The following is a 41674-nucleotide window of genomic DNA, read 5'->3' as shown; positions in this document are numbered from 1 at the left end:
CCGCGGCGTCGGGCCTCGCGCTCGGCGCGCTCGCCTTCGGCGTGCTGCCCTCGTCCGCCGTCGCCCCCGGCGCGCCGGCCCAGCCCGAGCGCGGGGTGCTCGGCGGCAGCGTGCTGGGCGGCTCGGCCGGTTCCGAGGGCGCGGCCCGGCTCGACACGGGCGCGACCTTCCAGCCCGCGGCGATCCGGAACAGCACGCCGCCATCGGCGGCGCCGACCCCGACGACCCCGCCCGCACCGGCGAGCGAGCCCCGCACCGAGCGCTGATCGCCGGGTGATCGCGCCCGGCTACGCGGACTTCACCGGCCGTCGGGCAGGCTGGTCGGCACCATGAGCGACGCGCAGGACCCGGCCGACGAGCGCGGGACGAGCGGGGAGGACCCCGCCGGGCCGCCCCGGGAGGAGCCGCCCCGGCTGGGACCCCGCGGCCTGGACCGGCCCGCCGTCGACCCGGACTCCGCGGAGGTCTTCGGCCGCCCCAGCGGCGTCGAAGGCGCGTTCGCCGACCGCGGCGCCACCAACGGGCGCGCCCGCTCCACCCTCGCCCCCGCGCCCACCGCGGCGCTGGCCAGCGCGTTCGGCCGGCCCGGCGCCGACGCGCCCACCCTGCAGCGCCCGCCCGGCCCTACCGGCGAGCGCCCTGGCGACGACGACGCGTTCTGGCCCACCGGCGACGCCGCCGGCACGGACGGCCGGGAGGACCCGTGGCGGCGCCCGGAGAGCCCGGTCGAGCTCGGCCCGCCGCCCGCGGGCGACGCGGCACCGGCGGCCGAGCCCGGACCCGGGGCCCGGCTCAGCGTCCGCGAGGTGCTGTTCGGCCGCCGCGTCGAGCCCAAGGCGCTGGCGATCCTCGGCGTGCTCGCGCTCCTGATCGGCGCGCTCGGCGGCCTGGTCGGCCGGTACACGGCGGAGGGCGCGAACTCGCTCACCGAGCCCGGCGCCACGCTCACCACGACCGCCGAGGGCAAGGAACGGCCGCCCGGTTCGGTCTCGGACATCGCGGCCCGGGTGCTGCCCGCCGTCGTCTCGCTCGACATCAAGGTGGGCCAGCAGGGCGGCACCGGCTCCGGGGTGGTGATCGACCCGGCGGGCTACATCCTCACCAACAACCACGTCGTCGCGCCCGCCGCCGACGCGCAGGGCTCGACCGTCCAGGCCGTGTTCAGCGACGGCAGCCGGGCGCCGGCCGCGATCGTCGGCCGCGACCCGAAGACCGATCTCGCCGTGGTGAAGGTGCAGGTCACGAACCCGACCGTCGCCCAGTTCGGGTCCTCCGGGTCGCTCGCGGTCGGCGACGCGGTGATCGCGATCGGCTCGCCGCTGGGGCTGGCCGGGACCGTCACCACCGGCATCGTCAGCGCGCTCGACCGCCCGGTCCGGCTCGACGGCGACGGCAACGACGTCGCCGTCATCGACGCCGTGCAGACGGATGCGGCGATCAACCCCGGCAACTCCGGCGGCGCGCTCGTGGACTCGACCGGCGCCGTCGTCGGGATCAACACGGCGATCCGCAGCCTGGGCGGCTCCGGGCAGTCCGAGGGCGGCTCGATCGGCCTCGGCTTCGCCATCCCGATCGAGACCGCGCGGACCATCGCCGAGGAGCTCGTTCGGACCGGCCGGGTCACGCACGCCGATCTCGGCGTCAACGTCCGTTCGGTGACGGACGGGCAGGCCGACGGCGCGCAGGTGCAGAACGTGGTGGCGGGCGGGGCGGCCGCCGGCGCCGGGATCGTCGAGGGCGACGTGATCGTCAAGGTCGGCGACCGGGACATCGCGGGGGCCGACGAGCTGATCGTGGCGGTGCGCGAGAAGAACCCCGGCGACGTCGTCCCCGTCCAGCTCGTGCGGGACGGGCGGCCGCTCACGGTCAACGCCACGCTGGCCTCGGACTGACACCGCGTAGGCTGGGCCCGTGTTCGACAGCGTCGGCTGGGGAGAGATCCTCGTCCTCGTCGTGGCCGGGCTGTTCATCCTCGGCCCGGAGCGGCTGCCGTCCGCCGCGGCGTGGCTCGGCAAGACGGTCCGTCAGGTGCGCGAGTACGCCACCGGCGCGCAGACGAAGCTGCGCAACGAGCTGGGCCCGGAGTTCGACGAGCTGCGCAAGCCGCTCGAGGACCTGCGCGGCCTGCGCAACTTCAACCCCCGCACCGCCGTGCGCCGCACCCTCTTCGACGACGACCCGGACCCGCTGGGCATGAACACCCTGCGCTCCAACGGCAACGGGAGCACGGGTGCGAGCGACACCGCTCCCGCGGCCCCTCCGGCGGCCAGGCCCGTCGAGCGCCTCGCCCCCGACGAGCGCCCCCCGATCGACCCCGACGCGACCTGACCCCGTCCCGCGTTATGGAACCATAACGCGTGAATCCGGCCCATCCATTCGCGTTATGGAACCTTGATGCTCAGGATCGTCCTGGAAATGAGCATTGTGGTTCCATAGTGCATCACCGGAGCAGGGTCGGGACCTGCCTGTGGTGGTCGGTGGCCTGCTCGTAGGCGTGGGCGGCGGCCAGGACGCGGCCGTCGGCGTGCCGCGGACCGACGATCTGCAGGCCCACCGGCAGCCCCTCGCCCGTGAACCCGCACGGCACGCTCGCGGCCGGCTGCTGGGTCATGTTGAACGGGTAGGTGAACGGGGTCCAGCTCGTCCAGCGTCCCTCGCCCGAGGGCGTCTCGCGCCCGCCCTCGAACGCCGGGATCGGCAGCGTCGGGGTGAGCAGCAGGTCGTACTCCTGGTGGAAGCCGCCCATCAGCGAGCCCATGTCGTTGCGCACCGCCATGGCGCCCAGGAAGTCGGTCGCGGAGTACCGCGCCCCCTGCTCGGCGATCTCCACCAGCGCCGCGTCCATCCGCGACCGCTGCTCGGCGGAGTACGGCTCGAGGCACTTGGCCGCACCGGCGAACCAGAGCACGTGGAAGGGCTCCACGCAGTCGGAGAACCCGGGGTCGGCGCGCTCGACGGTGGCTCCCAGCCGCGCGAACACCTCGGCGGCGGTCTCGAAGGCGGACTTCACGTCCGGGTGCACATCGACATAGCCGAGCGTGGGGCTGATCGCGATGCGCAGGCCCGCGACACCGTCCGTCGCCTGCTCGGCGTAGGGGCGCGGCGGGCCCCCCTCGATCGACACAGGGAGCAGCCAGGGGTCGCGGGCGTCGAAGCCGGCGATCACGTCGAGCAGCAGCGCGGCGTCGAGCGCGGTGCGGGTCATCGGCCCGACGTGGGCCAGCGTGCCGAACGGGCTGCCCGGGTGGTGCGCGACGCGGCCGTAGGTCGACTTGTGCGCGACCGTCCCGGTGAACGCGGCGGGGATCCGCACCGAGCCGCCGGCGTCCGTCCCGAGCGACAGCGCCCCCATCCCGAGCCCGACGGCCGCGGAGGAGCCTCCGGAGGACCCGCCCGCGGTCTTCGTGGCGTCCCACGGGTTGGTCGTCACGCCCCAGCGCGGCGAGTCCGTGACGCCCTTCCACGCGTACTCCGGCGTGGTCACCTTGCCGAGCAGCACGGCACCGGCCTCGCGCACCCGCGCGACCGGCGGGCCGTCGACGTCGTACGGCTCGGGCTGCTCGGCGACCCAGGAACCGCGGGTGGTCGGCCAGCCCTTGGTGAGCAGGATGTCCTTGATCGAGGTCGGCACGCCGTCGAGCGGGCCGACCGGCGTGCCCGCCTTCCACCGCTCCGCCGACTCGCGGGCGGAGGCCAGCGCCGAGTCGGCGTCGACCAACGTGTAGGCGTTGACCTCCGCGTTGTGCTCCTCGATGCGGTCCAACGCGTCCTGCGTGGCCTGGACCGGGGAGATCTCGCCCTTCTCGTAGCCCGCGAGCAGCTCGGTGGCGGAGAGATCAGCAGTACTCACGAGGTGCCCTTCACGTATCCGAGGCTCTTGTCGACGACGTTGTGCAGCGGCTCGCCCGCCCGGTAGCGCGCGAGGTTGTCGAGGAACTGGTCCACCAGCATGCCCCGCCACCCCACGACGTCGCCGGACATGTGCGGGGAGACGATCACGTTCTCCATCTCCCACAGCGGCGAGTCGGCGGGCAGCGGCTCGGTCTCGAACACGTCGAGCGCGGCGCCGGCGATCCGGCCGCCCTGCAGCGCGGCCACGAGGTCCCGCTCGACGACGAGTCCCCCGCGGCCGACGTTGACCACCCGGGCCGTGTCCGGCAGCAGGTCCAGCGCGGCCTTGTCGAGCATCCCGCGGGTGGCGTCGGTGAGCGGGGCGGCCAGCACGAGCACGTCGGCGGAGGGCAGGAGCCCGGGCAGCGCGTCGAACGCGTGAACGCCCTCGGCGGCCCGGCGGCCGACCAGTTCGGTGCGCAGTCCGACGGCGCCGAGCATGTCGGCGATGGCCCGCCCGATCGGCCCGCTGCCGACCACGACGGCGGTGCGGCCGTGCACGGTGGACGTCTCGCGGTGCCGCCACTCGCGGCGGACCTGCAGCCGCAGCGTGGTCGGGAGGTCCTTGGCGAAGGCCAGCACCACGCCGGTGACGTACTCCGCGATCGGCCGGTCGAAGACCCCGCGGGCGTTCGTGATCTGCGCGGGGTGCTCGAGGATCTCCGGGAACGTGACCTTGTCCACGCCGGCGCTGGCCGTGTGGACCCAGCGGACGGCGCCGGTGTCGGCGGCGCGCCACGCGTCGGGCACGGCGGGGGAGAGGAAGTCCCAGACGAGCAGGACGTCCGCCCCTGACAACGCCCCGGCCAGCTCGGACGGGCCGGCGAGACGGATCTCGGCGTCCTCCGCGCGCTCGTCGAGGCCGATCGGTGGGTCGTCTCCGGTCAGCACGGCGATGACGGGCTGACCTGCGGGAACGGGCACGCCGAAGATCCTTCCGGAAGCGGGGGAGGCGATTGACACGCTAGGAAGCGCTCGTATGATTGTCAACAATCCGCGTCCTGTGCGGAGGTGTCCTGCTGCCTGTCGCCGTATGAGGTGTGTGCGTTGCCCAAGTTCATCCGGATCAGCCTCGAGCGCCGCGCCGTGTCCTGCATGGCCGAGCTGCTCGAGAAGGAGGCCCCGCGGACCACCGCCGCGGTCTGGGAGGCGCTGGCCGACGGCCCGCTGGGCGGCCCGGCGCAGCACGCGAAGTACGCCCGCAACGAGGTCTACTCGATCGTCCCGCGGTTCGGCCCGACCATCGGCCAGGAGAACCCGACGGTCACCCCCATCCCGGGCGACGTCTGCTACTTCGACTTCCACGGCGGCATGCTCGACGCCTCCTTCAAGGAGGACCAGGACATCGACCAGGCCGCCGGCGGCATCGACCTGGCGATCTTCTACGGCCGGAACAACCTCCTGCTCAACGGCGACGTGGGATGGGTCCCCGGCAACGTCTACGCCACGATCGTGGAGAATCTGCCGGCGATGGCGGAGGCGTGCCACGACGTGTGGCGGTCCGGCAGCGTGGGTGAGCGGCTCGTGTACGAGCGGCTCCCCGAGGGTTCCTCCGAGTAGGGCGGTCTACTCGGGGCGTTCGAGTGGAGTAGCACGATGCCCGCTGAACTCTCCGTCGGTCTCGTCGACCCGGATGCCCACCACGGCTCCGGGTCGGACACCGACGAGGCGAGCGACGAGACGCCGGGGGTCGGCGTCGTCGCCCCGTTCGACTTCGCGCTGGACCGCGAGCTCTGGCGCTGGGCACCCGACGACGTCTCGCTGTACCTGACCCGGCTGCCGTTCTTCACCACGCCGGTCACGGTCGAGATGGCCGTCGCGGTCGGCGACCGGCGGGCGGTGCGGCGGGCGACCCGGGACGTCCTCACGCCGCGGCCCGGCGTGGTCACGTTCGCGTGCACGTCCGGCAGCTTCGTCAGCGGGGTGGCAGGCGAGTTCGTGCTCCGCCGGACGATGATCGAGGCGGGCGCCCCGGAGGCCACGACCACCAGCGGCGCCCTGGTCGACGCCCTGCACCTGCTCGGGGTGCAGAACCTGGCCATCGCCACGCCGTACATCGCCGCGGTGACCGACCGGCTCGTGACCTACCTCGCCGACAGCGGGATCAGCACGGTCGCGAGCGAGGGTCTCGGGCTGCTCGGCAACATCTGGCGGGTCGGCTACGAGCAGGTCGTGTCGATCGTCAAGGCGGTCGACCGGCCCGAGGCCGACGCGCTGTTCATCAGCTGCACCAACCTCCCGACCTACGACATCATCGAGCCCCTCGAGCAGGCCCTGGGCAAGCCGGTGATCACGGCGAACCAGGTCACGATGTGGGCCTCGCTGCGCGCCATCGGCCGGCAGGCCGTGGGCGGCGGGCGGCTGCTCGAGGTCCCGTTGCAGCGCTCGGCGGCGTGACCAAGCGGGGGGCGGGCTTGTACGATTGTCGACAACCTGCCCGGCCCGACCGCGAGGAACGCCCGTGACACAGACCGCCTCCGTGACCCCGACCGTCGGGATCCTGTACCCGGGGTACTCCGCCGAGGACGACTACCCGCGCGCCGAGCAGCGGCTCGGCGACGGCAGCCGGCTCCCGCTCGTGCACACCCTGATGCGGGAGGACGCGCACCGCGTCGACGCCCTTCTCGACGTCGGCTCCGAGGACATCCTGGCCGACGGCGCCAAGGCCGTGGCCGCCTCGGACGGGCCGCTGGACTCGATCATCTGGGCCTGCACCTCCGGCTCCTTCGTGTTCGGCTGGGACGGCGCCACGGCGCAGGTCAAGGCCCTGCAGGAGGTCGCCCGGGTGCCGGCGTCGAGCACGTCGTTCGCCTTCGTCGACGCCTGCCGCCGGCTCGGGATCGACACCGTCGCCGTCGGGGCCACCTATCCGGACGACGTGGCCGAGCGGTTCGTCGAGTTCCTCGGCAAGGCCGGGATCCGCGTCCTCACCCTGACCTCGCGCGGGATCATCACCGCGGCCGAGGTGGGCACCCTGACCGACGACGTCGTGCTGGAGTTCGCCGCAGCCGTGGCCGGCGACCCGGCCGCGGCCGGGGCGCAGGCGATCCTCATGCCGGACACCGCGCTGCACACAATCGACGTCCTCGACCGGCTCGATGAGCGGGTGGGCAAGCCGGTGCTCACCGCCAACCAGGTCAGCGTGTGGCAGGGGCTGCGGCTCGCCGGGGCGGACCGGGCGCGGACGGGACTCGGCGCGCTCTTCGCCGCCGGCCCGGAGGCGGGCTGAGGCCATGGCGGGTGCGGGCGGACTCTCCGGGATCCGGATGGGCGACCTGGAGCCCATCGACCGCCGGTCGACGGCCGCGATCGTCGCCGACCGCATCCGGGCGGCGATCATGCGCGGCACCTTCCCGCCCGGCACCCAGCTGGGCGAGGTCGACCTGGCGGCGCGGCTCGGGGTGAGCCGCGGGCCGCTGCGCGAGGCCATGCAACGGCTGGTCGCCGAGGGGCTGCTGCGCAGCGAGCGGCACCGCGGGCTCTTCGTCCGCGACCTCGACGCCGCCGACGTGCGGGACGTCTACACCGCCCGCACGGCGGTGGAGCGGGCCGCGGCGCTGCTCCTGCTCGCCGAGCCCGACCGCGGCCCGGCCGTCGCCCGGCTGACCGCGGCGATCGCGGCGATGGAGGCCGCGGCGGCCGCCGGCGACGCCGTCGCGCTGGCCGACGCCGACCACGACTTCCATGCCGAGCTCGTGGCCGCGTCGGGCAGTCCGCGGCTGCACCGGATGTCGCGGACGCTGCTGGTGGAGACGCGGATGTGCCTGGCCGCGCTGCAGCAGACCGCCCCGCCGTCGGAGGACCTGCTCGCCGAGCACCGCACGCTGCGCGACGCCCTCGCCGCGGGCGACGCCGAGCTCATGACCCGGGTCCTCGAGGCCCACATGGCCGACGCCGTCTCCCGCATCCTCGACGTGGCGCCCCCTCCCGCCCTGCCCGCCTGACCCCGTGAGCGGCAACTGCCCCTAGAGGGGCAGTTGCCACACACGACCCTCTGTGACCTGCGGCGGGAGACCTGCCGCGGGACCCGCCCCGGCCGTAACCTCGGGACACGTGACCGGCTTCCTCGCGCGCTCGTGACGGGCATCCTCGAAGGCTTCCTCGTCATCGGCGTGGTCATCGCCGTCGGCTACGGCATCGGCCGGGCCGGTGTGCTCGGCCCGTCGGCCACCCAGGTGCTCTCCCGAACCGCGTTCTTCGTGGCGTCGCCCGCGCTGTTGTTCGTCACGCTCGCGCGGGCGGACGTCGGCGCGGTGTTCTCGTCCTCGCTGGTCGTCACCGCGCTGACCAGCACGCTCGCCTGCGCGCTGTACCTGCCTGTCGGGCTGGCGCGGCGGCGCCCGGCGGGGGAGACCGCGATCGGCTCGATGGCCAGCGGGTACGTCAACGCCGGCAACCTCGGGCTGCCCATCGCCACCTACGCGCTGGGCGACGCCGCCGCCGTCGCGCCGGTGCTGCTGTTCCAGCTCGCCGTGCTCACCCCGCTCTACACGACCGTGCTCGACGTGGTGTCGGGCGAGCGCACCTCCTGGGTCCGCACACTGACGGCGCCGCTGCGCAACCCGATCGCGATGGCGACGGCGGCCGGGCTGATCGTCTCGGCGACCGGCTGGCTGCCGCCGGAGCCGGTCATGGCGCCCCTCCAGCTCATCGCCGACCTCGCGGTGCCCGGCATGCTCCTGGCGTTCGGGATCTCGCTGCGCGGGGCCGCGCGCCCCGGGACCGGCGACGTCGGGCCCTCGCTGTGGTGCGTCGTGGTGCTGAAGAACCTGGTCCATCCGCTGCTCGCGCTCGTGCTCGGCGGGCTCGTGCTGGGGCTGTCCGGACCCGCGCTGACCGCGGTCGTCGTGTGTGCGGCGCTGCCCACCGCACAGAACGTCTTCGGCTACGCCGTGCGCTTCGACGAGGGCGTCCGGCTGGGCCGGGACGCCGCGCTGACCACGACGATCGTCAGCGCACCGGTGCTGGTCGCCGTCGTCGGGCTCCTGTCGGGCTAGTCCCCCTTGCCGGGGTACGGTCCGGCATGGTTCCCTGAGATTGTCGACAACACGACAATCATCGACTCGTGGAGCGGAGTTCCATGGCACAGCTGTCCCCGGTCCTCACCCAGGCCACGCCCGTCAAGGCCGCGCGCGGCGAGGGGGTCTACCTCTACGACACCGAGGGGCGCCGGCACCTGGACTTCACGGCCGGGATCGGCGTCACCTCGACCGGGCACTGCCACCCGAAGGTCGTCGCGGCGGCGCAGGAGCAGGTCGGCACGCTGATCCACGGCCAGTACACCACCGTGATGCACCAGCCGCTGCTCAAGCTCGTGGAGCGCCTCGGCGACGTGCTGCCGCCGGCGCTCGACAGCGTCTTCTTCCTCAACTCCGGCTCCGAGGCGGTCGAGGCGTCGGTGCGGCTGGCCCGGCACGCCACCGGCCGGCCGCTGATCCTGGCCTTCGACGGCGGCTTCCACGGCCGCACGATGGGCGCCGCCGCGCTCACCACGTCGGGCGCCAAGATCCGCGCCGGCAACGGGCCGCTGATGGGCGGTGCGGTGTTCGCGCCCTTCCCCTACGCCTACCGCTACCGCTGGAGCGAGGAGCAGGCCGTCGAGTTCGCGCTGGCCGAGCTCGACCGCCAGCTCGTCAGCACCGCCCCGGCGGCCGACGTCGCCGCGTTCATCATCGAGCCGGTGCTCGGCGAGGGCGGCTACGTGCCCACCCCGCCGGCCTTCCTGCGCGGCCTGCGTGAGCGAGCCGACCGGCACGGCATCCTGCTGATCGCCGACGAGGTGCAGACCGGCTTCGGCCGCACCGGGAAGTTCTGGGGTCACCAGCACGCCGAGGGCGTCACCCCGGACATCCTCATCACCGCCAAGGGCCTGGCCAGCGGCTTCCCGCTGTCCGGCATCGCCGCCTCGCGCGAGCTGATGAGCAAGGCACGCCCGGGTTCGCAGGGCGGCACCTACGGCGGCAACGCCGTGGCCTGCGCCGCCGCGCTCGCCACCCTCGAGGTGGTGCAGGAGGAGGGCCTGGTCGAGAACGCCGCCGTCCAGGGCCGCCGCCTGCTCGAGGGCCTGCGCCACGCCTCGGCGGACGTCAAGCAGGTCGGCGACGTCCGCGGCCTCGGCCTGATGGTCGCCGTCGAGTTCACGGCGCCGGACGGCTCGCCGGACACCGCCACCGCCGTCAAGGCGCACGCGGCTGCCGCCGAGCAGGGCCTGCTGCTGCTGACCTGCGGCCCGTTCGGCAACGTCGTGCGGTTCATCCCGCCGCTGATCACCACCGCCGAGCAGGTCGACGAGGGCCTGGCGCTCTGGACCAAGGCGCTGGCGAACGCGGTCTGACCATCTGCGCTATGGAACCATAATGCGCATTCCGGCCCGGCTGGATCGCATTATGGTTCCATAACGCGATTTTGGCGGGTTCCTCAGCGCATCATGGTTCCATAACGCGATTACTTGCGGACCGGGGAGAGGCCCAGGGACATGCCGGCGAGGCCGCGGGAGCGGACCGTGAGCTTGTCGGCGATGCCGTTGAGCACCTGGGCGGCCGCGGTCTCCGGGCTGCGCAGCACGATCGGGGTGCCGGAGTCGCCGCACTCGCGCACGCCCGGCTCCAGCGGCACCTGGCCGAGCAGCGGGACCTGCGCGCCGAGGGCCTGGGTCAGCCGGTCGACGACGGTCTGGCCGCCACCCGACCCGAAGACCTCCATCCGCGAGCCGTCGGGCATCTCCAGCCACGACATGTTCTCGACGACGCCGGCGATCCGCTGCCGGGTCTGCAGCGCGATCGAGCCCGCCCGCTCGGCCACCTCGGCCGCGGCCTGCTGCGGGGTGGTGACCACCAGCAGCTCGGCGTTCGGGATGAGCTGCGCAGTCGAGATCGCGATGTCGCCGGTGCCCGGGGGCAGGTCCAGCAGCAGGACGTCCAGGTCGCCCCAGAACACGTCCGCCAGGAACTGCTGCAGCGCGCGGTGCAGCATCGGGCCGCGCCACACGACCGGCGTGTTGTCGGCGACAAACATGCCGATCGAGATGACCTTCACGCCGTGCGCCTGCGGCGGCATGATCATGTTGTCGACCTTGGTCGGCCGGTCCGCCGCGCCGAGCATCCGCGGGACCGAGTGCCCGTAGATGTCCGCGTCGACCACGCCGACGTGCAGGCCCTTCGCAGCCATCGCCGCGGCCAGGTTGACCGTGACCGAGGACTTGCCGACGCCGCCCTTGCCCGACGCCACGCAGTACACGCGGGTCAGCGAACCGGGCTGGGCGAACGGGATCTCCGGCTCGTCGGAGTCGCCGCGCAGCTGCCGGCGCAGGGCGGTCCGCTGCTCGTCGCTCATCACGTCCAGCTCGACGCGGACCTCGCTCACCCCGGGCACGGCCGACACCGCGTCGGTCACCCGGCGATTGATGGTCTCCCGCATCGGGCAGCCCGCGACCGTGAGGTAGACGCCCACCTGGGCCACGCCGTCCGGGGACACCGTGACGCCCTTGACCATGCCGATCTCGGTGATCGGTTTGCGGATCTCGGGGTCCTCGACCTTGCTCAGCGCGGCGCGGATCGCCTGCTCGACGGTCTCGGTGCTGGTGTTTCCCATGAGGGACATCTGGGTCTCCGCTGAACCTTCCTCGTCGACGAGTGCCGCGAGTGCGGTCACGGCCTGTCGGTTCCCATGCTACGTGCGGTCCCGCGCCCGCTCTCGCGTCCGTAGCATCTACGGGCGTGACGGACATCGCCGAAGGGCGGGCTGGCTCGGACGGCCTGCGCACCACGGGGTCCGCGCACGGGGGGAAGGACCGGTCGGGGCAGGTCGTGCCGAGGCCGGAGGAGATGGCGTCGTGGCGGGCGTTCCTGAGGGCGCACGCCACGATCACCCGGGCGCTGGAGACCGAACTCGTCGCGGAGCAGGAGCTCTCGCTGGCGGCCTACGACGTGCTGGTCCAGCTCGCCGAGGCGCCCGGGAGACGGCTGCGCATGACCGAGCTGGCCGACGCCGTGCTGCTCTCGCGGTCCGGGGTGACCCGGCTGGTCGACCGGCTGGAACGCGCCGGGCTCGTGCGCCGCACGAGGGTCGAGTCCGACGGCCGGGGGGTCGCCGCGGGACTCACGCCGGCCGGTCTGGACCGGTTGCGGACCGCCTCGCGCACCCACCTGCGCGGGGTGACCAGCCACTTCGCAACGCGGCTCGACGCCGACGACCTGGCGGCGCTGGAGCGCATCTGCTCCCGGCTCGTCGTGACCTGATTCCGCCGCGACTCGCGGAGGGCCGGAGCGCGACTCGCGGGGGGTGACGGCGCGGCCCGCGGTCAGCGGCGCCGCGGCTTCGCCTCCCGCTTCTCCGGCCGCCGGTCGGGCTCCTCGCCGCGGACCGCGGCGTCGACGGTGGCCTCGAGGCTCTGCGTGACCCGCTCGAGCTCGCCCCGCAGGTAGTCCCGCGTGGCGACCTCGCCGATCGCGAGGCGCAGCGCGGCGAGCTCGCGGGCGAGGTACTCCGTGTCGGCCTTCGTGCGCTCGGCGCGCCGCCGGTCCTCCTCGAGGGCGATCCGGTCCCGGTCGTCCTGCCGGTTCTGCGCGAGCAGGATCAGCGGCGCCGCGTAGGCCGCCTGGGTGGAGAAGGCCAGGTTGAGCAGGATGAACGGGTACGGGTCCCACTGCAGCCGCCAGCTGACCAGGTTCAGCCCGATCCACACGAGCACGATCACCGTCTGGATGCCCAGGTAGCGACCGGTGCCGAGGTACCGCGCGATGCGCTCCGCGGCGCTGGCGAAGCCGTCCGGGTCGAACTCGATCCGCCGCCGGCCGAGCAGCGGCTGGTCGAGGCGGCGGCCGGTCTGCAGCTCAGGCATCGGCGGCCCCCGTCCGTCCGGACCCGTCGGGCCCCGTCCCGTTCCGTGCGAGCTCGCCGACCCCGGGCTCGACGTGCCCGAGGGCCGGCTGGTCCCGCCAGCCCTCCGGCAGCAGGTGGTCGAGCAGGTCGTCGACGGTGACCGCGCCCAGCAGGTGGTCCTCCGGGTCGACGACCGGGCCCGCCACCAGGTTGTACGTGGCGAAGTAGCGGGTGATCTCCTCGATCGAGGCGTCGGGCTCCAGCCGGGCGAGCTCGCTGTCGACCAGCCCCGCGACCAGCTCGAACGGTGCCTCGCGCAGCAGCCGCTGGCTGTGCACGCAGCCCAGGTAGCGACCGGTCGGGGTGGCGCTCGGCGGGCGGCAGACGAACACCATGCTCGCCAGCGCCGGCGGCACGTCCGGGTTCCGTACGTGCGCGAGCGCCTCGGCCACCGTCGCGTCCGGCCGAAGCACGATCGGCTCCGGGGTCATCAGGCCGCCGGCGGTGCGCGTCTCGTAGGTCATCAGCCGCCGGACGGGCTCGGACTCCTCGGGCTCCATCAGCGCGAGCAGCCGGCCGGCCTCCTCGTCGTCGAGCTCGCCGAGGAGGTCGGCGGCGTCGTCGGGCGCCATGGCCTCGAGGACGTCCGCGGCGCGCTCGGAGTCCAGGTGCGCGAACAGCACGCGCTGGTCGTTCTCCGACAGCTCCTCGAACACGTCGGCCAGCCGCTCGTCGTCGAGCGAGTCGACGACCTCGCGCTGGCGCTTGCGGGGCAGCTCGGACAGCGCCGCGGCGACGTCGGCCGGGCGCATCGAGTCGAACACGGCGAGGAGGCCCTCGGTGCCCTGCCGGTCGGACAGGGTCAGCCCCTGGACGGCGCTCCACGGCAGGACCTGCACGGGGCTGCGGCGCCCCAGGCGCCGCGGGCCGGTGCGGAGGGCCAGCCGGCTCACCATCCAGTCCCGGCTGCGGGTCGGCTCGATCGCGGCGTCGACCACGGTGGCGGGCTCGCCCGACTCACGTACGGTGACCGGCGCGTCGAGCATCTGGCCGAGCACGAGCGTCTCGTTGGGGCGCTGGTGGAAGCCGGAGAGGCTCACCGAGCCGCTGGCCAGGGTGACGGCGGCGGGGTCGACGTCCGCCACACGCAGCATGGGCACGAAGATGCGCCGGCGGCTGGACAGCTCGACCACGAGGCCCAGCACCCGCGGCGGGGTGGCGTCGAGCCGCAGGGTGGCGACGACGTCGCGCACCTTGCCGATCCGCTCCCCGTCGGGCCCGAACACGGCGAGGCCCGCCATCCGTGCCACGAAGATCCGCGCCGCGCCCATGGGGCACAGACTAGGCCGTCACCCCAGGTGGGGGCCGGGTCGGACCGATCCTCAGGCCGACCGGATACGCCTGACCCGGCGGGTGATCGTCAACCGGTGCCGGGCAGGGGCGACCAGTCTGCGGTAGGCGCGGTGCAGCACGATCCCGATCACGACGGCCACCGGCAGCGCGACGAGCACCTGCCACCACTCCGTGGCCCAGAAGTGGATGACGCCGACGAGGAGCGCCGCGGTGACGAGGGCGGCGGTCTTGATCAACATCACCTGGGTGCGGGTCCGCCGGTCCCGGATGCCCCGGCGCAGCTGCGGCGCCGTCGACAGCACGATCCACAGCCACCAGGCCAACAGCACGGCATGTGCGACGTACCCGGTGACCTCGCGCAGCAGTGCCATGGGGTCCGTCCTCGTGTGGTCCGGCGCACAGCGTAGGAGCCGTGACGGACCGGACGGCCGCCGTTCGGCGACGGACGCCGGACGGCGCAGCGGCGCGCCCGCCCGGTTCCGGCGGTCGGCCCTAGTCTCCGTCCCGTGCCGAGCCTCCGCTTCGACGTCGTGGACGTGTTCACCGACCGCCCGTACGCGGGCAACCCGCTCGCCGTGGTCCGCTGCGAGCAGCACGAACCCTCGGGCGAGGCGATGCAGGCGATCGCCTCCGAGTTCCACCTCTCCGAGACGGTGTTCACCCTGCCGCCGAGCACGCCCGACGCGGACTACCGGGTGCGGATCTTCACCCCGGCCGTCGAGCTGCCGTTCGCCGGGCACCCGAGCGTCGGCGCGGCGTGGACGCTCGCGCGGGACGGCGCGATCCGGCACGGCGACGTCGTCCAGGAGTGCGGAGCCGGGCTGCTGCCCGTCGCGGTCGACGCCGACGGCGCGCGCGTCGCGGGCGGGCGGCCCGAGGTGGGGGAGGACCTCGACGCCGCCCTGCTCGCCGCCGCGGCCGGGCTGACCCCCGACGACGTCGACGGCGCCGCCGCCCCGGGCGTCGCCGCGGCGGGTGTGCCGTTCGCGTTCCTGCTGGTGCGGCCCGACGCCGTGGCCCGCGCCGTGCCCGACGCGGAGGGGGTGCGAGCGCAGACCGCCGGTCTGACCGGGCTGGTGGTGGCGAGCGTGTCCGGCGACGGCGGGCAGGTGCACCTGCGGATGTTCGGCGCCGGGGTCGGGGTGGACGAGGACCCCGCGACCGGCTCCGCCGCCGTCGCGCTCGGGGTGTTCCTCGCCGACCGCGGCCTGCTCGACCCGGACGGCGCGTCGCGCTTCACCATCGCGCAGGGCGCCGAGATCGGCCGCCCCTCCCGCCTCGACGTCGAGGTCCGCGCCGAGGACGGGCGGGCGGTCGCCACCACGGTCCGGGGTGGGGTGGTCCCGGTCTCCCGGGGCGAACTCACCGCCCTCCCCTGACTCGCCTCGGAAAGTCCGTCGAGCTCGCAGACCCGGCGGGAGCAGCCCCGGCGGGTGTGCCGCGCCGTCCCGGGTGTGGAGACAGCTCCTGCAGGTGCCATGCGCTTCGGGCGTGCGAGTCCGCGGATGAGTGCGCCGTTCCGGGTGCCGAAGCGGGCCCGGAGGGTTCGCCGGACCAACCTGGGCCCCCACCTGGGTCGCGGTCGGCTCGCCCAGTCTGCCGCGCCATCCTGGGTGTGCGGGCCGGGGGACCGCACCAGCAGCGCAAACCACCCGCCCGGACCGTCCGGTCGGAGGGGGCGGTACCGGCCGGTAACCCCCGTCCACCTTGCATGGGTGAGAAACCAATCACCTGACGGCGCGCTGGGCGCCGGGACGTGCCAGCATCCGTAGCGGCCCCGATCAGCGACGAGGAGTACGACAGTGACGTCCGAGAGCACCCGCCCGCTCCGCCCCCGCCGGTCCTGCCTGGCGGTTCCCGGTTCGAGCCAGAAGTTCATCGACAAGGCCCGGACGCTGGACTCGGACCAGGTCTTCCTCGACCTCGAGGACGCGTGCGCGCCGCTGGCCAAGCCGGGCGCCCGCAAGACGATCGTCGCCGCGCTGAACGAGGGCGGCTGGGGCGAGAAGGCCCGCGTGGTCCGCGTCAACGACTGGACCACCGAGTGGACCTACCGGGACGTCACGGAGGTCGTCGAGGGCGCCGGCGCGAACCTCGACGCGATCATGCTTCCGAAGGTGCAGACGCCGCAGCAGGTCGTCGCGCTCGACCTGCTGCTCACGCAGATCGAGAAGACCATGGGCTACGAGGTCGGCAAGATCGGCATCGAGGCGCAGATCGAGAACGCGCTGGGCCTGACCAACGTCAACGAGATCGCCACCGCGAGCCGGCGCGTCGAGACGATCATCTTCGGCCCGGCCGACTTCATGGCGTCGATCAACATGAAGTCCCTGGTCGTGGGCGAGCAGCCGCCGGGCTACGACGTCGGCGACGCCTACCACCACATCCTCATGTCGATCCTCATGGCCGCCCGCGCGCACGACAAGCAGGCCATCGACGGGCCGTACCTGCAGATCAAGGACGTCGACGGCTTCAAGCGCGTCGCCGGCCGCTCCGCCGCCCTGGGCTTCGACGGCAAGTGGGTGCTGCACCCCGGCCAGATCGACGCGGCCAACGAGGTCTTCAGCCCGTCGCAGGAGGACTACGACCACGCCGAGAACATCCTCGACGCGTACGAGTGGTTCACCTCCGAGGCCGGCGGCAAGCGCGGTGCCGCGATGCTCGGCGACGAGATGATCGACGAGGCCTCCCGCAAGATGGCCCTGGTGATCTCGGGCAAGGGCCGCGCCGCGGGTATGCAGCGCACGGACAAGTGGACCCCGCCGGAGGCCTGAGCGGCCCCTGACCCGACTCGACGAGGAGAGGCACCATGGCCCGCCTGGCCCAGACCGCCGGTCTCACCGACGTGCAGGAGGAGATCATCTCCACCGTCCGCACGTTCGTGGACAAGGAGATCATCCCGCACGCCACCGCCCTCGAGCACGAGGACGCCTACCCGCAGGACATCGTCGACGGGATGAAGGAGATGGGGCTCTTCGGCCTCACCATCCCCGAGGAGTACGGCGGCCTGGGCGAGTCCCTGCTGACCTACGCCCTGGTCGTCGAGCAGATCGCGCGCGGCTGGATGAGCGTCTCCGGCGTGATCAACACCCACTTCATCGTGGCGTACATGCTGATGCACCACGGCACCGAGGAGCAGAAGCAGAAGTACCTGCCGCAGATGGCGCTGGGGGAGACCCGGGGCGCCTTCTCGATGTCGGAGCCGGACCTCGGCTCGGACGTCGCGGCGATCAAGACCCGCGCCAAGCAGGACGGCGACGACTACGTCATCGACGGCGCCAAGATGTGGCTGACCAACGGCGGCTCGTCGAACCTGATCGCGCTGCTGGTGAAGACGGACCTCGGCAACCCGAAGCCGTACCAGAACCTCACCACGTTCCTGGTGGAGAAGCCGTCGGGCTTCGGCGAGGTCGTCCCCGGCCTCACCATCCCCGGCAAGATCGACAAGATGGGGTACAAGGGCGTCGACACCACCGAGGCGGTGTTCGACGGCTTCCGCATCCCGGCCGCGCAGATCCTGGGCGGGGAGGCCGGCAAGGGCTTCTCGCACATGATGGACGGCGTCGAGGTCGGCCGGGTCAACGTCGCGGCGCGCGCCTGCGGCATCTCGATCCGCGCCTTCGAGCTGGCCGTGGAGTACGCGCAGCAGCGCGCCACCTTCGGCAAGCCGATCGCCGAGCACCAGGCCATCGCGTTCAAGCTGGCCGAGATGGGCACCAAGGTCGAGGCCGCCCACCTGATGATGGTCAACGCGGCCCGGCTCAAGGACCGAGGCGAGCGCAACGACGTCGAGGCCGGCATGGCGAAGCTGCTCGCGAGCGAGTACTGCGCCGAGGTGACCCAGGAGGCCTTCCGCATCCACGGCGGCTACGGGTACTCGAAGGAGTACGAGATCGAGCGCCTGATGCGCGAGGCGCCCTTCCTGCTGATCGGCGAGGGCACCAGCGAGATCCAGAAGACGATCATCTCCCGCGGGCTGCTCAAGGAGTACAAGAGCCGCTGACCCCTGTGAGTGGCAATAGTCGCTATAGCGACTATTGCCACTCACGAGGCGGTCACTCGTCCCCGGCGCCGAAGCGGCGCACCCGTCCGCGCCCTTCCGCCCACCACGAGTCCGGCCAGCACCAGCAGCACCAGCAGTCGGCCGGGGGGAACCATCGGCCGACCGCCGTACGCACAGGACCGACCGAGTGGCGGTGGGCCGACGTCCGGGAGCGGGTGCGCCGGCAGCGGTCCCGGCGGCGTGCCTCTATCGTGACCAGCGCGGAGGGCACTTCGGCGCGGTCCCGGTCGTTGACATCATGGGCACCGAGATGTCCGAGGTGTCCAGTCGGCCGTACCGAGGAGAGAGCCCGTGACCACCCCGTTCGGCGGAAGCGGACAGCCCGCGCCGGGCCTGCCCAATCTGCCCACCCCGCCCACCGGCTGGCCGGTCGGCTCGTACGCCACCTACGAGGAGGCGCAGCGGGCGGTCGACCATCTCGCCGACAGCGACTTCCCCGTGCGGGACGTCACGATCGTCGGCGTCGACCTGATGCTCGTCGAGCGGATCGTCGGGCGGCTGACCTGGGGCCGCGTGCTCCTCTCGGGGGCGGCCTCCGGTGCCTGGTTCGGTCTGTTCGTGGGCCTGCTGCTCAGCCTGTTCAGCACCGGGGGCGGCGGCGTCGTCCGGATCGTGGTCGCGCTGCTCGGCGGCATCGTGTTCGGCCTGGCCTTCGCGGCGGCCCAGTACTGGGGCACCCGCGGCCGCCGGGACTTCACCTCGGCCAGCCAGATGGTCGCCGGCCGGTACGACGTGCTGTGCCAGCCGCGCAACGCGGAGAAGGCCCGCGAGCTGCTGGCGAAGCTGGCGATGGGTACCGCCGCGGGCGCCTGAACGCAAGCCGGACTCGTCCGTTGGTGTCCATTTCGGTCTGATCAGGTCTCGGCTTGGTCACTGCCGCGATCTCGGATTGCGGGGTGCCCGGAGCCGACATAGGTTTCCCGTACCGATCGCCGCTCGTGATCGGGGTCACACGACTGTGCGATGCCGCGCCGCTGCTCCCGTACCGGCCGCCCGCGTCGCCGGAACGGGAGGCCGGAATGGGGCAGCCGCCGGGCACGCGGGCCGGGGGAGCCGAGGTGCGGCGTCGCAGACGGCGTCGCGGGCGAGGCCGCTGGGCGGCCGCGGGCGGCGTGGTGCTCGCCGCGGCGGTCCTGGCCGGCTGCGGGGCCGAGGCGGCCGGGCCGCCGACGCTGAACTTCTACACCCCGGCGGACGGCGCGACGCAGTACGCCGAGGCCGCCAAGGACTGCACCACGGCCGCGAACGGCCGGTACACGATCGCCCAGCAGACCCTCCCCAAGGGCGCGGACGACCAGCGGCTCCAGCTGGCCCGGCGGCTCGTCGCGGGCGACACCGCCGTCGACATCGTCGGCATCGACGTCACCTGGACCGCCGAGTTCGCCAAGGCCGGCTGGCTGGAGAAGTTCCCGCCGGCCGTCCGGAGCCAGGTCGAGCAGGGCACCCTCGCCGGTCCGCTCGAGACCGGCACCTACCAGGGTGACCTGTGGGCGGCCCCGCTCAACACCAACACCCAGATCCTCTGGTACCGCAAGGACCTCGCCCCCACGCCGCCGACGACGTGGGACGAGATGATCCAGATGTCCGAGGCGTTGCACCAGAAGGGTCTCCCCTCCTACATCGAGGTCCAGGGCGCCCAGTACGAGGGCCTCACGGTCTGGTTCAACACGCTGGTCAACAGCGCCGGCAGCCAGATCGTCGACGAGAACGGCAAGGTCCTCATCGCCGAGCAGCCCGGGTCGGGAGACGCCGAGGAGGCCGCGACGATCATGAAGCGGGTGGCGTCGTCGCCGGCGTCGGACCCGTCGTTGTCGGTCGCCAAGGAGAACGACGGCCGGCTCGCGATGGAGGCCGGCACCGCCGCGTTCCAGATCAACTACCCGTTCGTCTACGCCTCCATCAACACCCCGCCGCCGGACGGTGGCGGCGGTGGCACCTTCATCGACGAGCAGGGCAAGCCCGCCGCCACGGACACCGGGCGCCAGGTCGTCGACGAGTTCGCGTGGGCGCCGTACCCGTCGGTGAACCCGGGCGAGCCGGCGAAGGTCACCATCGGCGGCCTGAACCTCGGCGTGAGCAGCACGTCGCTGCACAAGGACCTGGCGTTCGAGGCCGTGCAGTGCCTGCGCAACCGGGAGAACCAGCTGCGCAACGCCGTCGACGGCGGTGTCCCGCCGACGCTCGAGGCGCTGTACTCGGACCCGTCCTTCCAGCAGGAGTACCCGGCCTGGCAGGCGATCAAGGAGTCGCTGGACAACGCGAGCGTGCGGCCCAAGACCCCGGCCTACCAGAGCATCTCGATCGTGATCTCGGACCTGCTCAACCCGCCCGCGGAGATCGACCCCGCCGCGGTCCCGGCCGAGCTCGCCGACCAGATCGTCCGCGCGCAGAACTCCGAAGGGCTGGTCCCGTGAGCATCGACAGCGGGGCCCTCGCGGCCTCGACGACACAGCAGACCGAGCAGCAGGGCGGGGCGCACCGGAAGGGCAAGCCGGCGCTGTCCGAGGGCAAGAAGGCGGAGCGCAGGCTCGGGCTCCTGCTCTGCGCCCCCGCCGCGATCATCATGGTCGCGGTCACGGCGTACCCGATCGTCTACGCGGTCTGGCTGTCCTTCCAGCGCTACGACCTGCGGTTCCCGGCGGACCGCGCGTTCGCCGGGTTCGCCAACTACGCCGCCGTGCTGACGTCCGAGTACTGGTGGCGCGCCTTCCTGGTCACGATGATCATCACGATCGTCTCGGTGGCGATCGAGTTCGTGCTCGGCCTGGCGCTGGCCCTGGTCATGCACCGCACGATCGTCGGGCGCGGCCTGACCAGGACCGTCGTGCTCATCCCGTACGGCATCGTCACGGTCGTCGCGGCCTTCAGCTGGCAGTTCGCCTGGACGCCGGACAAGGGCTACCTGGCGGCGATGCTGCCCGAGGGCGCCGCGCCGCTGACCGGGCAGGTGTCGGCGATCCTGCTGATCATCCTGGCCGAGGTCTGGAAGACCACGCCGTTCATGGCGCTGCTGCTGATGGCCGGCCTCGCCCTCGTGCCGGACGACCTGCTCAAGGCCGCCCAGGTCGACGGCGCCGGCCCGTGGCAGCGGCTGACCCGGATCATCCTGCCGATGATGAAGCCGGCCATCCTGGTCGCGCTGCTGTTCCGCACGCTCGACGCCTTCCGCGTGTTCGACAACATCTACATCCTCACGCAGGGCTCCAACGGCACCGGCTCGGTGTCGATGCTCGGCTACGACAACCTGTTCAAGGCCTTCAACCTGGGCATCGGCTCGGCGATCAGCGTGCTGATCTTCATCGCCGTCGCTCTGATCGCGTTCCTGTTCATCAAGATATTCGGGGCCGCGGCGCCCGGGTCCGACGAGGGGAAGCGCTGATGGCCACCGCAGTGGAGTCCCGGCCGGCCGCCCCGGCGAAGGGCTCGTCCAAGGGCGCGGGCATGTCCGAGGGGCAGAAGAAGACCTGGTGGGCGGTCGCCGACCTGGTCGTGCTGCTCTACGCGCTGGTGCCGGTGCTGTGGATCCTGTCGCTGAGCTTCAAGACCACCGACACGATCACGGACGGGAACTTCTTCCCGCGCAGCTGGACGCTCGACAACTACGCGCAGATCTTCCAGATCGGCCTGTTCACGGCGGCGCTGCGGAACTCCATCGGCATCGCGCTGATCTCCACGGTGCTCGCGGTCGTGATCGGGACCATGGCGGCCTACGCCATCGCCCGCCTGGACTTCCCGGGCAAGAAGGTCCTCGTCGGCGTCTCGCTGCTCATCGCGATGTTCCCGCAGATCTCGCTGGTCAGCCCGCTGTTCGACATCTTCCGCGGGATCGGCATCTTCGACACCTGGCTCGGTCTGATCCTGCCGTACATCACGTTCGCGCTGCCGCTGGCGATCTACACGCTGTCCGCGTTCTTCCGGGAGATCCCGTGGGAGCTGGAGAAGGCGGCGAAGATGGACGGCGCCACGCCGCTGCAGGCCTTCCGCTCGGTCATCGTCCCGCTGGCCGCGCCGGGCGTGTTCACCACGGCGATCCTCGTGTTCATCTTCTGCTGGAACGACTTCCTGTTCGCGATCTCGCTGACGTCGACCAGCCGCTCGCAGACGGCGACGGTGGCGATCGCGAACTTCACCGGCGCCTCGCAGTTCGCGGAGCCGACCGGGTCGATCGCGGCCGCGGCCGTGCTGCTCACCATTCCGATCATCGTCTTCGTGCTGTTCTTCCAGCGCCGGATCGTCGCCGGGCTGACCTCCGGCGCAGTGAAGGGATAACCCGATGGCCGACATCGTCCTGGACCACGTCTACAAGCGTTACCCCGACGGCACCCTCGGCGCCGACGACGTCAACATCGAGATCGCCGACGGCGAGTTCATCATCCTCGTCGGCCCCTCCGGCTGCGGGAAGTCCACGACGCTGAACATGATCGCCGGGCTCGAGGACATCTCGGACGGCGAGCTGCGCATCGGCGGTCAGCGCATGAACGAGCGCGCCCCCAAGGACCGCGACATCGCGATGGTGTTCCAGTCCTACGCGCTCTACCCGCACATGACGGTGCGGGAGAACATGGCCTTCCCGCTCAAGCTGGCCAAGGTCGACAAGGCGGAGATCGACCGGAAGGTCACCGACGCCGCGAAGATCCTCGACCTCACCCAACACCTGGACCGCAAGCCCGCCAACATGTCCGGCGGCCAGCGCCAGCGCGTCGCGATGGGCCGCGCGATCGTCCGCAGCCCCAAGGCCTTCCTCATGGACGAGCCGCTGTCGAACCTCGACGCCAAGCTGCGCGTCCAGATGCGGACGATGGTCTCCAAGCTGCAGCAGCGGCTGGAGACGACCACGGTCTACGTCACGCACGACCAGACCGAGGCTATGACGCTCGGCGACCGGATCGTCGTCATGCGCAGCGGCGTGGTGCAGCAGATCGGCTCGCCGCAGCACCTGTACGACCACCCGGCCAACCTGTTCGTCGCCGGCTTCATCGGCTCGCCGGCCATGAACTTCCTGCCGGCGCGGCTGGAGAACGACTCGCTCCGCACGGCCCTCGGCGACCTCGCGCTGTCCGACCAGGTGCGGCAGACGCTGTCCTCGTCGGGCGCGGAGCGGGACGTGATCGTCGGCATCCGGCCGGAGCACTTCGAGGACGCCGCCCTGATCGAGGAGGGCATCCGCCACCAGGGCTCCACGTTCTCCGCCCAGGTCGACGTGCTGGAGTCGATGGGCTCGGACAAGTTCGCCTACTTCACGATCGAGGAGCAGGCGACCTCCGACGAGCTCGCCGAGCTGGCCGCCGACGCCGGCACCGCGGACGTCCCGGGCGGCGACGCGGGCCAGCTGGTCACCCGCCTGTCCGCCGCGTCGGGGGCCAGCGAGGGCCAGTCCGTCGACGTGTGGGTGGACACCTCGAAGCTGCAGGTGTTCGACCCGAAGAACGGGAAGAACCTGACTGCGAGCGAGGCCGCCCCCGCCACCGTCTGATCCCGTCCCGCGAGCCGGGAGATCCTGCAGCGCGAGTCGTGAGATGCAGGATCTCCCGACTCGCGCGCTCGGAAGTCCCGACTCGCGCTGCCGGACGTCCCGACTCGCGGGAGGGGAGAGCGGGTCAGGGGGCGGGGAGGAGGAGGCCGATCGACTCCGCGGAGAGCACCCGCTCGATGCCGAGGACCGTGGCGCCGGCGACGCCCGCGTACTCCCCGAGCACGCTGTTGGTCAGCACCAGGTTGCGCGTTGCGAGGGGTAACGCGCGCTGGTAGACCACGCTGCGGACCCCGGCGAGCAGCTCGTCGCTGGCGGCGGTGAGGGAGCCGCCGATCGTCACCCGCGCCGGGTTGTAGAGGTGGACGAGCGTCGCGACGAGCTCGCCGATCAACCCGGCCGCCTCGCGCACCGCCGCGACCGCTCGCGCGTCGCCGCGCCCCAGCATCGCCCGCAGGTCGGCGATCGAGGGCACCTCGCCGCGGCCGCCCAGCCGGCGCGCGATGGCCCCGGCCGAGGCGACGGCCTCGATGCAGCCGACGTTGCCGCACACGCACGCGTCGTCGGGCGCCCCGCGCACCCGGACGTGCCCGATGTCGCCGGCCGCGCCGTCCGCACCGTGGTGCAGCGAGCCGCCGCCGGTCACGAGCCCGCCGCCGATGCCCGTCCCGACCTTGACGAACAGCAGGGGAACCTGGTCGGCGGGCAACGCCCGGGCCTCGCCGAGCGCGCGCAGGTTGACGTCGTTCTCCAGCACGGCCGGGCAGCCGAAGGTCTGCTGGAGCCGGGCCGTCACCGGGTAGGCGTGCCAGCCGGGCATGATCGGCGGCCGCACCGGGATCCCGAGGTGGTTGTCGACCGGCCCGGGCAGGCCGATCACGACCGCCCGCGCCGGGACGGCCGATCCCGTACGGAGCCGGGTGAGCTCCGTCTCCACCGTCCGGAGCACGGTGTCCGGCCCGTCCGTGACGTCGAGGTCGACGTGGGTGTGGGCGAGCACCCGCTGGGCGAGGTCGGTCACGGCGAGGTGCGCACCCCGCGCGCCGACGTCCGCGAGCAGCACCTGGCCGCCCTCCGCGGCCAGCGCGAGCCGCTCGGCGGGGCGGCCCCGGCCGGCCGTCGGCCGCAGCCCGTCGAGCCGGAGGAGCCCGCCGGCGAGCAGCCCGTCGACCGCGGTGCTCACCGTGGTCCTGGCCAGGCCGGTCGCGGCGACCAGGTCGGCCTTGCTCACCGCGGTGTCCGACGCGACCAGCCGGGCGACGGTGCTGAGCAGCAGCGCCGGGTCGATGCGCCCGGACTGCGGCGGGGCGCTGAGCCGCAACGGGGGCAGCAGTGCGGGACCCGGCAGCGGAGGCCGGGCCGTGGTCGAGTGCGGCAACGCCATTGTCACGCCCCGATATCGTCCGATAAATAGCGCGAAAGGGCATTATTCGGTCGTTGTACGGCGCTGGTCAACGCTTCTACTTTCCCCTCGTGGCGTCACTGCTGACGATGCGCGGGATCGTGAAGACCTTCCCCGGTGTGCGCGCGCTCGACGGCGTCGACCTCGACGTCGCCGCCGGCGAGGTCCACTGCCTGCTCGGGCAGAACGGGGCCGGCAAGTCGACGCTGATCAAGGTGCTGGCCGGTGCCCACCGCCCCGACGCCGGCGCGATCACCTGGGACGGCGACACGGTCACCTTCGGCTCGCCGCACGCCGCCGACGCCGCGGGCATCGCCACCATCCACCAGGAGCTCGACCTCGTCCCCGGGCTGTCGGTCGCGGAGAACGTCGTGCTCGGCCACGAGCCCGCCCGGCTGGGCTTCACCCGCCCCCGCGACGCCGAGAAGATCGCCCGCCGGCTGCTGACGCGGCTCGGCCACCCCGAGATCCCGCCGCGCCGCGAGCTGGGCGACCTGTCCGCCGCCGGCCAGCAGATCGTCAGCATGGCCCGCGCGCTGGCCCGCGACGCCCGCCTGATCGTCATGGACGAGCCGTCGGCGGTGCTCGACCCGGAGGAGGTGCGCAACCTCTTCCGCGTGATCCGCGAGCTCACCGCGGACGGCGTCGCCGTCGTCTACATCTCGCACCGGCTCGAGGAGATCCGCGAGATCGGCGACCGCGTGACCGTGCTCAAGGACGGCCGGACGGTCGCCCGGAACCTCCCCGCCCGGACCACCCCGACCGCGGACGTCATCCGGCTGATGACCGGCCGCTCGCTCGAGTACGTGTTCCCGCCGTCGACGGGCGAGGTCGGCGAGGTCGTCCTCGAGGTCGACGGCCTGGGCCGCGGGACCGAGTTCTCCGGCGTCTCGTTCACCGTGCGGGCGGGGGAGGTGGTGGGCCTCGCCGGCCTGGTCGGCTCCGGCCGCTCGGAGATCCTCGAGACGGTCTACGGCGCCCGGCGCGCGGACGCCGGCGAGATCCGGGTGCGCGGCCGGGCGCTGCCCCGCGGGTCCGTGCCCGCCGCGGTGCGGGCGGGGCTCGGGCTGTGCCCGGAGGAACGCAAGACCCAGGCGCTGCTGCTCGACGAGCCGGTGATGCGCAACGTCTCCCTCCCGGCCCTGCGCCGCTTCGCGCGCGGCGGGTTCCTCGGCGGCGAGGCCGAGCTGGCCGACGCCGGCGTGGTCACCGCGCAGCTCGACGTCCGGCCCGCCGATCCGCGCCGGCCCGCCCGCACGCTCTCGGGCGGCAACCAGCAGAAGGTCGTCCTGGCCCGCTGGCTGCTGCACGGATGCACCGTCCTGCTGCTCGACGAGCCCACCCGCGGCGTCGACGTCGGCGCCCGCAGCGAGATCTACGCGCTGGTCCGTCGGCTCGCGGGCGAGGGCGTCGCGGTGGTGCTGGTCTCCAGCGAGGTGCCCGAGGTGCTCGGGCTGGCCGACCGGGTGCTCGTCGTGCGGGAGGGCCGGATCGTGCACGCGGGCCCGGCCGCCGAGCTCGACGAGCACCGGGTGCTCGACCTGGTGATGGAAGGAGCCGACATGACCGCCGACGGACGGCCGACCGCGGGGGCGGGATCGTGAACGAGCCGAGCCCGACCTCCGAGGCGCGAGCGCCGGAGGCACCGGAGGCCCACCCGCCGGCGCGGCCGGAACCGTCCCGCGTGGTGCGGCTGCTGTTCGAGGGCGGCATCGGGCGCAACATGGGTCTCGTCGCCGTGCTGGTGCTGCTCGCGGTGGTCGGCGTGGTGACGGCGCCGCAGACCTTCCCGACGGCGTCGAACCTGCTGACCGTGCTGACCTCGGCGTCGATCATCGGGGTCCTGACGGTCGGCGTGACGTTCGTGATCATCGGCGGCGGCATCGACCTGTCCGTCGGCAAGGTGATGGCGCTGGCGTCGGTGTGGGCCACGACGGTGGCCACGCAGTCGTTCGGCGCGCTCGTGATGATCTTCTGCGCGCTGGCGGTGGGGGTCGGCGCGGGGCTGATCAACGGCGTGCTGATCGCGTACGGCCGGATCGTCCCGTTCATCGCCACGCTGGCCATGCTGATCTCCGCGCAGGGCCTGGCGGAGCTGATCTCCGGGCGGCGCAGCCAGATCGTCACGGACCCCGTGATCGCGGCCATCGCGAGCACCCGGATCCTCGGCATCCCGCTGCTCGTCTACATCTTCGCCGTGGTCATCGCCGTCGGCTGGGTCGTGCTGAACCGCACCACCTTCGGCCGCCGCACCTTCGCGATCGGCGGCAACCCCGAGGCGGCGCGGCTGGCGGGCGTGGACGTGCGGCGGCACACCGTGCTGCTCTACGTCGTCTCGGGGCTGTGCTGCGGCATCGCGGCGATCATGATCGCCTCGCTCACCACGACCGGCTCGAGCACCCACGGCACGCTCTACGAGCTCGACGCCATCGCCGCGGTGATCATCGGCGGCACGCTGCTCACCGGCGGCCGCGGGACGCTGATCGGCTCCATCCTCGGCGTCCTGGTGTTCACGGTGATCACCAACCTGTTCGTGCTGAACAACCTGGCCATCGAGGTCCAGAACATCGCCAAGGGCGCGATCATCGTCGTCGCGGTGCTCATCCAGGCCCGCGCCCGGCGCTCGTCCACCACCTGACCGGCCCACCCGACCCGCCCGACCCGCTGTCCCGCAAAGGAGCGCGAGAGCCATGACCGATTCCCTGCTGCCCGGGGGCCTCGGCCGCCGCGGCTTCCTCGCGGCGCTCGGCGTCGGCACGGTCGCCACGGTGGCGGCGTGCACGAGCAACGAGGCCCCGTCCAGCGGGTCCGGCGCCAACGTCGCCGCGGCCGGCGGCGACAACGCCACGCCGGGCGCCCCGGTCACCATCGGGTTCTCCGCGCCCGCGGCCGACCACGGCTGGATCGCGGCGATCGCGAACAACGCGAAGGCGCAGGCCGAGCAGTACCCCGACGTGACCTTCGCCCCCGTCAACCCGACCAACGACGTCGCCCAGCAGATCGCCGCCGTGGAGACGCTGATCAACCAGAAGGTCGACGCGCTGGTCATCCTGCCCAACGACGGCAGCCAGCTCACCAGTCTCGGCCGCCGCGCGATGGACGCCGACATCCCGGTCATCAACCTCGACCGCATCTTCGACTCGCCGCTGGCCTACCGGACGTGGATCGGCGGCGACAACTACGGCATGGGCGTCAGCGCCGGGACCTACATCGGCGAGCGGCTCCGCGCCGCGAACGTCACGAACCCGGTCATCGGCGAGGTCGCGGGCATCGACAACCTCCCGCTGACCCAGGAACGCAGCAAGGGCTTCTCCGACGCCCTGGCCTCCTACGGCTACGCGGTCGGCCCGCGGCAGGCCGCGGACTTCACCGCGCAGGGCGGGCAGCGGGTCACGGCGAACCTGCTGCAGGCCGCACCGAAGCTCGACGCCCTCTGGAACCACGACGACGACCAGGGCATCGGCGTGCTCGCCGCGATCAACCAGGCGGGGCGCAACGAGTTCTTCATGGTCGGCGGGGCCGGCTCGGCCAACGCGATGCGGGACATCCAGGCCGACAACACCGTGCTCAAGGCGACGGTGACCTACAGCCCGACCATGGCGTCGTCGGCCATCGCGCTGGCCCGGCTCGTCGCGCAGAACCGCGGCATGAGCGACCTGGTGGAGAAGGAGGTCCCGACGTCGATCACGCTGGCCTCGGCGACCATCACCAAGGAGAACGTGGCCGACTACCTGCCGCTGGGCTTCGAGTCGTGACTCCTCCGCTCGGCGTCGGCATGATCGGCTACGCCTTCATGGGCGCGGCGCACTCGCAGGCGTGGCGCTCGGCGGCGCACGTGTTCGACCTCCCGCTCGCCCCCGACATGGCGGTCCTGTGCGGCCGCGACCCCGCGGCGGCGCGGGCGGCCGCGGCGAGGCTCGGCTGGCGGTCCGTCGAGACCGACTGGAAGCAGCTGCTGACCCGGGACGACGTCGCGCTCGTCGACGTCTGCACGCCCGGCGACACGCACGCGGAGATCGCGATCGCGGCACTCGACGCCGGCAAGCACGTGCTGTGCGAGAAGCCGTTGGCCAACAGCGTCGACGAGGCGCGGGCCATGGTCGCGGCGGCGGAGCGGGCGCGGGCCCGCGGGGCGCGCTCGATGGTCGGGTTCAACTACCGCCGGGTGCCAGCGATCGCGCTGGCCCGGCGGCTGGTGGAGCAGGGCCGGATCGGCCCGGTGCGGCACGTGCGCGCGGTGTACCTGCAGGACTGGATCGTCGACCCGGAGTTCCCGCTGGTCTGGCGGCTGCAGCGGGACAAGGCCGGCTCGGGGGCGCTCGGCGACATCGGCGCGCACATCGTGGACCTCGCGCAGTACGTCGTGGGCGACCGGCTCACCGGCGTCTCCGCACTCACCGAGACGTTCGTGAAGGAGCGGCCGCTGGCGACCGCGTCCGGCGGCCTGTCCGGGGCCGGCGGTGCCCAGCGCGGGCCGGTGACCGTCGACGACGCGGCCCTCTTCCTCGGCCGCTTCGCCGGCGGCGCGGTCGCCTCGTTCGAGGCCACCCGCTTCGCGACCGGGCGCAAGAACGGCCTGCGGCTGGAGGTCAACGGCGGGTCGGGCTCGCTGGCGTTCGACTTCGAGGCGATGAACGAGCTCTGGTTCCACGACGGCACCGAGGCGCCCGACACCGCCGGCTTCCGGCGCATCCACGTCACCGAGCCGACCCACCCGTACATGGAGGCGTGGTGGCCGCCGGGGCACGGGCTCGGCTACGAGCACACCTTCGTGCACGAAATGGCGGACCTGGTGCGCGACCTGGCGGCGGGGACCGACCCGACGCCGTCGTTCGCCGACGGGCTGCAGGTGCAGCTGGTGCTCGACGCGGTCGAACGGTCCGCGGCCGGGGGCAGCTGCTGGGAGACGATCGAGGGGGACGCGTCATGAGACCGGTCACGCTGTTCACCGGGCAGTGGGCCGACCTGCCCTTCACCGAGGTGGCGCGGCTGGCGGGGGAGTGGGGCTACGACGGACTGGAGATCGCCTGCTGGGGCGACCACTTCGACCCGTGGGCGGCCGTCGAGGACGACCGGTACGTGCAGGAGCGGCTGGACATCCTGGAGAAGCACGGGCTGCGGGTGTACGCGATCTCCAACCACCTCACCGGCCAGGCGGTCTGCGACGACCCGATCGACGAGCGGCACAAGGGGATCGTGCCCGCGCGGGTGTGGGGCGACGGCGAGCCCGAGGGGGTGCGGCAGCGGGCGGCCGAGGCGATGCAGGTGACCGCCCGGGCGGCGGCGAAGCTCGGGGTGCGCACGGTCGTCGGGTTCACCGGCTCCGCCATCTGGAAGACCGTCGCGATGTTCCCGCCCGTGCCACAGTCCATGGTGGACGCGGGCTACCGGGACTTCGCCGACCGCTGGAACCCGATCCTCGACGTGTTCGACGAGGTGGGCGTCCGGTTCGCGCACGAGGTGCACCCGTCGGAGATCGCCTACGACTACTGGACGACGGTCGCGGCGCTGGAGGCCGTCGGGCACCGGGAGGCGTTCGGGCTGAACTGGGACCCGAGCCACTTCGTGTGGCAGGACCTCGATCCGGTCGGGTTCCTGTGGGACTTCCGGGACCGGATCTACCACGTCGACTGCAAGGACGCGAAGCGCCAGGTCGGCAACGGGCGCAACGGGCGGATGGGCTCGCACCTGCCGTGGGCGGACCCGCGGCGCGGGTGGGACTTCGTGTCCACCGGGCACGGCGACGTGCCGTGGGAGGCGTGCTTCCGGATGCTCAACACCATCGGCTACGACGGGCCCGTGTCGATCGAGTGGGAGGACGCCGGCATGGACCGGCTGATCGGGGCGCCGGACGCGCTGGCGTTCGTGCGGCGCAACCTGTTTGACCCGCCCGGGGCAGCGTTCGACTCGGCCTTCGGCGGCAACTGAGGTTTCCGCAGCTCGGCGGGGGTCGTGAGTGGCAACTGCCCCGCTAGGGGCAGTTGCCACTCACGGGGTCAGCCGGGGTTCGCGCGGAGCCGCTCGACCACGTCGTCGTCCCAGCGGTGGGTGCGCAGCAGGCGGTAGCGCTGGCAGGCGAGGTGCAGGTAGGCGTCCGTCTCGGTGCGGTCGCCGATCAGCGCGGCCTGGGCGAGCAGCCGCACCACCGGGCGGTACTCCTCGGCCCACCAGCGGCGGGCGACGGTCTCGCGGTCGAGGTAGCGGCCCTCGCTCTGCATCAGCCGGAAGCCCCACGCCTCGACGGTCTCGGACAGCTCCGCGTAGTTCCAGGCGTCGCCGACCTCGATCGTGGCCAGCTGGGTGCGGCCGAGCGGGACGCGGTCGAGGAAGACGCGCCGCAGGTCCTTCGTGATGAGGTCGCCGCGGTGCACGATGCCGTTCGGGTCGATCTTCGTGGTGACCTCGGTGATCAGCGCGTCGATCGTGCGCAGGCCCAGGGCGTGGGCGACCGAGACCCGGTGGTGCCCGTCCCGGACGAAGTGCAGCCCGCCCACCCGGTACAGGTCCACGGGCGGGATCGTCTCGCCGCGCCGCTGCGCCCGGGCCAGCCGCTCCCAGCGCTCCCGGCTGTGCCGGCTGCGCGGCCGGAACCAGCGGTCGAAGTCCGTGGTGCGGTCCACGCTGCCGACGATCGTGTCCAGCTCCACGATGTGGATGCCCGGCAGGCGACGCTCGCCCGTGCGGCCCAGGGCGGCCACCACCTCGTCGAACGGGAGGATCTCCGAGACGTCGTCGGGTTCGTGGCGCAGCCACGCCACCAGACGCGAGAGCACCTGCCGGCGGCGCTGGCGGAGGAAGTCGTGCTCCGCGTCGGCCTGCGGGAAACCCGTCTCCACTAGAGGTCCAGCACCTTCCTGCCGACGACGTTGACGACCCGGGTGGTGCCGAGCATCCGGTCCGGTACGGGCTCACCGTAGGGGTGGATGTGACCGTGCACCAGGAACCGCGGCTGCAGCTGCGCGACCACCCCGTGCAGGCAGACGAAGCCGCGGTGCGGGCCGTCCTCGCGGTCGCCGCAGTGCCGGGGCGGGGCGTGCGTGAGCAGGACGTCGACGCCCCTGCCGTCCTTGCGCCGGGCCCGCTTCGCCAGCCGGACGAGCCGCTTCGCCCGCCGCGTCTGCTCGGCCTCGGTCCACTGGTTGGGGCCGGCCCGGTAGCGCAGGCAGCCGCCGAGCCCGGCGATCCGCAGCCCGCCGGCGTCGACGATCCGGCCGTCGGCGTTCTCGAAGCCGGCCGGGCCGGGCCATTCGCAGGGGTGCCCGGCGCTGGTCCACAGCCCGCGGCGCTGGCGGAAGCCGCTCAGGTCGCGGTCGTGGTTGCCGGGGACCATCACGGCGGGCCGGTCCACGTCGTCCGCGATTGCAGCCAGGTAGTCGAAGGGCAGGTCGCCCGCGGCCAGCACGAGGTCGACGGCGCCGCGCCGGGCCGCGCCGCAACGCAGTCCGGGGATCTCCTCGTCGGCCACCGCCAGGGTTCGCACCATCGCCCGACCAGCCTATTCGCTCCCGTCCCGGCGCGCGTCCCCTTGGGCGGCGGCCTTCCATGGGCCAGGATCGTGCGGGTGAGCGGAACGGACACCAGCGCGCCGGAGACCGTCCTGCCGGCGGCCGACACCGCCCTGGACCAGCCCGCCCGGGCCTTCGACCGGATCGTCCGCAACAGCGACGCCTACCGCGCGCAGCTGCGGACCACGATCCACCGGATGGGCCTGAGCGGGCGCAAGCGCACGCTGCTGGTCCTGGGCTGCGGCAGCGGGGCGCCGGTGCAGGGGGTCGTCGACGAGGCGCCGGGATGGAAGGTCGTGGCCGTCGACGAGTCCGCGGAGCTCGTCGGCACCGCGCGGCGGCTGGACTGGGCACCGGACTACCGGTTCCTGCACGGCACCCTCGGCACGCTCGACGACGCCCTGCGCGCCGAGGGCATCGAGCCGCGGTTCGACGGGATCCTCGTCGTGTTCCAGATGCGCCACCAGCGCAACCTCGACGACACCCTCGACTACCTCCTGGAGCTGCTCAAGCCGGGGGCGCCGCTGGCGGTGCACGAGTACTCGGTGCGCGGCGACCGCGCGGCCCGGACGCGCTGGACCGCGGCGTGCTGGCTGGACTACCTGCCGCGGATCCGGATGCGCGGGCGGGTGCCGGGGATGGCGTCGTACCTGTGGCACTCGGTGCTGCGGTTCGACTCCCCGTCGATGTTCAAGGAGCGGCTCCAGGTCGCCGGGTTCACGGACGTCCGGGTCCAGACGGTCGGCGGCTGGCAGGAGCACATCCTCCACACCTTCCTCGGGCGCAAGCCGGAGGACGAGCCCGACGAACCGCTCGACGACCTCGACTCCGGGGACCCCGGCACGGACTCCTGGGCGGACCGCGGCACCGACACCCCGCCCGCGGCGTCGGCGCCGGTCCCGGCGCCGCGGCCGAGCCCGTCGGAACGGCGCGAGTGGGGCCCGGTGTCGCGGCGGGAGGAGCCCGCCGACGACCGGGGCGACGTCTTCGACCTCGACGAGGAGGAGGACGAGGCCGGCTACGCGGCGCGGGACGGGGGCGCCGACCCCGACTCCGACCTCGGCTCCATCGACACCGACGACGACGGCCCCACCTCGTACGCGGACATGGACGAGTTCGAGGACAACCACGACCTCGACGGCACGCAGTACCTCGACGACCCGGACGAGACGGTGCTGTTCACCCACGCCGACGCGGACGCCGAGACGCCGCCCGTGGGGATGCCGGTGGTCGAGGAGGAGGGGCAGCGGTCCGGCCGGGCGGAGAGCGCGGAGACCGAACAGCACCGCCAGGAGCCGCCGCGCGAGGAGCCGACGGAGGTGGTGGAGCGGGAGGCTCCGGCGCCGCCCGTCGAGGCGGACGCGGTCGCGCGGACCGGGATCGTCGACGCCCCGACCGTCGCCGAGGACGCCGACGCGGGCCGGCCCGTCGAACCCACCGAGCCCGCTGGATCGACCGAGCCCGCCGAATCGACCGAGCGCACGGTGCGCACGGTGCGCACGGAGCCCGCCGAGCCCGCCGCCTCCGGCGAGCGCACGGAACCCGCCGAGGCCACCGCTTCCGGCGAGCCCACTGAGCGCGCCGAACCCGACGAGCTCGTCGGGCAGGACCCGGAGCCCAGGCAGGACGCGGAGCCCAGGCAGGACCCGGAGCCCAGGCGGGACCCGGAGCCCAGGGAGGAGCCGGAGCCCCGGGAGGAGGCGCCGCGCGCTGCGGCGACCCGCCGCGTCCGCAACCTCTTCCGCGGGTCGCGCCGCGGCGCCGCCCAGGCCGAGCCGCCCGGCTCGCCCTGGCTGCGCCGGGCCGAGCGGGAGGCCACGCGCGGGGGCGACCCGGAGGACGCTGCCGAGGGCGACCCGAAGGACGCTGCCGTGGCCGATTCCGGGGTCGGAGCCGAGCAGCGCGAGTAGCGCCTACCGCGTCCGGACCGTGTACCGCCGCTCCGCGTAGGCGATGTCGTCCTTCCACAGCCGGGCGGCGGTGGCGCGGACCAGTGGGCGCAGCGCCCCGCCCACCTTCGCGACCTGCGCGAACCCGCCCCGGTCCGAGTACGCCACGACCGCCTCGATCACCGCCGTGCGGGGCGCACCGTCGGGACCGGGGCCGAGCGGCGTCGCGTGCGTCTCGACCACGCTGCCGGTGCCCTCGCCGTCGACGATCTCCATCGTGACCGTGCGCGGCTCGGGGCAGCTGAACGCGGCGTGCACCGGCACCCCGATCCGCCCGGCGACCCGGAAGCTGACCTCCACGAGGAACCGGTCCTCGGCCTCGGTGACCCCGGGGGAGGGGGCGTCGAGCACCCGCAGCGACGCGAACGAGTAGGGGTGGAACCAGGCGCCGTGCCACGGGTCGAGCCGGTTGGCGACCACGTCCTGCGGCTCGCACCGCCCGATCACCGTCGCGACGGCGGCGAACGACCCCTCGGCGGGCGGCCGCGGGCCCAGCACGGGCGCTCCGGTGGGGCTCTCGCCGGGGGCCAGCAGGTCGTCGAGCCGGACCCAGGCCAGCACGCCGTCGTCGTGCGCGGGCAGCGGCGACCAGCCGGGTCGCCCGCCGGCGCCGAGGGCGAGCCCGTGCCACCGGCAGATGAGCTGCCCGTCGTGGACCGGGGCGTCGCAGAGCGCGGCCCCGAGGTGCGGACAGGCGCCCGGCCCGACGTGCAGCGCGCCTGCCGCGTCCCGCCAGGCCACGAGCTCGCGACCGGCCACCGTCCGCCCGAACGCCTTCCCGGGGCGCACCTCCCGGCTGGCGGCGAGCACCACCCAGCCGCCCGACGGCCGTGCGGCCGCCCGCTCGGTCGCGGCGCGGATCAGCGCGGGGCTGGCCCCCCGCCAGGACGGCTCCTGCTCCGCCCACGGGGGAGTGCGCAGCAGGCGGAGGGGGGTGACGGGGCGGCGCTTCGACACGGGTCGAAGGCTAGCCAGGTCCGGCCGATCCGCGAGTCGAACCCGACCTCCGCTGCCCCGAAGCTCCGGGGCGCGGTGGTGGCCCGGACAAGATCCCCGCCGTACCCTGTTCTGCCCGCGGACCCGAGGAGGCGTCTGATGAAGGTGGATCTGGGCTTCGACGCAGGCGTGCTCACCGAGCTCATCGACAGGGTGCGCTCGGAGCCCGAGGCCGGTGCGACCGTGTGGAAGGCGGGCACCCGGTGGGAGAAGGGCCTGCGCAGCCGTGCCGTGATCGCGCGCCCGGACAAGGAGCATGTCGTTCCGATGGACGAGCCCACCGTGCTCGGCGGCTCCGACAGCGCTCCGAACATGGTGGAGGTCGTGCTCGGTGCTTACGGCTGCTGCCTCACCACCGGGTTCGTCGCCAACGCGGCCCTGCGGGGGATCGAGCTCGAGGGTGTGGACATCGAGATCGAGGGCGAGCTCGACCTGCAGGGCTTCTTCGGGCTCCGCGACCCGGACGAGGTCTGGCCGGGCTACACCGACGTCCGGGCGACCGTGTCGCTCAGGGCGCCCACCGCCACGCGGGAGCAGCTCGAGGAGCTCTTCACGGCCGTGGTCCCCACCTCGCCGGTGGGCAGCATCATCTCCCGCCCGGTCCGGCTCCGTACCGAGCTCGGCTGAGCCGAGTCGAGCCGACCGTGCGCCGGATGTGCCGTCAGAGCCAGTTGTTCTTGCGGAAGTTGCGGTAGAGCAGCCCGCAGGCCAGCACGATGATCATGATCACGAGGGGGTAGCCGAACTGCCAGTGCAGCTCGGGCATGTAGTCGAAGTTCATCCCGTAGATGCCGGCGACCATCGTGGGCACGGTGATCAGCGCGGCGTACGCGGTGATCTTGCGCATGTCGGAGTTCTGCCGCATGGACACCTTGGCCAGCACGGCGTCGACCAGCGTCGTGAGGAGCTCGTTGAAGCCCGCGACGCGCTCGGCGACCCCGGACAGGTGGTCCTCGACGTCCCGGAAGTAGCTGCGGACCTCGTGCGGGATGAGCGAGCTGTACCCCTCGGTGATCTTGTGCAGCGGCTTGAGCAGCGGGGTGACGGCGCGGCGCAGCTCGAGGATCTCGCGCTTCATCACGTAGATCTGCTCGGGATCCATCGTGGTGCGCGGGGCGAAGACCTCGGCCTCGAGCTCGTCGATGTCGTCCTCGATCGCCTCGGTGACCTCGAGGTAGGTGTCGACGACGTGGTCGGCGATGGCGTGCAGCACCGCCGCCGGGCCGAGGGCGAGCTGCTCGGCGTCCTCCTCCAGCTTGCGCCGCACCGCCGCGAGGCCGGTGTGCTTGCCGTGCCGGACCGTGACCACGAAGTCCCGGCCGACGAAGGCCTGCACCTCGCCCGTCTCGACGATCTCGTTGCTGGTGGTCGGCTCGACGTGCCCGACGTAGCTCACGGTCTTGAGCACCATGAACAGCGTGTCGTCGTAGCGCTCGAGCTTCGGCCGGTTGTGCGCGTGCACCGCGTCCTCGACGGCCAGCTCGTGCAGCCCGTAGGTCTCGGCGATGCCGGTGATCTGGTCCTCGGTGGGCTCGTGCAGCCCGATCCAGACGAAGCCCTCGCCGCGCTCGCGGACCTCGTCGATGGCCGCGTCGTGCGTCCAGCGACCGGGCAGCCGCTCGCCGTCGACGTACACGCCGCAGTCGACCACGTAGGCCGAGACGGGTACACGCAGCCGCGGCAGCACGCTGGTGTGGGCGTTGCGACCCAGGCGGGCACGCGAGCCGGCCGCCTTGATGGCGGGGCGGAGGGAGGACAGGGGCGGCACGGCGCACCTCCTGCGGCGAGAACGGGCGGGGACGCGGGGAAGGCACGTCTCGCCGGACGCCGCAGGGCGTGACTCAGCCCACGACGGGAGCGGCGGGGACGCGCTCGGTACTACTGCCTGGCGCCGGATCCATCGCGCGTCACCTCCTCCGCCACTCGCGGTCCTCGTGCGTGACCGTGATCGCGCCGCGCCTCTCGGGAAGCGGGCCACCGGCTAGATTACCCGGCCGTACGGATTGTCGGCGATGGAGGCGAGAACGTTGCAGTTCGGCCGTTACTACGAGGAGTTCGAGGTCGGGGCGGTGTACAAGCACTGGCCCGGGAAGACGGTCACCGAGTACGACGACCACCTCTTCTGCCTCCTGACGATGAACCACCACCCCCTCCACATGGACGCGAACTACGCGGAGGAGACGACGGACTTCAAGCGCAACGTCGTCGTCGGGAACTACATCTACTCGCTGCTGCTGGGCATGTCCGTGCCGGACGTGTCGGGCAAGGCGATCGCGAACCTCGAGGTCGAGTCGCTGAAGCACACCAAGCCGACCTTCCACGGGGACACGATCTACGGCGAGACCGAGGTCCTGGACAAGACCGAGTCGAAGTCGAAGGACGACCGCGGCGTGGTCTACGTGGAGACGCGCGGCTACAAGCAGGACGGCACCGTCGTGTGCACCTTCCGGCGCAAGGTGATGGTCCCCAAGCGCAGCTACGGCGACTCCCGCGGCGGCGAGCAGCCGGGCCGCCCGGTCCCGGCCTCCTGAGCCGGCCGAGTCGATCTGAGACGAACGGCACTCTCGCCCGGTAGATCCGAGCGAGGGTGCCGTTCGTCCGTTCGGGGAGGCTCAGCGCGGCAGGACCGCCCAGCCCGCGAGGGTCTCGGCGAGGCCGTCGACGAGGGGGAGCGCGGCGAACTCGGCGGCGTCGACCCAGCGGGCGTCGGCGGCGTCGTCGCCGGCGGTGAGGGTGCCCCCGACGAGCGTGCAGCGGTAGTCCGCGATCCGGTACGGCCCTACGAGAACGGTGCCGACGTGCGGCCCCGCCGACACCGCCAGCCCGGTCTCCTCGGCCATCTCGCGGACGAGCGCGGCGGCGTCGTCCTCGCCCGGCTCGACGTGCCCGCCGGGGAGCGACCAGAGCCCTCGCCCGGGCTCCGTCCCCCGTTTGATCAGCAGTAACCTGCCATCTGCATCGTGCAGGATTGCCCCCACACAGGGGACGTGTCGGCTACCCTCGGTCATCGGCCGAAACGGTACGCTCCCCGCGTGGCCGTATCCTCACGCCGGGGATGTCGGTATTTTCTGATCTTGCCAGCTCCTCCTGCCGGAACGGTGGTCGTGTGAACGTCAAGAAGCTGACCGGGCTGATCGTCATCGCCCTGGTTGTGTTCTTCATCGTGACGAACCCCAGCGGCGCCTCGGGCGCCGTCAACGGCATCGGCAACTGGCTCTACGGCGTCGGCACGAACATCACGAGCTTCCTCTCCAGCCTGGCACCCTGATGCTCGCCCCCCGGGAGATCGACGAGTACCTGCTCCCCACGGAGCGGCGGGTCATCCGGGTGCGGCAGCACTGGGCCGTCATGATCCCGCACATCACGCAGACGGGGCTGTTCCTCATCGCGATGATCGCGATCGACCGGGTGCTGCAGGGGCGGGTCGGCGAGGCCGGCGGGTTCGGCGAGGCGCTCGTCGACAACCTGACCTTCTACCTGGCGCTGGTCGCGGTGCTGCGCTTCGTGGTGAACTCGATCCTCTGGTGGATCGAGCGGATCGTCATCACGGACAAGCGCGTGATGCTCGCGCAGGGGATCATCACGCACAGCGTGGGCATGATGCCGCTGGGCAAGGTCACCGACCTGACCTTCGAGCGCAGCATCGGCGGCCGGTTCCTGGGCTACGGCACGCTGATCGTGGAGTCCGCCGGCCAGATCCAGGCGCTGAACCGGATCGACTACATGCCGCGGCCGGAGGAGATCTACGAGGCGCTCTCCGAGCTGGTGTTCGGCGAGAAGGGCAAGACCCGGGCCACCGGCATGCTCGCCCGCAACCGCTGGCGGCGCTGACGCCCGTCACCGGGCCGGGACCTTCGTCCCTGTCCCGGCCCGCATCGGTCCCGTCCCGGACCGCCCCTGTGCCCTCGCGACGCCGCGCCGTCGCCCGGGAGGGTGATCACCGGACGTGAGCGCAGCCGGGATCGGAGGGCCGGATGACACCCGATCCCGCCCGGCGGCCCCTCGACCCGCGGCTGCTCCGCCACGCCGCGGCGGCCCGCCGGTTCGTGCTGGCCGCCCTCGCGATCGCCGTCGCGACCGCGCTCCTGGTGATGGTGCAGGCCCAGCTCCTGGCGACCGTCGTCGCCGACGGGTTCCTCGGCGGCGCCGGGCTCGCGGCGCTGCTGCCGCTGCTGGGGTTCGCCGCCCTGGCCGTCGCCGGACGGGCCGGGCTCGCCTGGGCGGGCGAGGTGGCGGCGTACCGGGCGTCGGCCGACGTGGTGCGGGAGCTGCGGAGCCAGGTCGTCGGGCACGTGCTCCGGCTCGGGCCGCGGCACCGCGCCCTGCCCCCGGCCGGCGAGGTCGCCACGCTGACCTCCCGCGGGCTCGACGACCTCGAGGCCTACTTCGGCCGCTACCTGCCGGCCCTGCTGGTCGCGGCCGTGGTCCCGGTCGTCCTGGCGGTCCGCATCCTCACCGCCGACTGGCTGTCCGGGCTGCTCGTGGGGTTGACGGTGCCGCTGATCCCGCTGTTCGCGGTGCTCGTGGGGCTGCACACGCAGCGCTCGACGGCCCGGCGCTGGCGCACGCTCGCCGTGCTCGGGCACCACTTCCTCGACCTCGTCGCGGGACTCGACGTGCTGGTCGCCTTCGGCCGCGCGGGGCACCAGTCCGGCCGGCTGCGCACGATGACCGAGGCCTACCGGCGGGCGACGATGCGCACCCTGCGCGTGGCGTTCCTGTCGGCGCTGGTCCTGGAGCTCGTCGCGACCCTGTCGGTGGCGCTGGTCGCGGTCTCCATCGGGCTCCGGCTGGTCGGCGGCTCGCTCGACCTCGCCACGGGGCTGCTCGTGCTGCTGCTCGCGCCCGAGGTCTACCTCCCGTTGCGGGCGGTCGGGGCGCGCTTCCACGACGCCGCCGCGGGCACCGCCGCCGCCTCCGCCGCGCTCGACCTGCTCGACACCCCGGTCCCGCCTCCCGGTCCGGCCGCGGCGCCGGACCCCGCGACGCACCCCGTCGTGCTCGACGGGATCCGGGTCGACGGCCGCGCCGCACCGATCCTCGACGGGCTCGACCTGACCCTGCACCCCGGCGAGATCGTCGGCGTGCGCGGACCCAGCGGCTGCGGCAAGACGACCCTGGTGGAGCTCCTCGCCGGGCTGCGGACGCCGGACGCCGGCCGGGTGCTGGTCGGCGGGACCGACCTGGCCGACGTCGACCCGGCCGCCTGGCGCCGCCGGGTCGCGTGGGTGCCGCAGCGACCCGTGCTGCTCGCGGGCACCGCTGCTGAGAACATCGCGCTCGCCGATCCGGACGCCGGACCGGACGCGGTCGCGCGGGCCGCTGGGCTCGCCCGGCTCGACGTCCCACCGGACACCCCCGTCGGGGAGGACGGCGCCGGCCTGTCCACCGGACAACGGCGCCGGGTCGCCCTCGCCCGTGCCGTGCTCGCCGACCGCCCGCTGCTGCTCCTCGACGAACCGACCGAGGGTGTCGACGCGGCCACGGAGGCGGCGATCGGCGACGGCCTCGCGGAGATCGCCGCCGGTCGGACCGTCGTGCTGGTCAGCCACCGGCCCGAGCTGCTGGCCCGGTGCGACCGGGTCGTCACGCTCGCGCCCACGCCCGTCGCGGGGGAGGAGATCACGCAGACCCCAGGTGCGCGAAGCCCGGAGCCGACCCCGGCCGACGACGCGCCCCGGCCGGGCCCTTCCGCGCCGCTGCGGTCCGTCGCGCGCGGGCAGCGGGGCCGGCTGGTCGTGGCCGTGCTGCTCGGCGCCGCGGCGCTCGGCTCGGGCGTCGCGCTGACCGCCACCTCGGCCTGGCTCATCTCGGCCGCGGCCCTGCAGCCGCCGGTGCTGACGCTGATGGTCGCGATCGTGGGCGTGCGCGCGTTCGGCCTCGGCAAGGGCGTGTTCCGGTACGCCGAGCGGCTCGTGTCGCACGACGCCGCGCTCCGGGTGGGCAGCGCGCTGCGCGTCCGGGTCTGGGCAGACCTCGTCCGGCTCGGCCCCGCCGCCACCGCGCGGCACCGCCGCGGCGACCTGCTGACCCGGCTCGTCGCGGACACCGACGCACCGCAGGACCTGCTCGTCCGCGTGCTGCTGCCGGCCACCGCCGCCGCGCTCGTGGGCGGTGCCGCCGTGCTCGGCTTCGCGCTGCTGCTCCCGTTCGCAGGGGCGGTGCTGGCGGCCGGGCTGCTCGTCGCCGGGATCGGCGCGCCCGCGCTCGCCGCGACCGCCGCGC

General features: G+C 73.2%; 40 protein-coding genes and 1 pseudogene. 29 read left to right on the top strand and 12 right to left on the bottom strand.

Annotated features, from left to right (window positions below):
- From PKE99_RS33820 to tatB, 3 genes and pseudogenes are all read left to right on the top strand, one after another.
- Positions 1–266 (top strand): annotated as a pseudogene (locus tag PKE99_RS33820) (hypothetical protein); the annotation flags it as partial.
- Between the two features lie 63 nt (positions 267–329).
- Positions 330–1892, top strand: coding sequence for a S1C family serine protease (locus PKE99_RS33815; RefSeq protein WP_051737057.1), 1563 nt, complete (start codon positions 330–332; stop codon positions 1890–1892).
- A gap of 19 nt (positions 1893–1911) precedes the next feature.
- The gene (gene tatB, locus PKE99_RS33810; RefSeq protein WP_037042896.1) at positions 1912–2328 is read left to right on the top strand and encodes a Sec-independent protein translocase protein TatB; all 417 of its coding nucleotides are present in this window, start codon (positions 1912–1914) and stop codon (positions 2326–2328) included.
- Positions 2329–2440: 112 nt separating this feature from the next.
- On the opposite strand, the gene PKE99_RS33805 is transcribed toward tatB, so the two are convergent.
- Both PKE99_RS33805 and PKE99_RS33800 read right to left on the bottom strand, forming a co-directional pair.
- Positions 2441–3850 carry an amidase gene (locus PKE99_RS33805; RefSeq protein WP_037042894.1) on the bottom strand — a complete coding sequence of 470 codons (1410 nt, stop codon included), beginning with the start codon at positions 3848–3850 and terminating at the stop codon, positions 2441–2443.
- Complete coding sequence (locus PKE99_RS33800; protein WP_037042892.1) at positions 3847–4815, bottom strand: D-2-hydroxyacid dehydrogenase; 969 nt, start codon at positions 4813–4815, stop codon at positions 3847–3849. Before PKE99_RS33800 ends, PKE99_RS33805 begins: the two co-directional genes overlap by 4 nt.
- Before the next feature lie 123 nt (positions 4816–4938).
- Here PKE99_RS33800 and PKE99_RS33795 point away from each other — a divergent pair, with 123 nt between their 5' ends.
- From PKE99_RS33795 to PKE99_RS33770, 6 genes are all read left to right on the top strand, one after another.
- Positions 4939–5451 (top strand): DUF3830 family protein, encoded by a 513-nt coding sequence (locus PKE99_RS33795; protein WP_197040528.1) that lies wholly within the window; start codon positions 4939–4941, stop codon positions 5449–5451.
- 36 nt (positions 5452–5487) lie between these two features.
- Positions 5488–6288, top strand: a complete 801-nt coding sequence (locus tag PKE99_RS33790) for a maleate cis-trans isomerase family protein (RefSeq protein ID WP_037042891.1) — start codon at positions 5488–5490, stop codon at positions 6286–6288.
- An 82-nt stretch (positions 6289–6370) separates the two neighbouring features.
- Positions 6371–7120, top strand: coding sequence for a maleate cis-trans isomerase family protein (locus tag PKE99_RS33785; protein WP_037043162.1), 750 nt, complete (start codon positions 6371–6373; stop codon positions 7118–7120).
- Positions 7121–7124: 4 nt separating this feature from the next.
- Entirely contained in the window at positions 7125–7835 is a 711-nt protein-coding gene (locus tag PKE99_RS33780; protein WP_197040527.1) for a GntR family transcriptional regulator, read from the top strand.
- A gap of 132 nt (positions 7836–7967) precedes the next feature.
- Positions 7968–8888, top strand: a complete 921-nt coding sequence (locus tag PKE99_RS33775; protein WP_037042889.1) for an AEC family transporter — start codon at positions 7968–7970, stop codon at positions 8886–8888.
- 83 nt (positions 8889–8971) lie between these two features.
- Positions 8972–10225 carry an aspartate aminotransferase family protein gene (locus PKE99_RS33770; protein ID WP_037042887.1) on the top strand — a complete coding sequence of 418 codons (1254 nt, stop codon included), beginning with the start codon at positions 8972–8974 and terminating at the stop codon, positions 10223–10225.
- 110 nt (positions 10226–10335) lie between these two features.
- Here the strand turns inward: PKE99_RS33770 and PKE99_RS33765 are convergent, their stop codons facing one another.
- Positions 10336–11481 carry an Mrp/NBP35 family ATP-binding protein gene (locus tag PKE99_RS33765; protein WP_037043159.1) on the bottom strand — a complete coding sequence of 382 codons (1146 nt, stop codon included), beginning with the start codon at positions 11479–11481 and terminating at the stop codon, positions 10336–10338.
- A 233-nt stretch (positions 11482–11714) separates the two neighbouring features.
- Here PKE99_RS33765 and PKE99_RS33760 point away from each other — a divergent pair, with 233 nt between their 5' ends.
- Positions 11715–12128: a MarR family winged helix-turn-helix transcriptional regulator gene (locus PKE99_RS33760; RefSeq protein WP_051737110.1), complete on the top strand. Its 414-nt coding sequence runs from the start codon at positions 11715–11717 to the stop codon at positions 12126–12128.
- Positions 12129–12190: 62 nt separating this feature from the next.
- Here the strand turns inward: PKE99_RS33760 and PKE99_RS33755 are convergent, their stop codons facing one another.
- The 3 genes from PKE99_RS33755 to PKE99_RS33745 are packed head-to-tail and all read right to left on the bottom strand — an operon-like array spanning position 12191 to position 14435.
- Complete coding sequence (locus PKE99_RS33755; protein ID WP_063739693.1) at positions 12191–12730, bottom strand: DUF1003 domain-containing protein; 540 nt, start codon at positions 12728–12730, stop codon at positions 12191–12193.
- Positions 12723–14042 carry a magnesium transporter MgtE N-terminal domain-containing protein gene (locus tag PKE99_RS33750; protein ID WP_051737056.1) on the bottom strand — a complete coding sequence of 440 codons (1320 nt, stop codon included), beginning with the start codon at positions 14040–14042 and terminating at the stop codon, positions 12723–12725. Before PKE99_RS33750 ends, PKE99_RS33755 begins: the two co-directional genes overlap by 8 nt.
- Positions 14043–14093: 51 nt before the next feature.
- Complete coding sequence (locus PKE99_RS33745) at positions 14094–14435, bottom strand: hypothetical protein (RefSeq protein WP_037042885.1); 342 nt, start codon at positions 14433–14435, stop codon at positions 14094–14096.
- Positions 14436–14570: 135 nt separating this feature from the next.
- On the opposite strand from PKE99_RS33745, the gene PKE99_RS33740 reads away from it, so the two are divergent.
- The 8 genes from PKE99_RS33740 to PKE99_RS33705 all read left to right on the top strand — a co-directional run bounded on the left by PKE99_RS33740 (position 14571) and on the right by PKE99_RS33705 (position 23600).
- Positions 14571–15443, top strand: coding sequence for a PhzF family phenazine biosynthesis protein (locus tag PKE99_RS33740; RefSeq protein WP_037042882.1), 873 nt, complete (start codon positions 14571–14573; stop codon positions 15441–15443).
- 423 nt (positions 15444–15866) lie between these two features.
- A complete protein-coding gene (locus tag PKE99_RS33735; RefSeq protein WP_037042879.1) occupies positions 15867–16838 on the top strand; it encodes an HpcH/HpaI aldolase/citrate lyase family protein in 972 nt (323 codons plus the stop codon).
- 35 nt (positions 16839–16873) lie between these two features.
- Positions 16874–18067 (top strand): acyl-CoA dehydrogenase family protein, encoded by a 1194-nt coding sequence (locus tag PKE99_RS33730; protein WP_037042876.1) that lies wholly within the window; start codon positions 16874–16876, stop codon positions 18065–18067.
- 351 nt (positions 18068–18418) lie between these two features.
- A complete protein-coding gene (locus PKE99_RS33725; protein ID WP_037042874.1) occupies positions 18419–18940 on the top strand; it encodes a YflT domain-containing protein in 522 nt (173 codons plus the stop codon).
- A 206-nt stretch (positions 18941–19146) separates the two neighbouring features.
- On the top strand, positions 19147–20541 hold the full coding sequence (locus PKE99_RS33720; protein WP_081923941.1) for an ABC transporter substrate-binding protein: 1395 nt from the start codon (positions 19147–19149) through the stop codon (positions 20539–20541).
- Positions 20538–21506 (top strand): carbohydrate ABC transporter permease, encoded by a 969-nt coding sequence (locus PKE99_RS33715; RefSeq protein ID WP_037042872.1) that lies wholly within the window; start codon positions 20538–20540, stop codon positions 21504–21506. Before PKE99_RS33720 ends, PKE99_RS33715 begins: the two co-directional genes overlap by 4 nt.
- 62 nt (positions 21507–21568) lie before the next feature.
- Positions 21569–22396, top strand: coding sequence for a carbohydrate ABC transporter permease (locus PKE99_RS33710; RefSeq protein WP_037043153.1), 828 nt, complete (start codon positions 21569–21571; stop codon positions 22394–22396).
- A 4-nt stretch (positions 22397–22400) separates the two neighbouring features.
- On the top strand, positions 22401–23600 hold the full coding sequence (locus tag PKE99_RS33705; RefSeq protein WP_037042870.1) for an ABC transporter ATP-binding protein: 1200 nt from the start codon (positions 22401–22403) through the stop codon (positions 23598–23600).
- A gap of 124 nt (positions 23601–23724) precedes the next feature.
- Here PKE99_RS33705 and PKE99_RS33700 read toward each other — a convergent pair whose 3' ends face one another.
- The gene (locus PKE99_RS33700) at positions 23725–24981 is read right to left on the bottom strand and encodes an ROK family protein (protein ID WP_051737055.1); all 1257 of its coding nucleotides are present in this window, start codon (positions 24979–24981) and stop codon (positions 23725–23727) included.
- 107 nt (positions 24982–25088) lie between these two features.
- On the opposite strand from PKE99_RS33700, the gene PKE99_RS33695 reads away from it, so the two are divergent.
- The 5 genes from PKE99_RS33695 to PKE99_RS33675 all read left to right on the top strand — a co-directional run bounded on the left by PKE99_RS33695 (position 25089) and on the right by PKE99_RS33675 (position 30927).
- Positions 25089–26603 (top strand): sugar ABC transporter ATP-binding protein, encoded by a 1515-nt coding sequence (locus PKE99_RS33695; RefSeq protein WP_037043150.1) that lies wholly within the window; start codon positions 25089–25091, stop codon positions 26601–26603.
- 119 nt (positions 26604–26722) lie between these two features.
- Positions 26723–27637 carry an ABC transporter permease gene (locus tag PKE99_RS33690; RefSeq protein ID WP_081923940.1) on the top strand — a complete coding sequence of 305 codons (915 nt, stop codon included), beginning with the start codon at positions 26723–26725 and terminating at the stop codon, positions 27635–27637.
- A gap of 52 nt (positions 27638–27689) precedes the next feature.
- The gene (locus PKE99_RS33685) at positions 27690–28754 is read left to right on the top strand and encodes a substrate-binding domain-containing protein (RefSeq protein ID WP_037042868.1); all 1065 of its coding nucleotides are present in this window, start codon (positions 27690–27692) and stop codon (positions 28752–28754) included.
- A 20-nt stretch (positions 28755–28774) separates the two neighbouring features.
- Positions 28775–29929, top strand: a complete 1155-nt coding sequence (locus PKE99_RS33680) for a Gfo/Idh/MocA family protein (protein WP_051737108.1) — start codon at positions 28775–28777, stop codon at positions 29927–29929.
- Positions 29926–30927, top strand: a complete 1002-nt coding sequence (locus PKE99_RS33675; protein WP_037042863.1) for a sugar phosphate isomerase/epimerase family protein — start codon at positions 29926–29928, stop codon at positions 30925–30927. Before PKE99_RS33680 ends, PKE99_RS33675 begins: the two co-directional genes overlap by 4 nt.
- A gap of 68 nt (positions 30928–30995) precedes the next feature.
- On the opposite strand, the gene PKE99_RS33670 is transcribed toward PKE99_RS33675, so the two are convergent.
- Together PKE99_RS33670 and PKE99_RS33665 are read right to left on the bottom strand one after the other, a co-directional pair.
- On the bottom strand, positions 30996–31835 hold the full coding sequence (locus tag PKE99_RS33670) for a ParB N-terminal domain-containing protein (RefSeq protein ID WP_037042861.1): 840 nt from the start codon (positions 31833–31835) through the stop codon (positions 30996–30998).
- On the bottom strand, positions 31835–32482 hold the full coding sequence (locus PKE99_RS33665) for a metallophosphoesterase family protein (RefSeq protein WP_037042859.1): 648 nt from the start codon (positions 32480–32482) through the stop codon (positions 31835–31837). The genes PKE99_RS33670 and PKE99_RS33665 overlap by 1 nt, the downstream gene beginning before the upstream one ends.
- Positions 32483–32560: 78 nt before the next feature.
- Here PKE99_RS33665 and PKE99_RS33660 point away from each other — a divergent pair, with 78 nt between their 5' ends.
- The gene (locus PKE99_RS33660) at positions 32561–34414 is read left to right on the top strand and encodes a class I SAM-dependent methyltransferase (protein ID WP_051737053.1); all 1854 of its coding nucleotides are present in this window, start codon (positions 32561–32563) and stop codon (positions 34412–34414) included.
- Between the two features lie 3 nt (positions 34415–34417).
- Here PKE99_RS33660 and PKE99_RS33655 read toward each other — a convergent pair whose 3' ends face one another.
- Positions 34418–35410 carry a DUF5914 domain-containing protein gene (locus tag PKE99_RS33655; RefSeq protein WP_037042857.1) on the bottom strand — a complete coding sequence of 331 codons (993 nt, stop codon included), beginning with the start codon at positions 35408–35410 and terminating at the stop codon, positions 34418–34420.
- A 138-nt stretch (positions 35411–35548) separates the two neighbouring features.
- Between PKE99_RS33655 and PKE99_RS33650 the strand changes: the two genes are divergently transcribed.
- Entirely contained in the window at positions 35549–36076 is a 528-nt protein-coding gene (locus PKE99_RS33650; protein WP_037042854.1) for an OsmC family protein, read from the top strand.
- A gap of 34 nt (positions 36077–36110) precedes the next feature.
- Here the strand turns inward: PKE99_RS33650 and corA are convergent, their stop codons facing one another.
- Complete coding sequence (gene corA / locus PKE99_RS33645) at positions 36111–37217, bottom strand: magnesium/cobalt transporter CorA (protein ID WP_081923920.1); 1107 nt, start codon at positions 37215–37217, stop codon at positions 36111–36113.
- Between the two features lie 259 nt (positions 37218–37476).
- Here corA and PKE99_RS33640 point away from each other — a divergent pair, with 259 nt between their 5' ends.
- Positions 37477–37980, top strand: coding sequence for a MaoC family dehydratase (locus PKE99_RS33640; protein WP_037043146.1), 504 nt, complete (start codon positions 37477–37479; stop codon positions 37978–37980).
- Between the two features lie 81 nt (positions 37981–38061).
- Here PKE99_RS33640 and PKE99_RS33635 read toward each other — a convergent pair whose 3' ends face one another.
- Entirely contained in the window at positions 38062–38457 is a 396-nt protein-coding gene (locus PKE99_RS33635; RefSeq protein ID WP_037042852.1) for an NUDIX hydrolase, read from the bottom strand.
- A gap of 98 nt (positions 38458–38555) precedes the next feature.
- On the opposite strand from PKE99_RS33635, the gene PKE99_RS33630 reads away from it, so the two are divergent.
- From PKE99_RS33630 to cydD, 3 genes are all read left to right on the top strand, one after another.
- Complete coding sequence (locus PKE99_RS33630) at positions 38556–38717, top strand: hypothetical protein (RefSeq protein ID WP_197040525.1); 162 nt, start codon at positions 38556–38558, stop codon at positions 38715–38717.
- The gene (locus tag PKE99_RS33625) at positions 38717–39280 is read left to right on the top strand and encodes a PH domain-containing protein (RefSeq protein ID WP_037042849.1); all 564 of its coding nucleotides are present in this window, start codon (positions 38717–38719) and stop codon (positions 39278–39280) included. Before PKE99_RS33630 ends, PKE99_RS33625 begins: the two co-directional genes overlap by 1 nt.
- A 143-nt stretch (positions 39281–39423) precedes the next feature.
- Positions 39424–41674 (top strand): thiol reductant ABC exporter subunit CydD (cydD, locus tag PKE99_RS33620; protein WP_271214960.1); only part of this gene is annotated, 2251 nt, incomplete at its 3' end.

This window comes from Pseudonocardia halophobica (genome assembly GCF_027922425.1).
Lineage (GTDB): Bacteria > Actinomycetota > Actinomycetes > Mycobacteriales > Pseudonocardiaceae > Pseudonocardia > Pseudonocardia halophobica.
This window is presented reverse-complemented; position numbering and strand designations above follow the sequence as displayed.

What these genes read in the sequence shown, in the direction of transcription:
- PKE99_RS33815 (WP_051737057.1), top strand. Translation starts at nt 330, where the DNA reads ATGAGCGACGCGCAGGACCCGGCCGACGAGCGCGGGACGAGCGGGGAG.
- PKE99_RS33790 (WP_037042891.1), top strand. Translation starts at nt 5,488, where the DNA reads ATGCCCGCTGAACTCTCCGTCGGTCTCGTCGACCCGGATGCCCACCAC.
- PKE99_RS33780 (WP_197040527.1), top strand. Translation starts at nt 7,125, where the DNA reads ATGGCGGGTGCGGGCGGACTCTCCGGGATCCGGATGGGCGACCTGGAG.
- PKE99_RS33770 (WP_037042887.1), top strand. Translation starts at nt 8,972, where the DNA reads ATGGCACAGCTGTCCCCGGTCCTCACCCAGGCCACGCCCGTCAAGGCC.
- PKE99_RS33765 (WP_037043159.1), bottom strand. Translation starts at nt 11,481, where the DNA reads ATGGGAAACACCAGCACCGAGACCGTCGAGCAGGCGATCCGCGCCGCG.
- PKE99_RS33760 (WP_051737110.1), top strand. Translation starts at nt 11,715, where the DNA reads ATGGCGTCGTGGCGGGCGTTCCTGAGGGCGCACGCCACGATCACCCGG.
- PKE99_RS33755 (WP_063739693.1), bottom strand. Translation starts at nt 12,730, where the DNA reads ATGCCTGAGCTGCAGACCGGCCGCCGCCTCGACCAGCCGCTGCTCGGC.
- PKE99_RS33750 (WP_051737056.1), bottom strand. Translation starts at nt 14,042, where the DNA reads ATGGGCGCGGCGCGGATCTTCGTGGCACGGATGGCGGGCCTCGCCGTG.
- PKE99_RS33745 (WP_037042885.1), bottom strand. Translation starts at nt 14,435, where the DNA reads ATGGCACTGCTGCGCGAGGTCACCGGGTACGTCGCACATGCCGTGCTG.
- PKE99_RS33730 (WP_037042876.1), top strand. Translation starts at nt 16,874, where the DNA reads ATGGCCCGCCTGGCCCAGACCGCCGGTCTCACCGACGTGCAGGAGGAG.
- PKE99_RS33720 (WP_081923941.1), top strand. Translation starts at nt 19,147, where the DNA reads ATGGGGCAGCCGCCGGGCACGCGGGCCGGGGGAGCCGAGGTGCGGCGT.
- PKE99_RS33710 (WP_037043153.1), top strand. Translation starts at nt 21,569, where the DNA reads ATGTCCGAGGGGCAGAAGAAGACCTGGTGGGCGGTCGCCGACCTGGTC.
- PKE99_RS33705 (WP_037042870.1), top strand. Translation starts at nt 22,401, where the DNA reads ATGGCCGACATCGTCCTGGACCACGTCTACAAGCGTTACCCCGACGGC.
- PKE99_RS33700 (WP_051737055.1), bottom strand. Translation starts at nt 24,981, where the DNA reads ATGGCGTTGCCGCACTCGACCACGGCCCGGCCTCCGCTGCCGGGTCCC.
- PKE99_RS33695 (WP_037043150.1), top strand. Translation starts at nt 25,089, where the DNA reads ATGCGCGGGATCGTGAAGACCTTCCCCGGTGTGCGCGCGCTCGACGGC.
- PKE99_RS33690 (WP_081923940.1), top strand. Translation starts at nt 26,723, where the DNA reads ATGGGTCTCGTCGCCGTGCTGGTGCTGCTCGCGGTGGTCGGCGTGGTG.
- PKE99_RS33685 (WP_037042868.1), top strand. Translation starts at nt 27,690, where the DNA reads ATGACCGATTCCCTGCTGCCCGGGGGCCTCGGCCGCCGCGGCTTCCTC.
- PKE99_RS33680 (WP_051737108.1), top strand. Translation starts at nt 28,775, where the DNA reads ATGATCGGCTACGCCTTCATGGGCGCGGCGCACTCGCAGGCGTGGCGC.
- PKE99_RS33675 (WP_037042863.1), top strand. Translation starts at nt 29,926, where the DNA reads ATGAGACCGGTCACGCTGTTCACCGGGCAGTGGGCCGACCTGCCCTTC.
- PKE99_RS33665 (WP_037042859.1), bottom strand. Translation starts at nt 32,482, where the DNA reads ATGGTGCGAACCCTGGCGGTGGCCGACGAGGAGATCCCCGGACTGCGT.
- PKE99_RS33650 (WP_037042854.1), top strand. Translation starts at nt 35,549, where the DNA reads ATGAAGGTGGATCTGGGCTTCGACGCAGGCGTGCTCACCGAGCTCATC.
- PKE99_RS33635 (WP_037042852.1), bottom strand. Translation starts at nt 38,457, where the DNA reads ATGACCGAGGGTAGCCGACACGTCCCCTGTGTGGGGGCAATCCTGCAC.
- PKE99_RS33625 (WP_037042849.1), top strand. Translation starts at nt 38,717, where the DNA reads ATGCTCGCCCCCCGGGAGATCGACGAGTACCTGCTCCCCACGGAGCGG.